The organism is Collinsella aerofaciens, assembly GCF_039752985.1.
Lineage (GTDB): Bacteria > Actinomycetota > Coriobacteriia > Coriobacteriales > Coriobacteriaceae > Collinsella > Collinsella aerofaciens_BT.
The window spans coordinates 1-47,169 of the sequence record NZ_JBDMHA010000002.1; the positions used below are offsets into that span (position 1 = coordinate 1).

General features: G+C 58.2%; 35 protein-coding genes and 1 tRNA gene. 10 read left to right on the forward strand and 26 right to left on the reverse strand.

Translation table 11 applies throughout. The features are described from left to right. The 20 genes from ABHR76_RS00340 to ABHR76_RS00435 all read right to left on the reverse strand — a co-directional run. Positions 1-729, reverse strand: a 729-nt coding sequence (locus ABHR76_RS00340; RefSeq protein ID WP_346976456.1) for a hypothetical protein, incomplete at its 3' end; no start/stop codon positions are given. Between the two features lie 476 nt (positions 730-1,205). Next, entirely contained in the window at positions 1,206-1,505 is a 300-nt protein-coding gene (locus ABHR76_RS00345) for a type II toxin-antitoxin system RelE/ParE family toxin (protein WP_117641041.1), read from the reverse strand. Then, on the reverse strand, positions 1,502-1,777 hold the full coding sequence (locus tag ABHR76_RS00350; protein ID WP_055310766.1) for a type II toxin-antitoxin system RelB/DinJ family antitoxin: 276 nt from the start codon (positions 1,775-1,777) through the stop codon (positions 1,502-1,504). The genes ABHR76_RS00345 and ABHR76_RS00350 overlap by 4 nt, the downstream gene beginning before the upstream one ends. A 189-nt stretch (positions 1,778-1,966) precedes the next feature. Next, positions 1,967-3,079, reverse strand: a complete 1,113-nt coding sequence (locus ABHR76_RS00355) for a hypothetical protein (RefSeq protein WP_346976457.1) — start codon at positions 3,077-3,079, stop codon at positions 1,967-1,969. Between the two features lie 304 nt (positions 3,080-3,383). Continuing rightward, positions 3,384-3,914: a hypothetical protein gene (locus ABHR76_RS00360; protein WP_346976458.1), complete on the reverse strand. Its 531-nt coding sequence runs from the start codon at positions 3,912-3,914 to the stop codon at positions 3,384-3,386. A 30-nt stretch (positions 3,915-3,944) separates the two neighbouring features. After that, positions 3,945-4,850, reverse strand: a complete 906-nt coding sequence (locus ABHR76_RS00365; RefSeq protein ID WP_346976459.1) for a hypothetical protein — start codon at positions 4,848-4,850, stop codon at positions 3,945-3,947. A gap of 816 nt (positions 4,851-5,666) precedes the next feature. Further along, positions 5,667-7,055, reverse strand: a complete 1,389-nt coding sequence (locus ABHR76_RS00370) for a Gfo/Idh/MocA family oxidoreductase (RefSeq protein WP_346976460.1) — start codon at positions 7,053-7,055, stop codon at positions 5,667-5,669. Positions 7,056-7,083: 28 nt separating this feature from the next. Continuing rightward, complete coding sequence (locus ABHR76_RS00375; RefSeq protein ID WP_117800192.1) at positions 7,084-7,875, reverse strand: hypothetical protein; 792 nt, start codon at positions 7,873-7,875, stop codon at positions 7,084-7,086. 11 nt (positions 7,876-7,886) lie between these two features. Beyond that, positions 7,887-8,732: a LicD family protein gene (locus tag ABHR76_RS00380; RefSeq protein WP_346976461.1), complete on the reverse strand. Its 846-nt coding sequence runs from the start codon at positions 8,730-8,732 to the stop codon at positions 7,887-7,889. A gap of 12 nt (positions 8,733-8,744) precedes the next feature. Beyond that, positions 8,745-9,815, reverse strand: coding sequence for a pyridoxal-phosphate-dependent aminotransferase family protein (locus ABHR76_RS00385; RefSeq protein WP_346976462.1), 1,071 nt, complete (start codon positions 9,813-9,815; stop codon positions 8,745-8,747). After that, positions 9,808-10,644: a LicD family protein gene (locus tag ABHR76_RS00390; RefSeq protein WP_225093567.1), complete on the reverse strand. Its 837-nt coding sequence runs from the start codon at positions 10,642-10,644 to the stop codon at positions 9,808-9,810. Before ABHR76_RS00390 ends, ABHR76_RS00385 begins: the two co-directional genes overlap by 8 nt. Continuing rightward, entirely contained in the window at positions 10,637-11,881 is a 1,245-nt protein-coding gene (locus tag ABHR76_RS00395; protein ID WP_346976463.1) for an oligosaccharide flippase family protein, read from the reverse strand. The genes ABHR76_RS00390 and ABHR76_RS00395 overlap by 8 nt, the downstream gene beginning before the upstream one ends. Positions 11,882-12,710: 829 nt before the next feature. Beyond that, complete coding sequence (locus ABHR76_RS00400) at positions 12,711-13,766, reverse strand: EpsG family protein (protein ID WP_346976464.1); 1,056 nt, start codon at positions 13,764-13,766, stop codon at positions 12,711-12,713. Further along, positions 13,763-14,857: a glycosyltransferase gene (locus tag ABHR76_RS00405; RefSeq protein WP_225093565.1), complete on the reverse strand. Its 1,095-nt coding sequence runs from the start codon at positions 14,855-14,857 to the stop codon at positions 13,763-13,765. The genes ABHR76_RS00400 and ABHR76_RS00405 overlap by 4 nt, the downstream gene beginning before the upstream one ends. 12 nt (positions 14,858-14,869) lie before the next feature. Next, complete coding sequence (locus tag ABHR76_RS00410) at positions 14,870-15,640, reverse strand: glycosyltransferase family 2 protein (protein ID WP_117629359.1); 771 nt, start codon at positions 15,638-15,640, stop codon at positions 14,870-14,872. Positions 15,641-15,643: 3 nt separating this feature from the next. Continuing rightward, positions 15,644-16,474: a sugar transferase gene (locus tag ABHR76_RS00415; protein ID WP_225093564.1), complete on the reverse strand. Its 831-nt coding sequence runs from the start codon at positions 16,472-16,474 to the stop codon at positions 15,644-15,646. A 54-nt stretch (positions 16,475-16,528) separates the two neighbouring features. Beyond that, positions 16,529-17,080 carry an antiterminator LoaP gene (gene loaP, locus ABHR76_RS00420; protein WP_346976465.1) on the reverse strand — a complete coding sequence of 184 codons (552 nt, stop codon included), beginning with the start codon at positions 17,078-17,080 and terminating at the stop codon, positions 16,529-16,531. A gap of 778 nt (positions 17,081-17,858) precedes the next feature. Next, positions 17,859-17,934 (reverse strand) — tRNA-Ala (locus ABHR76_RS00425). Positions 17,935-18,003: 69 nt separating this feature from the next. Beyond that, positions 18,004-18,645 (reverse strand): thiamine diphosphokinase, encoded by a 642-nt coding sequence (locus ABHR76_RS00430; protein WP_346976466.1) that lies wholly within the window; start codon positions 18,643-18,645, stop codon positions 18,004-18,006. 9 nt (positions 18,646-18,654) lie between these two features. Beyond that, positions 18,655-19,344: an HAD family hydrolase gene (locus tag ABHR76_RS00435; RefSeq protein ID WP_346976467.1), complete on the reverse strand. Its 690-nt coding sequence runs from the start codon at positions 19,342-19,344 to the stop codon at positions 18,655-18,657. A gap of 331 nt (positions 19,345-19,675) precedes the next feature. Here ABHR76_RS00435 and glgB point away from each other — a divergent pair, with 331 nt between their 5' ends. From glgB to ABHR76_RS00470, 7 genes are all read left to right on the forward strand, one after another. Then, positions 19,676-21,934: a 1,4-alpha-glucan branching protein GlgB gene (gene glgB, locus ABHR76_RS00440; RefSeq protein ID WP_346976468.1), complete on the forward strand. Its 2,259-nt coding sequence runs from the start codon at positions 19,676-19,678 to the stop codon at positions 21,932-21,934. 94 nt (positions 21,935-22,028) lie between these two features. After that, positions 22,029-24,455, forward strand: a complete 2,427-nt coding sequence (locus ABHR76_RS00445; protein WP_346976469.1) for a glycogen/starch/alpha-glucan phosphorylase — start codon at positions 22,029-22,031, stop codon at positions 24,453-24,455. 107 nt (positions 24,456-24,562) lie between these two features. Further along, positions 24,563-25,711 carry a glucose-1-phosphate adenylyltransferase gene (locus ABHR76_RS00450; RefSeq protein WP_006233920.1) on the forward strand — a complete coding sequence of 383 codons (1,149 nt, stop codon included), beginning with the start codon at positions 24,563-24,565 and terminating at the stop codon, positions 25,709-25,711. A gap of 4 nt (positions 25,712-25,715) precedes the next feature. Then, complete coding sequence (gene glgD / locus ABHR76_RS00455) at positions 25,716-26,843, forward strand: glucose-1-phosphate adenylyltransferase subunit GlgD (RefSeq protein WP_346976470.1); 1,128 nt, start codon at positions 25,716-25,718, stop codon at positions 26,841-26,843. 89 nt (positions 26,844-26,932) lie between these two features. Continuing rightward, complete coding sequence (gene glgA / locus ABHR76_RS00460) at positions 26,933-29,296, forward strand: glycogen synthase GlgA (protein ID WP_346976471.1); 2,364 nt, start codon at positions 26,933-26,935, stop codon at positions 29,294-29,296. A gap of 431 nt (positions 29,297-29,727) precedes the next feature. Further along, entirely contained in the window at positions 29,728-33,024 is a 3,297-nt protein-coding gene (locus ABHR76_RS00465; protein WP_346976472.1) for a 4-alpha-glucanotransferase, read from the forward strand. An 88-nt stretch (positions 33,025-33,112) separates the two neighbouring features. Then, positions 33,113-33,349: an FmdB family zinc ribbon protein gene (locus ABHR76_RS00470; protein WP_055287350.1), complete on the forward strand. Its 237-nt coding sequence runs from the start codon at positions 33,113-33,115 to the stop codon at positions 33,347-33,349. An 86-nt stretch (positions 33,350-33,435) separates the two neighbouring features. Here ABHR76_RS00470 and ABHR76_RS00475 read toward each other — a convergent pair whose 3' ends face one another. From ABHR76_RS00475 to gltX, 6 genes are all read right to left on the reverse strand, one after another. Continuing rightward, positions 33,436-34,371, reverse strand: a complete 936-nt coding sequence (locus ABHR76_RS00475; protein WP_346976473.1) for a hypothetical protein — start codon at positions 34,369-34,371, stop codon at positions 33,436-33,438. A 190-nt stretch (positions 34,372-34,561) separates the two neighbouring features. Next, positions 34,562-35,962 (reverse strand): RsmB/NOP family class I SAM-dependent RNA methyltransferase, encoded by a 1,401-nt coding sequence (locus tag ABHR76_RS00480; protein WP_346976474.1) that lies wholly within the window; start codon positions 35,960-35,962, stop codon positions 34,562-34,564. Beyond that, positions 35,959-36,879, reverse strand: a complete 921-nt coding sequence (gene fmt / locus ABHR76_RS00485) for a methionyl-tRNA formyltransferase (RefSeq protein ID WP_346976475.1) — start codon at positions 36,877-36,879, stop codon at positions 35,959-35,961. Before fmt ends, ABHR76_RS00480 begins: the two co-directional genes overlap by 4 nt. Before the next feature lie 360 nt (positions 36,880-37,239). Continuing rightward, on the reverse strand, positions 37,240-37,776 hold the full coding sequence (gene def / locus ABHR76_RS00490) for a peptide deformylase (protein WP_346976476.1): 537 nt from the start codon (positions 37,774-37,776) through the stop codon (positions 37,240-37,242). An 18-nt stretch (positions 37,777-37,794) separates the two neighbouring features. Further along, positions 37,795-40,248, reverse strand: a complete 2,454-nt coding sequence (priA, locus tag ABHR76_RS00495; protein ID WP_346976477.1) for a replication restart helicase PriA — start codon at positions 40,246-40,248, stop codon at positions 37,795-37,797. Positions 40,249-40,336: 88 nt separating this feature from the next. Next, entirely contained in the window at positions 40,337-41,812 is a 1,476-nt protein-coding gene (gene gltX, locus ABHR76_RS00500) for a glutamate--tRNA ligase (protein WP_346976478.1), read from the reverse strand. 282 nt (positions 41,813-42,094) lie between these two features. Here gltX and metK point away from each other — a divergent pair, with 282 nt between their 5' ends. The 3 genes from metK to ABHR76_RS00515 all read left to right on the forward strand — a co-directional run. Then, positions 42,095-43,375 carry a methionine adenosyltransferase gene (metK, locus tag ABHR76_RS00505; protein ID WP_346976479.1) on the forward strand — a complete coding sequence of 427 codons (1,281 nt, stop codon included), beginning with the start codon at positions 42,095-42,097 and terminating at the stop codon, positions 43,373-43,375. A gap of 316 nt (positions 43,376-43,691) precedes the next feature. After that, positions 43,692-45,299: an L-serine ammonia-lyase, iron-sulfur-dependent, subunit alpha gene (gene sdaAA, locus ABHR76_RS00510; RefSeq protein ID WP_346976480.1), complete on the forward strand. Its 1,608-nt coding sequence runs from the start codon at positions 43,692-43,694 to the stop codon at positions 45,297-45,299. A gap of 149 nt (positions 45,300-45,448) precedes the next feature. Then, the coding region (locus ABHR76_RS00515) for a L,D-transpeptidase (protein WP_346976481.1) at positions 45,449-47,169 on the forward strand (1,721 nt) is incomplete at its 3' end.

The following is a 47,169-nucleotide window of genomic DNA, read 5'->3' on the forward strand; positions in this document are numbered from 1 at the left end:
CTCAACCACCACATGCGGCACCAGCGCACCGCCGGCATCCACCACACCATCAGCACCAAAAGCCCCGCCGGCAGGCGTCACAAACCGCGCAGACACAAGCGACCCGCCCGTGCACGCAACGCCGCCATCGGCACCGGTCGCATCCAGCCACGAGGCGTCGACAGAAAGCCGACAGCCAGTCGCACCATCGCCAAGGCCCGCATCTTGCAGATACACGCCGCAGGCGTGCACGCCCGCTCCGGACCCGGTGCTCGCGGCAACGACGCGCCCGCTGCCGCGCACGGCCATGTCGCCTGCGATCGCGCCGGCGACCGCCTCGTCCGTAATATCGGCCCCGTCCGCCCGGGCATCGACGGTGCAGCCGTCCACCACGAGCGCCCGTGAGACGTGGATCCCGCACTGCGAGCCCGTCGCCGTCAGGGTCCCGGTGCCGCGAAGCGTCAGGTTGCCCCACGCCTCCATGCCGCACAGCGTGATGTCCGCATCGGGCGCATGCGACTCCGTCACGGAGTTCCGCCCGGCAAGCGTCAGCACCAGGTCGCCGTCGGCCCCGATGGCCTCGCCCGCGTAGCCGTTAAGCTCCAGGTGGTCGGCATCGGTCCACGCCCAGCCGGGGCCCGACACGCCCGGCTCGTAGTATGTCGCGTCCGCGATGATGAGGCTCTCCGCGCCCGCGGCATAAGAAGGCCCGCCCAGCAAAACGCACAGGCAGGCCATGGCGGTAAACATCTTGCAGTCCCTTTTAATGAGAAGGCAAATCGCTATAACCGAGTTTGTCCGAACATCGCGTAAGGCATGAGTCAGGTCGAAGGTGTTCATCGAAACGACAGGGACAGAGATGCCTTAATAGGTCGTCTCGATCTGGGCGAACCCCTCGTAGCTAGGATCGACGCACCTCGATAGAGAACGCGGGGGCGCAGTTTGCCGCATTCCGCTCATCGACAGTGTTGGGCCATCGCTTTAAGGAACCTGTCGATGAAAAGGGAGAGTCTGGTAGCGTATGGCCACACGCAGGATCTACCGGCGAGCACATTGCGCAACCTTTTGCAGAGCAAACCGCTGCCAGGGCCTGGTTTGGAGACGATATTCCAGCCTAGGATGGGAGGCAATCATCATTGCGCAGCTAAATCTCCAACAATGTTGAACAAATAGGATGTCATTTGCTTGAAATCCGGATAGCTTTGGTGGCGTCGATATTAAGGGAGCTATCGGAACAGCTCATCATGGCTGCCGGTGCGTTCAAAGAAAGCTACCTCTTCGTTTGATGACCATATGACAAGCCAGTCGCCAGAGTTTGCTACGTGACATTCGTTTCGCCCTGCCCAGTTGCCGCTTAGCCGGTGCATATTATGACGTCGTTTTAATATGTCCATTGACTCGGGTGTATTCTGTAGCACCAGGTCAATTAGCTTTTGAAGCTCGGATAGATCCCATTTACGGCGCTTTGCTTTTTTCTTTAAATCGCGGGAGAAGGCTGCAGAGAACTCTGCGGTTAACGTGCTCATTGTGCCATCGCCGCAGCGATAAGATCGGCGCCATTGTCAAAACGTCCTTTTTTGCCAGATGCAAGAAACGCGTCCCCCTCGCGAATGGCCTCAAGGCTTTCGGCATTGGGCTCCTCAGGGGCAAAAGTCAACGGGATGCGATGGGTGTTGACCATTTGCTTGAAGAATGCGCGCGTCACGGACGACAAATCAAGTCCATAGTAATCAGCCACTTCTGCTGCCTCGCGTTTGAGGTCATCGTCAACCCTAATGGTTAATGTTGAGCTTGCCATTTTTGGACCCTCCAATCGTGTGAGTGCAACCTTAGTATAACGCACATACACTAGTAGATTATGTAATTACAATCAATTAACTAAGCCTTTTAGTGGTACGGCACCTCATACATTGCATGCAGTAAAAAGGCAACGCTCCCTTTCGGAAAGCGTTGCCTTTAAAGCTTCTACAGGGCTCTTGTATTGCAGCTAGGCATGCCGCACGCCCCAACAGCGATATGCGGCACCTAGATGCCCCAGTCCCAACAGGAGTAGCGTAAAGGACGCGGCGATCCAATTGGTGTCGCCAGTCTTGGGGAGTGCCGCAGTTGTTGCGGTGGCAGCCTTGGGCTTGGAGACTTTGGCGACCGTGGTCTTGGTTACTGTCGTTGATGTCTTGGTTGTTGTGGCCGCGGGTTTCAGCGCCGGATTTGCCGTGGGCTCTGTGGTGGGCTCTCCGGCAGCGGGGTCGGCATCGGAGGAAGGCTCACCCGCCTCTCCGCCCGGCACGTCGCGCCCGCCAGTCTCCCCTGCCGGCGGCGTGGCGCCTTCGGGCTCAACCACCACATGCGGCACCAGCGCACCGCCGGCATCCACCACACCATCAGCACCAAAAGCCCCGCCGGCAGGCGCCACAAACCGCGCAGACACAAGCGACCCGCCCGTGCACGCAACGCCGCCATCGGCACCGGCCGCATCCAGCCACGAGGCGTCGACAGAAAGCCGACAGCCGGCCGCACCATCGCCAAGGCCCGCATCCTGCAGATACACGCCATAGGCGCGCACGCCCGCCACGGACCCTGTGCCCGCGGCAACGACGCGCCCGCCGCCGCGCACGGCCATGTCGCCTGCGATCACGCCGGCGACCGCCTCGTCCGTAATATCGGCCCCGTCCGCCCGGGCATCGACGGTGCAGCCGTCCACCACGAGCGCCCGTGAGACGTGGATCCCGCACTGCGAGCCCGTCGCCGTCAGGGTCCCGGTGCCGCGAAGCGTCAGGTTGCCCCACACCTCCATGCCGCACAGCGTGATGTCCGCATCGGGCGCATGCGACTCCGTCACGGAGTTCCGCCCGGCAAGCGTCAGCACCAGGTCGCCGTCGGCCCCGATGGCCTCGCCCGCGTAGCCGTTAAGCTCCAGGTGGTCGGCATCGGTCCACGCCCAGCCGGGGCCCGACACGCCCGGCTCGTAGTATGTCGCGTCCGCGATGATGAGGCTCTCCGCGCCCGCGGCATAAGAAGGCCCGCCCAGCAAAACGCATAGGCAGGCCATGGCAACAATCGCAATGTAATGACGGCTGGTGTAGGACTTGGCAGCAAACATACCCGCTCCGATCTTCGCAGGAGCCAATAGAATGTGCACCAGAAAATGCCCTGGTAGCAGCAGTTATTAGTTTAACGAGATCAAGCCGCAAACAAAGAAAATGCCCCTGAGCAGTGCCAATAATTAGGTGTAAATCGTTTTGCCAATCGGTGAATGGATCGGGTCACGTCAAACGATGCTCGTAAGTCATTGCGTATGCAACCGAGATTGTTGGCTTCGTCCGCAAAACTCTAATTTGATTTGGATTCTTCTACATATGTGAGGCTCCGTGAAACACTATCTTCAAAGGCTCATGGGCTTGGGGCTACATTTTCCAGCCGCGTGAAAACGTTGTGTATGCAGCGCTGATTCGTTTAAGAGTCATGAGTGTGACAATTAAAAAGTTAAGAAGAAAGAAGGCCGCGAGACAGAATAAGAATCTGGAAAATAGCTCATTGATGTTTTTGGTCAATGGGGCAATGCATAACAAGCCAACAACGAAGAGCCCGTCCAAAACAGTCCACATAGATATATGAAAAGATTCATCAACCATTGTAAGCTCGCGATCGAGTGGTTTTGGATCTTTTTGAGAGCTCATTTGTAAGCGCAATTGAAAGAGAAGTACCGCAACACCACACATAAGGCCAGAAATTATAGAAATGCAGCTAATTAGATTAGATATTAAATCTTCAAGGTTAATGCAGCTGTCAGGCCAATTAAAAAATAGAGCCACCGACAGCAAAGCGGGCGCAATTAGCTGAACAAATATATCGCCGTGCGATATTTTATTAGTTTGATAATTGCGGAGTGTAGCAATATATTTGATTAGAAGTTGCCAGAAGCTAATTTTGCCCATGCTACCGACCTTCCGGAGTAACCTAATAGACTATTTATCTCTATTGAAGACATCCTCTGCTCTGGCGAAACTATTAAGACAAACGGCGATAAACCGATCATCAGAAAGTGGCGGCTGTCCTGATTCATTTAATACTTCAGTTATGGGAACTGCGAATTCCTTATCAAGCATAAACGTCTTAGGTTTTCCGTCACGTTGCTTTAGCGTGGCAAAAACTTCTTCTCGACCAGAATAGTTGCTCGTAACGCCAAAATACTCCGCAACCGCTTTCTTGTCTTTAATCATATCAATTGTCGCTAGAGGGATGCGAAGACCTCTTTTATGTTTTGCAATGAATGATATAGTTCCCACGTTTGCCACGGTACCGTCTTCAATGTTTTTGGAGGGGCGATAACGGCGAAGTTCGAATTGCTCCACTCCCGTAAATGCGTCAAGTGCAGACCTTTCTTGTACGCGTTCTGATTTTAAGGTTATTCCCGTTGAATGACTGGCAATATAATTCTTTAGTGCTGTAACTGGCACTGAGGCGCCTCCGCCATTCGGAACTGATTCAATCCCAATCAACGCATAGCCTAATCCAGGAGTACATTTAATGAGTAGCCTAGAAGGGACCATGCCGGCCATTTCCTCTGTGTAGGAAATGCCACTATCGGTCATTGTTCTTGTGTCAACGACATCAACATGAAGTCCCGCGCGACCAGATTTTAGATTGACTAAAACACTGTCATTTATTTGCCTATAAGAATCGAACTGAATGAACCGTTCACCTTCATTTACTTGAAACGGTGCGTTATTGTCATTAACAAAGCTAAAAATGTAGTCTAGTAAAGGTTTGTTGCCGTAATTCGAGACATCGAGTCTTTCCTCCTTGTGTCTATAGGTATTTGCCCAAAGCCTATAGACAACAAGTGAGTGCATCGCGAACAATCCGGGCATTAGAGCATCTCCTAAAGCGATCAAATTAACGTTGATGCAATTTTATTCCTGCTGGTGGACAATTAAAAATACCGTGCTGCATGCAAAGTAAATATTTTTCAGCATTGGGAAATACCATTATAACCCCTCGGCTCTAGTTAAGATATTCTCCTAAACATAGGTTGCGGTTCAAGACGTAGCCTGGGCCAACACTACCGAAGTCAACATATGGGATCGTCCAATGGTTCTCCAGCAAGGAGTAATATACGGGTAATAGCAATTCAGTCATTGTTTCGAATATTAGATTGATAGTTTCTGCCCGGATGTATTTGATTTCCCATTTATGAAATCGACCCCCGAGGATCTCTTTCCATTCCTCAGGGGTCGATCTTAATTTATATAACAGTTTAGAAAACAGTTGATGATGCGGAGACCGGAAGGTCCCCGAAGATCGTGCCGAAAATTTAAGCCTGATTCTAAATCAAATTTTGTGGTGATGATGACCCTAGCAAAGGGTCCTTCATTTGTTTTGTTTAGCCAAGTACCAAATAGCGAAGACACATTCAAGTGCCTACGGAGGTTTACGTTGGTTCAAAAGTTGGCTTAGTCAATTTTTGAGCCAACGTAAGTCAAAACACATAGAAAGAGTTTATGTGAAAGTAGCTAAATTTCGACTTCCGTTATTCGCAAGCCGCTGCTTGCGTTGTTATTAAATCAATGAAAGATAAGCATGCAATCGAGATACAGACCGCTATCACCCAGAAGAATGATGGTCACCACTCCCCCATGCTTCAGATTACGGCATGAATAATGTGTCGAGTGTATATCTAAGCGCGGCTATCTCGCTACGCCCTCACCACAGGTGTCGCTCCCGAGCTTGATAGGCGACAGTTCGATGTGGTCTTTACTTGCGCCGAATTGACCCAGCAGGCCAGCTATGGCGGCGGATACACTATCATCGATGTAAAGACCGCATTTGCCTCCACGCTCAGCTGCTCGCGCGAACTCGACGAGCTCGTTGCGAATTCCCTCGCCGTCAAGCTGGAAGAAATACCGCTTGTTTTGAGAAGGATCCTCTTTGCGTACCTCGAAGTAGTCTGTTTTCCACCAGGGAGCGGGTACGTAAATGTAGCCATCCGTGCCGGAAACCACAAGCGACCCCTCAGATTTAGCCGCCTTGCCGAAAACCGCCTCGCCGTAGCCATCCTCGAATGCCAGTCGGATCTCACCAAACGCGTCAAAGCCAGCGTGACCTTCAAGGTCGGCCCTTACAAAATCGGCTGATTGATAATTAGTTCCGAGTAGCTGCAAGATGGGCAGCAACGCTGCTGGACCCCAGGCTTTGGAGCTCGACCACTTGCCCTCAACGCTCGAGATGTCCTCACTGCCAAGATCAACAAGGCTGGTGCATACAGCGCGCACCGAAAGAACTCGTCCAATGTGACCACTCTTGGCAAGCAGAAGCAGTCGATGGTAGGCCGTTGAATACGCCGTCTTGATCGCGTCGGCCAAAACGAGGCCCTTTGAGCGTGCGAGCGCCTGCAGTTCCTGGCACGCCTCACGCGTTGAGGCAATGGGGCTCTCACATAGAACATGTTTGCCTGCCTCAAGCGCTCGCTTAATCTGTCCATAGTGCTGATTGGGATGCGATGCAAGGTAGATTGCGTCGCATCGACCGACTATCTCATCGAAATCATTAACCTGTTCGACTAAGCCACAGCCTGCGAGGCTTCCATCACTGTCGATCATCGCGCAGGTGGGGTCAACGCCATTCACGAAGGCACTTTCACGCAGATACTTCTCCACTAGCACACGCTTGCCCACGTACCCCATTCGTAGATGTCCACTTTCGGCGCGAAGCTCGGTGCTCGAGACGCCTTGCGTACGATCAAGGTAGACTACCTCACAGTATTCCCTGAGATAGTCGAACTTACCAACCCAGTCAGAGCCTACGGTGAACACATCAATTCCCATACGTCTGATGTCGTCAATCTTCTGGCCCTCGTACTCTTCAACGATTACTTCGTCAGCAATCCCGAGCTCTTGGACAGAACGCATGCGCTCGTTGAGGGTTTGGGAAACGTTAATCTTCCCGCGCACCTTGTCGAAGCCATCGGCGGTTACGCCCACGACCAGGTAGTCGCCGAGCGCCTTGGCGCGTTCCAGCAGGCGCACATGGCCCCGGTGCAGAAGGTCGTACGTTCCATATGTGATCACTTTCCTCATGGGCCTCACCTTCCCTTTCGTGGCTTGTTTAGTAATTGCCGCAGTGCTCGAGCTTCGCGACGTGGAAGGCTTTCTCCCACCCATGGGCCTCGTACCAAGGCCACAGTGGCTCTATGTAGCAGTACAGCAAAGGTATGAGGCCGCGCGCGGCCACTTCGACGGCCAGCGATGAGAGCACCCGCGCCCCGACACCCTTCTCCGCACCAGGGCGTGCCTTGAGCCCGGCGCAGACGGCAACATCGTCGGACTCGGCATAGGTCGCCATATGCGCAGCAATTCCTTCGCTATCCCTAATGACTATGCTCCTGCAGCCCTGAAGCCGCTCTCTCTCGCACAACTGAGCCACGAGCGCGCTGACATCGTAGTGCTTGCCAATCTCCTCGTCGCCGCAGATGAGCCTGGCGATCTCAGGATAGTCGGCCTCGGTCGCCCTGACCGCCGCGGGGTCTGGTACCTGAGTTCCGTCAGCCCGCATAACCCACCCCTCAGACAAACTGTAGTCGGCGAGCACGGTGGCGAGCTCTGCCGCAGCACTGTAAGAGGTTTGGACCATGGAGGGGTCCATTTTCTCAACGAGGGTCGCGACGGCCCGGATTGCGCGGTGGCCTGCCTGCCCGCAGAAGACGACCTGGAGTCCGTCATAATATCGGTAAACGACCGCCTCGAGTCGGCTTTCGTCGAAGACCTCCCAGCACGCAACGTTGTCGCCCTCGAACCCGTAGGTCAGCGCATCGATAAGTGCGTAGGGGTTTTCAACGCGCTGACCTTCCAGAACACGCCGCAAGCCCTCGTCCCAGCAGGCCACTTTCTTCACATTCACGTTCGTTTTCCTTAAAACTCGTAGCTCGATACCGGCGAGTGCTGCCCTCGGCGGTCCTCGGGCGGCAACTGCATGTAGTCACCATAGATGTAAGTGAGGATCGCGTCGAAGTCACGTGTCCCCATCAAACGTTTCCCTTCGAACTCGTACTCCGACAGGTCCTTAAACCACTCCTTAGGCATCGCGTAACGCTCTTCGAGCGGATTTTCTCGATAGAGGGTACCGGTAGCTGGAAACAGCAGCGTCCTCACGCGGTTGGGGCTGTCGTCCGTGCTCTTGCGCTCCATTGGAGCGGCTAGAGCATAAACCGCCTTTGCGGGTATCTTGGACAATAGCGAGAACCAGGCCCTGAGCGGAGCCGACACGCGGGGGTCGAGTCTGCCGACCTCAGACCATAGGACCTTGCGCAGGCACATGCACCAGAAGTCCTGCAGAATTTGGCCGCCCACACCAAGAGGCGCGTCGTCCATGGGGAACACGTCGACAAAGACTCCTGTTTTGCACTTCAAGTGCTCCTGTCCGACCCTCACGTACTTCGTTCCGGTGCGCCTGAGCTTGCCGTACCCCCACCTGTATTCAGGATCGCTCAGATGGTCCTGGAAGAAACAGATGGACGGGTCCATCTCATGGGCGACAGAACGGAACCTCTCGTAGTCCTCACGAAGCATTGCAATATCAGCATCATCATCCCAGGGGATATAGCCCTTGTGGCGCACTGCGCCAAGGAGCGTCCCGCCGAAGATTGTGTACGCAATCCCGTGAGCGCGACACACGCGGTCGAACTCCACGAGCATGTCGAGCTCCAATAGCTGCATGCGCCGGAAGTCCTCTCCTTCTATGACCTTTACCTGTTTCATCTGCGCCCCCACCTAGAACAGACCCTCGGCCGATAGCGAGGTCAGGCAGTCGATAAGCCTGTCGTTGTCCTCCTCTGTGATGGCACCGATGTGCCCGATGCGGAACACCTCGTCGCACAGCGCGCCTCCGTTTGGGCACAGCCACATGCCGTACCCGGTTTTGGCGCGCTCGATGATTGCCTTCGCGTTGCTCGCGGGGCAACGGAGCGCCGTCACTGCATTGGAGGGGTTCTCGGGGACCATCTCGAGTGTGGTGCTCGTCAGGGCGTCGCGCACGGCCTTCGCGCGCGACGCGATCTCGGCGCGCTCCGCGTCGATCCCGCGCGCCTCGATCGACCTCAAACGCGCATTGATCTCAAGCAGCGTGTTGACAGCAGGCGTCCAGGGAGTCTGCCCACGCTCGCCGTTGCGCAGGGCTTCCTTTAGGCTCAAGTAGGAGCAAACCTCGGGATTCTCCGCTACCCTTTCCTGTCCGCGCGGCGAGAGAGCCATGAGGGAGATGCCCGGGTGGCAAGCTAGCGCCTTTTGCGAACCCGTCAGCACCACGTCGGCGCCGAGAGCCGCCATGTCAATCTCTTCGGCGATGAACGCGCTCACTGCGTCGACGATCAAGAGCATCTCGCGTTCGCGGCAAAACTCGGATAGGAGCCTCATGTCGTACAATAGTCCCGACGAGGTCTCATGCATGTTCACGAGCAACGCACCGCAGCCGGATTCCACCGCATCCTCGAGGTTTTTCCGCGTGACCTGACGCCCGAACTCAAGCTTAATCTCGTTGACGTTGTGCCCGTGAAGTTGGCATAAGTCGACGAACCTCTGCCCGAAACTGCCGCCATTGACCACTGCAACTCGCTCAGCGGGCGCTAAGACACTCATCACAGCAGCCTCCATAGCGCCTGTGCCAGAAGCCGTTAGAAACACGCAGCGTGAATCCTTGGGTGCGGACAACAAGTCCAACATAATGCGCTCGTTCTCTAGCATTACCTGAGAGAACTCTGGTGTGCGGAAATAGGGTGCGCTCTTGGCTGAAACTTCCAGCACCTCGCTGGGACTCATAACCGGACCAACGGTGAAGTTAAGCATCTGCATTCTCCTTAGTGTCTTCGTTCACGCACCATGCCTTCAGGCAGTGCGTCTGTCTTTTGTCCTCCGGCGGCAGCTGCATGTAATCCCCGTAGCACTTGGTCAGGTATTCGTCCCAGCAGCCCATGGCGGGGAACATGTGCTCCTCGAACTCAACCTCGACCATGTCCTCGTAGCCTTCCTTGGGAAGCGACCACCCGTGTTTGGCCAGTCCGAGTACGCTGCTGACGCGGCTTGCCGCGTCGTAACCAGGCTCGGTTGCAACGCGCTCAGCCATTGCCATCATCTTCGTCTTTGCGTGCTCCGGATTAAGAAGCGCTTTGGCTGCGTTCTTTATGAAGCGTTTTCCCATTGAGTCCGAATTATGATTGGCGCTCGACCAAACGCTTGCACGCGAGGCCTTGTTCATGCGGACTTGCATGCGCTCAATCTCGCTCTCGTCAGAAGAAACGCCATCCATAACGAAAACATCTATCCAGAGCATTTGATCCATGACCCCTTCATAGGTAGGCTCTTGAGCTCTAATACTTTCGGTGCAGAACTTGCGCCAGGGGTAAACAAACGGGCTGTTCTCGGGGCCAACGAGCCTGAGTCCAGCCGGCAACTCGCCAGCAAGCGTTGCAAGACGATCATAATCGGGGCGCGGCATACAGACGTCGATATCGTCATCCCAGGGGATGAATCCCTTGTGGCGAATAGCGCCAAGCAAAGTGCCGGCTGTAAGTGAGTATCGAAGGCCGTGTTCGGAGCAAAAGGCATCAAACGCTTCAAGAAGCTCCAGCTCCTTCTGGTGTAGCTCTTCGATAGAGAGCGGGGTGATGTTACTCATGCAACTTTCCCTTCCTTAAACATTCAATCAGCGCAAACCCCCTGGTTCCAAGTAGCGCGACCTCGGCTATGCAGCGGATTACGCAGATCGTGAGCAAAGATGACCGGCCGAGAAGCGCCATCGCGAGGAGCAGAGCAGCGTTAATAACACCTGAGGCAACAGTCGAGGCGGTAAGTTCGTTGACCTTACCCAAAGCGCCGAGTACCGGCCAGCCAATCAAGATCGAATAGAAAGAGAGCGGCAGGACAGGGCTGAGGGCAACCATGACCCAAGAACCCGCAACGTAGCCCTGTCCGCCAAGTAGAAAAAACACCTGCGGGGACAGCAGGCAATACGCAACGGTGCCGACCAATAGGGCGGGAGCTGCCATAATCGCCATCTTCCTAACAGCGCCCAGATCCCGATGCGCCACAACATGGGGATACAGACTGCTGGATATTGGAGAATAGAGCGCTTGAACCGCGCTCACGGTTGTGAGGGCGAGCGACCAGTACGCGATTTCCGTCGGGTCGGTGAGCACGATTCCCACGACGAAAGTGGTGAACCCCGAGACAAGGGTGGTGCCGATGTTCGACACGCAATACACGGCAGATCTCTTTAGCTCAGCCAAGGCGTTTCGGAAGCCACCGAAGGAAACCCGCACGCCGTAGCGGGTTCGAACGGTCATGAAGCTCCAGATAAGCGCTACCAAGCCGCCCAGGGCATCCGCAACTGCGACGAGCAGAAGATCCTGCGGTCCATGGACCACCAGAAGAGTCAGGCCGACCGTGATCACCTTTGCCGCGAAGAAACGCGTGGTGAGCGGCTCCATGTCCTCAAAACCTTGAAACATGAAATCCGGTAGCAAGGCCCTGAGCACGGTGGAAACATAGGCAATCAGTACATACCCCATATTGTCCCAGAGCAGTGGGATGAACTGGGCGACGACCACGACGACCGCGCACAGGCCGGCGGCGAGGAGAAGACGAGCGAGCTCTATGGAGCCGAGCAGGCGTGAAAGGACCTCGCAGTTGTCCCTCAGGTCGACGACTTGCTTTGTTCCGGAAAGCATGAAACCGAAGTCAGCGAGCGTCTGGACGATTCCCATGAACGACAACACGTAGGCATAGACGGCGTAGCCACCCGTGCCCAGCACGCGCGTGAGGTACGGCACGAGGATGAGGGGGAATACGTACTTAAGTACTTGTAATCCGTACTGCCAAATTATGTTTTTGGCGAGTGTGTTACTGCTTTTCAATATCTATATCAACCCAAACAAATTTCAGTTTTCGTTTCTATTCGAGCTAAAGCGCAAGGCAATAAAGAGCGGGTGCCTGAGCCCTTAAAGCGAAAGCGACGCCAGCCGCCAGAGGACGCTATCGACTTCCAAAAGAACATTCTCGGGATGGCCCATTCGCCTTCATCAACTCGGTAGCAAAAGCAAAAACGCAGCGAGATTCTTCGTCAACGAGCGCGACCGTGAGGTTTGCAAACAAGATACCGAGCTGATAGAGAGTCTGGTCATACATCCTCTGGTGAAAAGGAAAGGCCAATGTCCGGCGCAAAGCAAGCATGGCTTCGATCGTGAAGTACCTGTCTATAGACCTCTTGCTCGACAGGCTGTTCGAGGTTAACGAGTCAACTTGCTTTTGGTATGAGTAGTCCAATTCGTCGATGGTCGACCCCTGAACCTCAGCACGATCATTTATGTCCGCACAGTGTCCTCAAACCACCCATCTTTGAGAAGCTCTAGGCCTTGCCGCGTCTCGCGATCGAAGATCCTTCCCCACGCAACGCCGCTCGAGTGTTTCGTCCCCACAGAAATGACCCGCCCGAGCTCGCTGATATAGCGGGGAATAATCACGGTGATGTCGACCAAAAGTGTTGCAGGTCATAAGTCGTGGAGCTCGGGCGAGGAACGTTAAGTGGTGGCCGAAACCCGGGTAAGCGCTCCCTGGCCACGCAGATTCAGGAGGTCCATCCGAAGCCCCTCGCGTGTGGTACGCGAGGGGCTTCGGATGGACCGAATGCTTGGCGATCCTCCCGAGATTGTTCAACACTAGTCCCATTTAACAATCCTCATGAATCTAAACAAGCTGCCAGAAAAAGGAAAAAGGAACGACACCGTGCCATTGCGGCCGGTAGACCATAATTACTACAAAAAACACGGCCGTAACTGCGCATATGCCGTAAACGAGGAGGAACTTGAGCTTTGTATCGATCTTTCGGAATCGCAGCGCCACGTATAAGACAAGGAAAAACGAGGTAAACGTCGTCAGCCTCTGGAAGATGTTCACGAAGCAAGCGAGGAACTGGAAGACGACCTGGAGCATGGATCCATGAAAAAGAACCCTCTCCTCCCTGTCGTCATCCGAAGCCCCCACCCCAAACAAATGGGAAACGACAATCAGCAAAGCGTCCATGGCGGTCATGATCGGCGCCGCGAGCGCATTCCCCCCCGACCACGAGGACATGCTATACGTCGAGTACTTGTCAAAGTTCTTCTCAACGAAGCTCCACACGACATCAGGGGAAAGGGCCAAAGCCAACGCGACGACGCCATAACCCAGCATGACTTTCTTTGTCGGTGCGAGCGCCGAGAGCGGAATGAGCGCGAGCATGACGATGGCGGTCGAGTGAAACAGGGAGCCGAAAATGACCGCCGCAGCGAAACGGATCCTCTTCCCGGACTCCAGCCAAGGTATCGCCGCGATGATGATTGCGGCGGCGATACCTTGGCGCATGAGGTTCATAAAGGAGGCGTACGTCAGAAGTGTCACATAGAGGAAGAGTGCGAGCACGGGATTGCAGTCCGACTTATAGACCACATACCCGACGCAGGCGGTCATGACCGCACTGGTGAAGAGAAGAAGGAGCTGCGGATTGGGGCTGACCACGTTCAAAGCCCGGAGGAGGTACAGGAACCCGGTTTCATACCAGGAGTGTGCCATCCACGCCGTCAGGTAAGCGTTCCAGTACTGGAGCGTATCCACTCCGACCGCATAGCTTCTCAGGCCGGAGAACGCGAACAAGACCAGGCAGGCCAAGATGATAAAGCATCGTCTCTCAGCATCCCCGCGCGACACGCCCGTGATTACACCGAGAACGAGAATCACGACTATTTCCATCAGATAAATCGTCATGCGCGCCCAATCACCTTGAGATAATCGGTTCGAATCGACTTGGCGATCGAGGGCCACGAAAACAACTCCGCAACGCGACGTGAGGCCAGGGCCATCTCCGCATAGGCCTCAGCAGAGCTGGCGGCGGCGACGATGGCTTCCCGCACGGATTCGGGAGAAAGGTCGCAGACCCATCCGGCTCCCTCTGCGAGGATGACGTCAGACATGTTGGTACCCGGGGTTACCACGCATGGCAACCCGTAGGCGCACGCCTCGAGCAGACCCATCGGCATCCCCTCGTAGCGTGATGTGAGGAGAAAGATGTCCGCGGCGCGCAGAACCGCATCCTTCGCATCCCCGTATACAGGGCCGCGAACGGCAACAACGTCTGAAAGCCCCGCGGCCTGTAGCTTTTTCTCCATCTCATTTGAGAAGCCGTTGACGGAGTTGCCGTAAATCGAGAGATGGAAGCGCGGTGAATCCGCGCGAGCATTCAACGGAGTAAGTGCTTCGAGGAGGATGTCCAATCCCTTTTGATAGGGCTCCACTCTGCCAACGAACACAATTTCAGGCACGTCGCCATGCCACGACTCCCGATGAGGGCGCTCCTTGGGCACTTCTATGCCGTTCGGCTCGATGAAGCTGTTCCGGTTCCATTTCTCGCCGGACTCATCGCGTTCCTTCTCGGTAAGGTAGTGGATCGCAGCGGCGCCTTGAGCGAAACGGTTGTAGAAAACGGCGTTGCAGATTCGTTTCTTAAAGGTTTTCTTCCCCTGGTCTCCGCTCGTGAGGGCGCAGTGCGGCTCAATCACATATGGTATACCCGAAGACAGCACGCCCAAGAGGGTCGCGTTGGGATGAAACGCATAAAAACCCTCGAAAACGATTAGGTCAGGGCCCCAGATTCGACTGGTGAAATCTTCAATGTTGAAAGCAAAGTCGTTAGGGTTCCTGTAGAAAGGAAGACCCCTCCATTCTTCGCGCTCGACAGGTCTCATGTTATACCAGACAACCTCTTCGAGTTCGGATAAGGCCCCGATCAGTGCAGGCACACAGTACGTAGGGCCCGCGAAGCCCTCAAACTCAAGGTTCGAGAGAAATAGAATCCTCATTCAGCCTCAATCCTAAATCCTTTTAAGCACCGCGTGCGTCAGCTGCCAGAACAGACAATACGCGGAATAGACTGGGTTTATCTTCTCCACTTTTCGGTAGGCGTTCCACGTGCGGGAAACTGCACGGAATTTATTAGCGGAGCGGGAGCCGCCATGTTTCCTGTTCTTTGCAAGCACCTCGTCGAGGCCGCCGGCTGGAACGCCACTCTTGAGGACCTGGAGCCAGACGACCATGTCTTCAGGGAAATCGAACGAATCCCCGAAATCGGGACAAACGAGAAGACTCAGGGGTATTTTCGAGAGGTCGAACGCGATGGTATGGCTGCAGGTCACGGTGTTCTTGAGAAAACCGTCGTAGTCGATGCTCTTGGGTACGTGTACGTAATTCCTATGCTGTCCGTCAGACTCAATGGTCTCATACGAGGTGAAACACATCCCCAGACCACAATCCCGCATGTACGCAAGCTGGTGATCAAGTTTATCCGGAAGCCATGCGTCATCGGCGTCCATGAACGCGACGAAATCGCCGGAAACGTGTTCGATACCGGTATTGCGCGACTTAGCCGCACCAACGTTGTGCTCGTTGGGATGAACCGAGATACGACGATCCTTATTCTCGTATTCCTTCGCAAGTCGAAGAGATGCGTCCGAAGAGCAATCTTCGACCACGATGAGCTCCCAGTTCTTATAGGATTGAGAAAGAACGGAGTCGAAGGTCTCGACAAGATACGGCTCAGCATTGTAGAGGGGCATAATGATTGAAACCAGGGGAGAATCGGTCATACGTTACTTCCCCCTCCTCATCGCCTTGAACGTTTTTACGAACACGCGGGTATCCAACCCGAGCGACTGATGGCGCACATAAAAGAGCTCACGAGCTTGCCTCTGACCACTTCTCCACGTGGATTCATTGCGGTCAGTCGCAGCCCACCAACCGGTGATGCCAGGCTTACATGCGAGCACCTCATCGCGTGCATCGCCGTATTCATACGTTTCCTCAAGTGTTACGGGACGAGGGCCAATGACGGATAAATCACCCGAGAGAACGTTAATGAATTGAGGAAGTTCGTCCAACGAAGTGCGGCGAAGAAAGCGGCCTACACGCGTGATTCGGGGATCATCGTCAACCTTCTGTTCGCGCTGCCATTGCGCCAACTGCTCGGGAGTCATGTACTTCTCAGGATGCTCGTGAGCATCAGAGACCATGGTTCGGAGTTTGAAGATATAGATAGGCTTGCCGCCCTTACCGACTCGCTTTTGGCGAAAAAACGGCTTGCCGGGAGAGTCAATCTCTATGGCGATGCATGCAGCTACGACGGGGATAGCCAATACCACACAGACGCCAGCAGAGAACACGATGTCAAAGGCTCGCTTGAAGGCAAAGTAGCCTGGCCCACCTTTCTTGGGAGCAGCAGCATTGGGATCGGCAGCGGGTGCCTTATAGCTTCCTGTCGCTACGAAACCTTGCGCCGGAGCAGGGTTCTCGACGGGAGGCGGAAATTCCGTCGCCACAGGAGCATGAGAGCCATTCTGCCGATCAATGACTTGACCGATCATTGACGTACCACAAGGAACATCAGTTATATATTCAGTTTTATCCGACACGTTCTCTTCCAACACTTCGTCCCCGGGTCGGGGATCCTCCCTGTTCTGTGTAGCGACCGTCTGCAGCTAGGCGATCGCCTTTTTAAAGTTGCGCATGACGCGCTGCTCGTTTGAAAGAACGGCAAGGCCAACGCGGGTGGTTACGCGCCGGCCGCACAGGTCGAGCTCCAAATAAGCAGTGCACTTGCGTCTATTAATGGTTTTGATGAGGCCTTCGTGGCCCAGCAGTGGACCAGCCGTTACTACGACCTGGTCGCCGTTTTTTAGGGCCTCACTCATGGGCACTACGCGGTCTCCCCTATGCGTAAAGCTGCTTATGAGTTGGGCCTCTTCTTTTGCCAGCGGCACAAACTGACCGTCCTGGGCAAGCACCCGGGCAAAGTCGTCCATGCGCAGCAGATACTGTTGCACGGTGCGAGGGTCTGACGTATCGCAGATGAGATAACCGGGGAACAGAGGCTTGGTCGTGTTGACCCATTCGCCGTGTACCTTGATCTCGGTTTGATATTGGGGATAAAAGAGCTCTTGCATGGCACCAACCGGCACCATGCGCTCAATGCGCTCGCGCATTACGTCTTCGCGACCGTTAATGACTTGGATCACATACCACACGAGCACCACCCCCTTGCTGTCTTACGTGTGGCTCACGGGGTTTGGGTATGGCTTCGCCAGGGCGCTTGTGCGCAAAGGCGCTCCATATTCAAACCCTGAGCCCAGTCAGACAAGCACGTGGCTCTGCCCCACCGTGAACGGTATGTACAAATGCAGTTGCTAGAGGAGCGGACGCATATCGCAAAATGACCGCGCCCCAGTTGGCTGCGTGCGAGCCAGTCAAGCAGGTACGAAACTGGACCGCACGCAAACAGCTGTTGGACTGCTGTGGTTTGCCAAAGCAACTTATTGCAGTACCTAAAGCGAACTAATTAATTAGACGCAAAAGCAAGAATAAAACGTGCATGGCAATCAATATTGGAGCTCGTGGTTTTTCTAACACCGCCGTTACGGCCGGATGCTGATCGACCCTGCGCTTTGTGACTTGCTGGAGCCGTGAGCACAGTGAACTCATGTAACGTTATGTATAATAGCACAAGCTGTTAGTGAAACTGATTTGGGCAGTAATGGACAACATTTCGTTCATTTAGCGTGTTCAAGAGGGCTGTTTTGCGATGTTGTTCACATTGATGCAGGTTATTAAGGTACTGGCGGTGATTAGGGGCGTTCCTGAAGCTCAAATGAAGCAGCGAGCTGCGCCGATGATCGCGTTCGTCTAACAAACTATGTACAGACATGGGAAATAAATTGTGCAACTTTTTGTTGCCGAAGGAGGGGTTTGTGGCGCGAGGTATTTTGAAATGAAAAAAGGCCTCCGGGATTCCGAAGGCCTTTGCATTCACGATGGTGGAGACGAGGGGAATCGAACCCCTGACCTCTTGACTGCCAGTCAAGCGCTCTCCCAGCTGAGCTACGCCCCCGTGACGGGAAGATACTATAGGGGAAGTTGGCGCGACGTGCAAGGACTTTTTTGGTCAGACTCTAAATGCCTAATGATATAGGTAAGCGATGGCGGTGCCGGTGTGAACTTGGATCTTTGCTGTACCCCTGACGACGTTGCTAATGCCCATGTCGGCTAGCAGGCCCAGGGGGCTGTGGTCAAGCTCCCATTCTAGGCCGTGTTCGCTTACAACTGTCCCAGGGGCTATGGCGATGATGGAGAACGTCTTGCCTTCGGCGCCTTCGATGGTCCACGACTCACCTGCGCGAATGATGCGGGCGACTACCTTGTCCTCAGCAATCCAGACAGGGGCATCCTCGTAGCCCGCGAGCAGGCCCAGTACGGATAGCGCCATGTCCGGACGGCCGCCGGTGGCGCAGGTCGCAACCACTTCGGATCCCGACCAGCGACGGTGGACGGAATCGAGCGCCAGCGCCAGATCGGTGTAGTCCTTGTACGGGTCGTGGCGCTCAACTTCAAAGTCGGTGGCGGCATCGACTAATGCGCGGCCCGCATCACTCACCGTGTCGGCATCCCCCACATACACGTCACAGCACAGTCCCGCGCCCAGCAGCGCGTCGAGTCCGCGGTCCACGGCGACAACGTGATCGCACTTCCCAGCTAGCCTACGCAACAGATCCGCACTCGCCACCACGGGTGAGCCGCAGACCACTAATACCTTGCAAGCCACAGCCCTCGCCTATCCCTCAAACGAAAGCACGCGAGCCAGGTCAAGCTCTTCGTAGCTGTCGATAAAGATATCGCAGTTGGCGCGTACGTCGTCGCGCTTCATGCGGCCGTGCGGGTCATAAATACCCACACGCTTAAAGCCGGCTACCCCAGAGCTCTTAAGGCCAAAGACCGCGTCCTCAAACACCCATGCGCGCTCAAACTTGTGCCCATGGCGCTCCTCCAGGCGGCGCTGCGCCAGCTCGTACACATCGGGGAACTGTTTGGAGCGTCCAGCCTCGCCCGTCGTGGTAACAAACTCCATATAAGCGTCGAGCCCGGCGCCCGCAAGCGCAGACTTAACCAGCTCGGCCGGCGTGGACGTGGCAACGCACATGGCAATGCCCGCCGCCTGCGCCTGCTTCAAAAATGCCAGGAGCCCCTCGCGCGGCGGCACCTTGGAGTACCCATCAATCAGAATATTGCTCAGCTCGCGATACAGCTCCTCGCCATTCGCGCCAATGCCCCAGGTGTCGTGGTAGGCCTGGCACTCATCCTCCAGCGACAGGTGCTCAAATTGGGCAAAGTCATCCACGGTCACGTCAATCCCGTGACGATGCAATAACTCGGGCTGGGCATAGGCCCAAACGGGGGTGCTATTAACCAGTGTGCCGTCGCAATCGAAAATAAAAGCAACCTTGGGAGCGGCGGTATGGGACATAAACGAACCTTTCAATGTCAAATGGTAAACAACCTGCTAAAAACGTTTTACCAAACGTCAGGCTAACAATTTTGAAACCCTAATTGGTAAAACTGTCAAGAGTTTTACTACGGCAATTCTGCCAGTGGTATAAACATGTCGCTTACCGATTAAACGCCCCCGCAAATCCGCTTTCGTCCATAAAACTAACGCAAGGGTGTTATCGTAGTTTCTGCCGAAAGTTCCACCGAGCACGCGAGGTGGAACGAATCACAGAAACTTCGCCGTCCCTTCGATTCGTGCAGCCTTGGACCTTTCGCATCTAGTCACCAAGGCAACACGCTGCCGCGTCATGATGGGATCAAACGTGAGCGATACAAAGCTAAAGCCAACGGCTAAAAAGCCCGCAACCCGCAAACCGGCTCCGCACGCACCGGAGCTCACCAAGGACGATGTCTATTTGTTTGGCATCGGCACGTGGGAGCGCAGCTGGGAAAAGATGGGCGCGCATCCCGACACGCAGCAGCGCACGCGCGGCTGGCGCTTTTGCGTTTGGGCGCCCGACGTAAAGAGCGTCCATGTTATTGGCGAATTTAACGACTGGGATGAGGAAGCCAACCCGCTGGTGCCCGTGCATACGAGCGCTATTTGGGAAGGCTTTATTCCTGGCGCCGAGCAGGGCCAGCTCTATAAATACCTCATCGAGACCAACGAGGGCGAAAAGCTCTACAAGGCCGATCCGTATGCCTTTAAGTCCGAATGCCCTCCGGGTACCGCGAGCGTGCTGTGGACCCTCGATGGCTACAAGTGGAACGACGCCGCGTGGCTCAAGCGCCGCGCCGGCCACAACCACATGTCGCAGCCGCTTAACATCTACGAGGTGCATATTGGCTCGTGGAAGCGCCACGGCGACGCGCCGCAGGGCGATCCGGACGAGTACGGCAACTACCCTGGTCCCATGGATCCCTTCCCCGCCCAGCGCGGCGAGTTCTACACCTACGACGACCTGTCGGTGGAGCTCGTAGACTACGTGCGCGACATGGGCTACACGCATATCGAGGTCATGCCGCTTATGGAGCACCCCTTCGATGGCTCCTGGGGCTACCAGACGACCGGCTACTATGCCGCCACGTCGCGCTACGGCAACCCGCAGCAGCTCATGCACTTTATCGATGCGTGCCACGAGGCGGGCATCGGCGTGATTATGGACTGGGTGCCCGGCGGTTTTTGCGCCGACTCCCACGGCCTTGCCACCTTTAACGGCCACATGCTGTTTGAGCACGAGATTCACCCCAACTGGGGCACGCACAAGTTTGACTTTGCCCGCGGCGAGGTCCGCTCCTTCTTGGTCTCCAACGTGCTGTATTGGCTCGAGAACTTCCACGTGGACGGCATTCGCATGGACGGCGTGTCCAGTATGCTGTACCTCAACTTTGGCATCGACGATCCCGGCCAAAAGAAGTTCAACAAGTACGGTACCGAGGAGGACCTGGACGCCAGCGCGTTTATACGCCAGGTCAACTGCGCCGTGGAGGCCCACTTCCCCGACGTGATGATGATGGCCGAGGAGTCCACCGCGTGGCCGCTCGTGACCTATCCGCCGCAGGACGGCGGCCTGGGCTTCCACTACAAGTGGGACATGGGCTGGATGAACGACACCCTGCACTACATGCAGACCGATTTTCCGTGGCGCCCCGGCAACCACGGGCTGCTCACGTTCTCCATCATGTACGCCTTTACCGAGAACTTCATCTGCCCGCTGAGCCACGACGAGGTCGTGCACGGAAAGTGCTCGCTCATCGGCCGCATGCCGGGCGACTGGTGGCGCCAGTTTGCCGGCCTGCGCACGCTGGCCTTCTACCAGATGACGCACCCCGGTGCCAAGCTCAACTTTATGGGCAACGAGATCGGCCAGTTTATTGAGTGGCGCTATTACGAGTCCATTCAGTGGTTCCTGACCGAGGAATATGAGACCCACCGTCATCATCAGGCGTTTATCAAGGCGCTCAACCACCTGTACACCGCCGAGCCCGCCCTATATGAGCGCGGATACACCGACGACGGCTTTACCTGGATCGACGCGGACAACTCCAAGCAGTCTATCGTGAGCTTTGTGCGTCAGGGCGAGGACGTCGACGACGACCTGGTGATCCTGATCAACTTTGACCCGGCGAGCTATGAGAGCTTCCGCGTGGGCGTACCGCGCGAGGGTGACTGGGAGGTCATCTTCGATTCCGACCGTCCCGAGTTTGGCGGCAGCGGATACGCCGGTGAGGAGCCCTACACCTGCTCGAGTGAGCCCTATCCTTGGAACGGGCAGATGGACTCCATCGAGATCAAGGTGCCCGGCCTGGCGGGCGTGGTACTCAAGCGCCGCGGTCCCAGCAGCTATAAACCGCCCGTGGTCGAGGAGCCCAAGAAGGCGACGCGCAAGCGTGCGTCCTCGGTGAAACCCAAGACCGCGGCAGCCAAGAAGGCTCCGGCTAAGGCGAAGGCTACCAAGTCTGCCGCCAAGACCACGGCCAAGGCCGCAGCCAAGAAGGCAGCTACTAAAAAGGCTGCTCCCAAGGCTAAGGCAGGCGCCCGCAAAGCAACTAGCAAGGACGCGTAACAAAGCTCTTACCTCTGCAATTACCCGCCCCGCAGGGGCGTAGGATACAAGTCATAACCGTTCCGGGAGAAACATCCCCGGGGGAAAGGAACGTATGAATAAGATCTTCGATAACAAGCAGGAGTTTACCGAGCTCTATCGCGATGCCGTCATGAGCATCAGCGGCAAGAGCGTCGAGGCCGCCAGCGACCTCGACCGCTTTAACGCCCTGGCCAAGCTCGTGGCCGAGAAGGCCCGCACCGTTGCCACCAAGAGCGACGCCCGCGCCACCGCCGAGGACAAGAAGCGCGTGTACTACTTCTCGATTGAGTTTTTGATCGGCCGCCTGCTCGACAACTACCTGCTCAACTTTGGCGTGCGAGACATGGTCGCCGAGGCGCTCGACGACATGGGCTTTGACCTGTCCGTCATCGAGAACCAGGAGCCCGATCCGGCGCTGGGCAACGGTGGCCTGGGCCGTCTGGCCGCATGCTTCCTGGATTCCATGGCAGCCGAGGGCATTGCCGGCTACGGCAACGGCATGCGCTACCGCTACGGCCTGTTTAAGCAGGAGATCGTCAACGGCAGCCAGGTCGAGGCCACTGACGAGTGGCTCACCCACGGCTATCCCTGGGAGGTCCGTCGTCAGGACAAGGCCGTGACCATCAAGTTTGGTGGCCGTGTTGAGGGCTTTGAGGAGAACGGCCGCACGTTCTACCGCACGGTGGACACGCAGGATATCCTGGCTGTCCCCTACGACATCCCCGTGGTGGGCTATGCCGGCGAGACCGTCAACAAGCTGCGCGTCTGGGCTGCCGAGCCGGTCGAGGAGCACTTTGACCTTGAGGCCTTCAACCGCGGCGACTATGCCCAGGCCGATGCCGAGCGCGCCGAGGCCGAGGCCATCAGCGCCATCCTCTACCCCAACGACGCCGGCGAGCACGGCCGTCTGTTGCGCCTGAAGCAGGAGTACCTGTTTGTTTCGGCCGGCATCTACAGCCTGCTCGACACCTTTGAGAAGGAGCACGGCGAGAACTGGGAGCTGCTTCCGCAGTTTGTGGCAATCCATACTAACGACACGCACCCCGCCATGTGCGGCCCCGAGCTCATGCGTATCCTCATCGACGAGAAGAAGCTCGAGTGGGACGACGCCTGGAACATCGTGACGCAGGTTGTGAGCTACACCAACCACACCATCCTGCCCGAGGCTCTGGAGAAATGGCCCATCGGCACGTTCTCCAAGCTCCTCCCCCGCGTGTACCAGATCATCGACGAGATCAGCCGTCGTTGGCACGAGTCGTTCGACACCACTCAGGAGGGCTGGCAGGAGCGTCTGCGCCAGACCGCCATCCTGTGGGACGGCGAGATTCGCATGGCCAACCTGTCCGTGATCTGCAGCCACAGCGTCAACGGCGTGGCCAAGATCCACTCCGACATCATCAAGAACATCGTGCTCAAGGACTTCTATGCCCTGACGCCCGAGAAGTTCAACAACAAGACCAACGGCATCTCGCACCGTCGCTTCTTTGCCGAGGCCAACCCCACCTATGCCAAGCTCGTGACCGAGGCCATTGGCGATGGCTGGCTTAAGGACGCCTTTGAGCTGGAGAAGCTCAAGGAGTTTAAGGACGACACCGAGTTCCTGAAGGCCGTGGGTGCCTCCAAGCGCGCCAACAAGGAGCGCCTGGCCGCCTACGTCAAGGCCGAGACCGGTCTGGTTATCGACCCCAACACCGTCTTCGATGTCCAGGTAAAGCGCTTCCATGCCTACAAGCGCCAGCTCATGAACATCATGAAGGTGATGGACATCTACAACCGTCGCATCGCCGATCCCAACTTCCACGTGACGCCGACGACCTTCATCTTTAGCGGCAAGGCTGCCTCGAGCTACACCTTTGCCAAGGAGACCATCCGCCTCATTAACTCCGTGGCCGACGTCATCAACAACGACCCGCGCGTCAACGAGGTCATGAAGGTCTGCTTTATCCCCAACTTCCGCGTGAGTAACGCTCAGCTCATCTACCCTGCCGCCGAGATCTCGGAGCAGATCTCCACGGCCGGCAAGGAGGCCTCGGGCACGTCCAACATGAAGCTCATGATGAACGGCGCCATCACGCTGGGCACCCTCGACGGCGCCAACATCGAGATCGCCGACCTGGCTGGCCGCGAGAACGAGGCCATCTTTGGCCTGACCGCTCCCGAGGTCGAGCAGCTCTGGGCATCCAACAGCTACTTTGCGTGGGATACGCTCAACGGCGACCGCGAGCGCCTGGGCCGCGTAATGGACGAGCTCAAGGACAACACCTTTGCGGGCCTTTCGGGCAACTTCGAGAGCATCTACAACGAGCTCATGAACAACAACGACCCCGACCTGGTTATGGCCGATTTCCGCAGCTACGTGGATGCGTGGGAGAAGCTCACGAACAGCTACGGCGACCAGGAGACCTGGAACCGCAAGGCGCTGCTCAACACCGCCTCCTCTGGCTGGTTCTCGAGCGACCGCACCATTCGCGAGTATCGAGACGAGATCTGGCACGCGTAAAGGCCGCGAGCTCCCCTATGCCAGCACGGCATTACTCGACGGGCGCGGCACAACGTCACGCCCGTCGCTAATGGGTTTAAGAACATCGATGACAGAAGGAGAAATCGATGAGTAAGAAAGAATGCATCGCGATGCTCCTCGCAGGAGGACAGGGCAGCCGATTGGGGGCACTCACCCAAAAGATCGCTAAGCCGGCGGTTAGCTTTGGTGGCAAGTTCCGCATTATCGACTTCTCGCTCTCCAACTGCTCCAACTCGGGCATCGACACGGTGGGCGTTCTGACGCAGTATCGCCCCTACCTGCTGCATGCCTATGTGGGCTCCGGCGAGGCGTGGGATCTGGACAGCCGCGACGGCGGCGTGTCAATCCTGCCGCCGTACGAGACGCAGACCGGCGGCGCCTGGTATGCGGGCACGGCCGACGCCATTACGCAGAACCTGGACTACATCAAGGCCAACGACCCCAAGTACGTCCTGATTCTTTCGGGCGATCACCTGTATCGCATGGACTACCGCAAGATGCTCAAGACGCACATTGAGAACAACGCCGACCTCACGGTGAGCGTTATGCCCGTGCCGTGGGAGGAGGCCAGCCGCTTTGGCATCCTGACCACCGACCCCGAGGACGGCCGCATCACCAAGTTCACCGAGAAGCCCGATAAGCCCGATTCGAACCTCGCGTCCATGGGCATCTACATCTTCTCGGCCGACGTGCTGATCGAGGCGCTCGAGGAGGACGCTCTGGACCAGCGCTCGAGCCACGACTTTGGCAAGGACATCATCCCCAAGCTGCTCGGCGAGGGCAAGCGCCTGTACAGCTACGAGTTCCACGGCTTTTGGAAGGATGTCGGCACCATCGCCAGCTTCCACGAGACCTCGATGGACCTGCTGGGCAACAACCCCGAATTCGATCTGTTCGACAAGCACTTCCCCATCATGTCCAACATCACCACGCGTCCGCCGCACTACATCGGCCCGGATGGTCGCCTGGACGACTGCCTGGTCTCCAACGGCTGCAAGATCTACGGCACCGCTCGCCACTCGATCCTTTCGACCGATGTCATCATCGAGGAGCGCGCCGTGGTCGAGGACTCCGTGCTGCTGCCGGGTGCGCACGTTAAGAGCGGCGCGCACATCTGCCGCGCTATTTTGGGCGAGAACTCCACGGTCGAAGAGGGCGTGAAGCTCGGCTCTGTCGATACCACCAAGGATACGGCCGTCGTTGGAAATGACGTCGTTATCGGGAAGGGGGAATGATCCGATGATCAATCGCAAGGCCATCGGTTATATCACCGCTAACTACTCTTCGACCTACGGCAGTGTGCTGCTCAAGGACCGCCCCATCGCGTCCGTTCCGTTTTTGGGCCGCTACCGCCTGATCGACTTCCCGCTGTCCAACATGATGAATGCCGGCATTAAGACCGTCGGCGTCGTCATGCCGGGCAACTACCGCTCGCTGATCGACCACGTGGGCTCGGGCAAGGACTGGGGCCTGGACCGCAAGAAGGGCGGCCTGTTCATGGTGCCCGGCAACGCGTATGGCACCACCAAGGGCGGCATGCGCTTCCTGCTGCGCGACATCATTTCCAACAAGACGCTGTTCCAGCGCTCGGACAAGCCCTATGTTGTGATGATGGGCACCAACATCATCTTTAACATGGACCTCAACACCATCATCGAGGCGCACGAGAACTCCGGTGCCCAGATGACTGTGGTGTACTGCAAGGCCACGCGCAACGTCGATGACGAGACCAAGCTGCAGATCAACGAGAACGGCCGCCTGACGGGCGTGAGCGCCGGCGTCGTGTACGGCGACAACGCCTCTATGGACTGCTGCATCGTCAACCGCGAGACGCTGCTCGAGATCATCGACCACTACCAGGCCGCCGACTATCTGGACCTGCTCGAGGCGCTCCAGGGCGACTTTGGCAACATCGACGTGTGCAGCTACGAGTACAAGGGCGAGGTCGTGGGCGTGTTTAGCGAGAAGTCGCTGTATCGCCGCAGCATGGACCTGCTCGACCAGACCGTGGCCGACCATCTCTTTGACCCCGAGCGTCCGATCCTGACCAAGGCTCACGACGTGCCGCCTTCGCGCTATGCGACCGGCAGTCACGCATGCAACTCGATCATCTCGGCCGGCTGCATCATCAAGGGCACCGTGCGCAACTCGATCCTGTCTCGCGGCGTCGTGGTTGAGGAAGGCGCCTCGGTGACGAACTCGATCATCAACCAGAGCTGCGTCATCAAGAGCGGCGCCCGCGTTGAGAATGCCATCCTGGACAAGAACAACGTGGTTCCCACCAATACCGAGCTTCGCGGCACGCCCGAGAACATCCTGGTGCTGGGAAAGGCCCCGTTAACTTCTGATATCACCAACGCGAGCTAGCTTTGGCACCGCAACATCGCTCGTAACACGTAGAATAGCCGCCCGGTTTGCGCCAGGCGGCTATTCTCGAATTGCAACAGGGAGACAATATGGCTGATTCCAGCAAAAAGATGCAGATCGTGTTTGCCTCGGCCGAGTGCGCACCGTTTGTTAAGACCGGTGGCCTGGGTGACGTGGCGGGCTCGCTGCCTGCGGCGCTTGTACGCGCCGGCGCCGAAGTCATCGTGATGGTGCCCAAGTACGCCACCATCAAGGACGAGTACAAGGCGCAGATGGAGCACTTCTCCGACTTTTACGTGAGCCTGGGCTGGCGCAATGAGTACTGCGGACTCGAGAAGCTCGAGCACGACGGCGTCACCTATATGTTCATCGACAACGAGCGCTATTTTGCGCGCGACTATCCGTACGGCTTCTTTGACGACGGCGAGCGTTTTGCGTTCTTCTCTAAGGCCATCACCGAGAGCCTGCAGCACCTGCCGGCCGGCTTTGAGTGCGACATCCTGCACTGCAACGACTGGCAGACGGCGCTGGCGCCCGTGTTTTTGCGCGAGTTCTACCAGGGCCTGCCGCTGTACGACCGCGTCAAGACCGTGTTCTCGATCCACAACGTGGCATTCCAGGGCCAGTTTAGCGACACCGTGATGGAGGACATCCTGGGCGTGGCGCATATTCCGGCGGCCGCCTCGCAGCTGCGTTGCGACGCCTGCAGCATTAACTACATGCTGGGCGCGCTGCGCTATGCCGACGCCATCACTACGGTGAGCCCCACCTATGCCAACGAGATCCAGACGCCCGAATTTGGCGAGGGCCTGGACGGCGTGCTGCGCGAGCGTTCTTACGCGCTTCAGGGCATTTTGAATGGCATCGACGTCGCGGGCTTTGACCCGGCGACCGACAAGCGCATTGCCGCCAACTACACCGTGGAGGACCGCTCCGGCAAGGCCGTGTGCAAGGCCAAGCTGCAGGAAGAGCTGGGGCTCGAGGTTCGCGACGACCGTCCGCTTATGGTCATGGTCACGCGCCTGACGCGCCAGAAGGGCATGGACCTGGTGATGTACGCGCTCGACCGCATCCTGGCCGGCGGCGTGCAGGTGGCGGTGCTGGGCACCGGCGACCGCGACTACGAGGATGGCCTGCGCTACTTCCAGGGCAAGTACCCCGGCACCATGGCCGCACGCATTGAGTTTGACCCGGCGTTGTCGCAGCGCATGTATGCCGCCGCCGACATGTTCCTAATGCCTTCGAAGTTTGAGCCCTGCGGCCTGTCGCAGATCATCGCCATGCGCTACGGTACCCTGCCCATTGTGCGCGAGACCGGCGGCCTGAAGGACACCGTGCAGCCGTACAACGAGTTTACCGGCGAGGGCACGGGCTTCTCGTTTAGCAACTTTAACGGCGACGAGATGGGCGATGCGGTATTCCGCGCGGCGCGTCTGTTCTGGGATAACCGCGACGCCTGGAACCAGCTGGTCACGCAGGCCATGAGCCAGGACTTTAGCTGGACGCGCTCAGCCGATAAGTATCTGGATCTGTATTTCTTTATGCACCCGGAGATTGAAAGGCCGGCGGCTGTGGAGGCTGCGGCCGAGAAGGCTGAGGCCGAGCCCGAGGTTGTGGCTGAGGCCGAGCCGGTTGTTGAGGCACCCGCTGCTGCCGAGGAGCCCAAGACTGAGGAGAAGCCGGTTGAGGCTAAATCTGAGGTGAAGGTTGAGGCAGCTCCCGAGGCTGAGGCTAAGCCAGCTGCGAAGCCTACCGCCAAGAAGACCACGACGCGCAAGACGACGGCCAAGAAGGCTACGACAACCATGGCCGCTGCCACCAAGACCGACGCAGCAAAGACGACTACCGCCAAGGCAACGACCACGCGCAAGCGCACGACCGCCGCAGCCAAGAAAGCTGCCGAGGCCGAGATCGCTCCCGAGGTAAAGGCCGAGACCGCCACCGCCGAGGCTAAGCCTGTGGCAAAGGCTCCGGCCAAGTCTGCCGCCAAGAAGACGGCCGCGTCCAAGACCGCGACCACCAAGAAGGCCACGGCTACGAAGTCGACGACGACCAAGGCTGCTACGACGAAGGCCGCCGCGAAGACGACCGCGAAGGCCGCCGCAAAGTCCGTCGTCAAGGTCGAGGAGGCACCCTCCGAGCCCAAGGCCAAGGCAGCTGTCGAGGCAAAGCCGGCCGCCAAGACCACCACGCGCAAGCGCGCTACGACGACGGCCAAAAAGACCACGACCAAGGCTGCTGCTCCCAAGGCAGAGGCAAAGGACGAGGACAAGCCCGCAGTAAAGGCCGAGCCTGCTCCGAAGGCCGCAGAGGTCAAGACCGCTCCCAAGGCTAAGGCAAAGACCGAGCCCACCAAGGAGACCCCGGTCTCCCCCGCCGCTAAGACTGAGGAAAAGGCTCCGACCAAGAAGACCTCCGTCCGTAAGGCAACGGCCACCCGCAAGCGTCACTAGTCAGGACGATTAAAACTTAATCCTCAAAGCAAAAGAGGGCGCCCCAACTAGGCGCCCTCTTCTTGGTTGAACTTCTGTATTAAAAAGAGGGCCGGTTTACTACGACAAAATGGCTCCAGCCGACCACGGCGGGTAATCTACGAAATTGGCAACGCCTCTACCTGCGGTTTTAATATCACCAAAATGACTGTGGTTGAGATCATTCAATTCGTCGTAGTAAACCGGGTTACTTTTGTTTAGCTACAAATAGTATCGGTATAGGCACATTTGAATATCGCGATAATTTGAATGGTAAAACGATTTTCTAGGACAACCGTTCGCCGATGGTAAACGGATGTTGTTTATACAGCCTGTATACAAAAGATATACTTACATCCTGTGCGTAAAGCCCATGGCCCGCAGGCCGTGATTCTATTGAACTGGACCGTATTATGAGATTGATTCACAACAGCCGTCTGCCGCAGTTTCGTACTCCGTTTGGCGCTGTGACCACTGGAACTTCCGTTTCGCTATCGGTGATTTTGGAGGATGCCGACCCCAACCAGGCAACGCTCACCCTGCGCACCTGGGTCGATGAAATCGGTGAGTCTCTGTATCCCATGACGCACGAGGGCGACGGCATATTTACCGTAGAGCTTGAGTGCACTGAGCCCTGTCTTATCTGGTACAGCTTTATCTGCAACATCGAGGGCCAGCCCGAGGTACGCCTGGGTGCACCGCAGGGTCGCACAGGTGGCGAGGGTGTGACCTACAGCTACGCCGAAATTCCGTCCTTCCAGATTACCGTCTACAGGCACCGCGAGAACCGTCCCACTTGGTACGAGCGCGGTATGGTCTACCAGATCTTCCCCGACCGCTATGCACGCGACGAAAACTGGCGCGAACGCACGCTTGCCGAAGTTGAAAAACCGCGCAAAGGAATCCAGCGCCGCATGGTCGAGGACTGGAACGAACCGCCCGAGTACGAGCGTGCCGAAGACGGCTCCATCAAGACCTGGGATTTTTACGGCGGCTCGCTCAAGGGTATCCAAAATGACCTGCCCCGCATTGCCGAGCTAGGCTTTACGGCCATCTACCTCAACCCCATCTTTGAGGCCGCGAGCAACCACCGCTACGACACGGCCGACTACACCAAGATCGACCCGATCCTGGGCACCGAGCAGGACTTTACCGAGCTGTGCCAGGCAGCCGAGAAGCTGGGCATCTCCATCATCCTGGACGGCGTCTTCAACCACACGGGCGACGATTCAATCTATTTCAACCGCTACGGCAACTATCCCGGCGTGGGCGCCTGGCAGAGCGAGGATTCACCGTGGCGCGATGCGTTTTACTTCCATGAAGACGGTTCGTATGACTGCTGGTGGGGCGTGGGCAACATGCCCGCCATCAATGAGAGCTCCGAACTGGTGCGCGAGCGGCTCCTGGGCAAGGACGGCGTGATCCGCAAATGGCTGCGCGCCGGCGCCCATGGTTGGCGCCTGGACGTGGCCGACGAGCTTTCCGATGACTTCCTGGCCGAGATCAAAAAGGCCGTGCTCGCCGAGAAGCCCGACGCGCTACTGCTCGGCGAAGTCTGGGAGGACGCCTCCAACAAGATCAGCTATGGACATCTACGCCGCTACCTGCAGGGCTCCGAGCTCGACTCTGCCATGGACTACCCCTTCCGCGACATGGTCATCGGCTTTTTGATGGGCTACAAAAACGCCTACCAGGCTGCCGAGGATATCGAGACCCTGCGCGAGAACTACCCGCGCGAGGCACTGGCCTGCGCGCTCAATCTGCTTTCGAGCCACGACCGTCCGCGCATCATCTCGGTGCTCGGCGGCGGCCCCGACGAGTCGCAGCTGCCCGAGAGCGAGCGCAGCAAGTGGCGCCTGGACGAGAACTCCATGGGCCTGGCCAAGAGCCGCTTTTGGTTGGCGACGCTCATGCAGATGACCTTCCCAGGCGTGCCCTCGATCTATTATGGCGACGAGTACGGCTTGGAGGGCCTCACCGATCCGGGCAACCGCCGCACCCTGCCGACCAAGGACCAACTCCACGACTTCGATACGCTAGCCATCGTTAAGAACGCATCTGCCATTCGCCGCGCGTTACCGTTTATGGTCGATGGCGAGATCAAGGCCTTTGCGCTCAACGACGACGTCTTGGCCTACACCCGCACGGGCAAAGACGGCGAGGCCGCGACGGTTATCATCAACCGCAGCCTGCGCAATTCGCACTGCGTGACGATTCCGGCGCTCGGCGAATGCGCAAGCGACGTGATCAGCGGCCACGAGTGCGAAATCCACAACGGTACCGTCACGCTCGACCTGTACCCGCTGGGCTCTTCGATCATCTATCACCATGCCGAGAAGCGCCTGCAGGAGCCGCTCGACCACGGCGCGGGCGTCGTATGCCACATCACCTCGGTGCCGACCGATGACGGCAAGCCCGGCACAATCGGTGCGCCCACGCGTCGTTTTATCGACCACCTGGCCGCCATGGGCATGCGCTACTGGCAGGTCCTTCCCGTCAACCCGACGGACTTCTTCCGCTCCCCCTACGCCGGTCCTTCGGCCTTTGCAGGCAATATCGACCTGCTGCCCGAGAGCCACGAGGAGCTGGCCGCCGACTTCGTCACCTGGAAGACCCGCGGCGGCGAGGATGCCGACCCGCTGTACACGGCGTTTAAACATCGCAACGCCGACTGGCTCGAGAAGTACTGCGTCTACATGGCGGTAAAGAAGCACTTTGAGGGACTGTCGCGCCACGAATGGCCGGCGGATGTCGCGCGCTACAACGAGCACCTGATCGATGACAAGCGCTTCCACGACGAGGCCGAGCTGCAGGCGTACATGCAGTATCGCTTTGACCTTGCTTGGTGCGAGCTTATGAACTATGCACACAAGAAGGGCATCGAGGTCATCGGTGATATCCCGATGTATGTCTCGGACGATTCGGCCGATGCGTGGAGCGAGCCCGAAAACTTCTGGCTGTCCGACACCGGCAAGGCGATTGAGATTTCGGGGGCGCCGCCCGACAACTTTGCACCCGAGGGCCAGGTCTGGGGCAACCCCACCTTCCGCTGGGATCACATGAAGGAGAATGGCTATCGCTGGTGGCTCGACCGCCTGCGCCGTGCGTTCGCACTCTACGACCGCGTGCGCCTGGACCACTTCCTGGGTTTCCACAGCTACTTTAGCATCCCCGCCGGCAAGGCCTGTTCTGACGGTCGCTGGCTGGCTGGCCCGGGCAAGGACCTGTTCCAGACGGCCTACGACGAGCTGGGTCCGCTCAACTTTATTGCCGAGGACCTGGGCTATTTGACGCCTGGTGTTCGCGCGATGGCTTCGACTTGCGGCTTCCCCGGCATGGACGTACTGGAGTTTAGCGACTACGACGTTCGCTGCGGAATTCATCCCACGCCGGGCAAGATCCTGTACACCTCGACGCACGACACTTCGACGCTCGCCGGCTGGTGCACGCGCTCCTTTGCAGGTGGCGACGAGCCGAGCGGCATTGCATTGGCAAGCGAGCTCATGGGCGATGCCCTGGCAAGCGATGCTCCGCTCGTGATGATGCCGCTGCAGGACGTGCTGGGGCTGGGCGACGACGCGCGTATGAACGTACCGGGCGTGGCCACGGGCAACTGGACTTGGCAGGCTGACGAGGCCGACGTTGCGGCAGCCGAGGAGAAAACTGCGAAGCTCCTGCGCAGCACCCATAGATTCTGGGGCGAAGCGTGATAAAACCCTCGATATAGGGTACAGTTACAGCTGTTTGAATTTTTGCGGGCAGAGCGATCTGCCCGCTTTGTGCTGAAAAGGAAGTATTATGGCGCGCTACGATTACAAGTGCACGAGCTGCGGCAACGTGTTTGAGGTAGAACACCCCATGTCCGAGACGCCCGAGGTCGTATGCCCCAGCTGCGGTGCCCCGGCATCCAAGACGTTCTCGGCCAGCGGAATTAAGTTCGAAGGCAGCGGTTTCTACAACACCGACCAGCGAAGCGGCGGCTCCAGCACCAACGCCACCAGCGGCTGCTGCGCCAACTGCCCGCATAGCCACTAGTGACAAGCGGCCCCGCGATCAACTCCGATCGCGGGGCCGCTTCTTTGCGCTATGGGTCGATAATTATTTTTAAAAATTAGTATATTTTAAAATCCGCCCATACCGGCAGAATAGGGATCGTCACAGGTACCATCGCTATACCAATGAGTAGACCCCACATAATTGCCATTTTCGTCATAAACATCCAGAGTTTTAATGACTACTTTACCGCCGCCGTTAGAGGAGCCTCCCGAATAGCCGCTTCCACCAGAATAATTATTACCGCTATAAGAATTGTTGGAATAATTATTTTGCTGAGAAGCCTGCTGCTGAGTCTGCGCCACTTCCTCTTGAGTCTTCGCCTCAGCCTCTGCTTTTGCCTTATTTACATCATCAATACGAGTTTGATAACGACTAATCTGTTCATTGATTTGATCAATGAACAGATTAGAATCCTTTTTGGCATCTTCAAAAATAAGCTTCTGATTATCTTTATTAGAAATATCATTAAGAAGACCATTGAGGCTATTAATATGCTGTTGGAGAGAGTCAGTATCTTCAGTAGAATTTACATCAAAATTAACATGGTCAGTTACAGAAGTATTCCACTCATCATTTTGAGCATTACGACAGTCTTTAATAATGGAATCGTATTTATTGAGCAACTTTGTCCAATCAGGGGAAGTGCCATCCGCATACTTAAAACTGTCATTAGAGATTTCTTTATTCAAAATCTCTTTATTATTTTGAGCATTTTTAATGGTATCAAGACGTTGCTCAAAAGTTAGTAACCCAAGATCAGCCTTAAAGGCAGCAACACTATCGCTAGCCTTTGAATACAAAACTTCAACCTGCTGATTATGTTCACTACATGCTTGTTTGTAATTGTAACCAGCATAACCACCGACACAACCAGCAATGAGCAGAGCAACAATACGGGCACCAATAATTACCCGCTTTTTAATCGAAGAATTCTCAACCTTTTCATTTTCCTGAGTATTATCTTCAGGATTGTCAATCTTGTCACTATTAAGATCGATCATTTTAACCCCTCAATATTAAATCTGCGAGCGGTTCATGCATCCAGAAACTTACCAAACCCAACCGCTTACTTTCATATCCGATTTATTAATCCCAGTCCCAGAAAAATCTTCCTTATGAGTTGCGGTGAAATAAGGACTGTTTGGCGGGTAGAAGCCGCTATTCAATCCCTATTTCACCGCAACTTAGTAGTTACTTGTGGACCAGGCGGGCGCAGAAGTGGCCGTCGTAGGAATCGGCGTTTACCGGCACGCTCTGGAAGAGGCCTCGGTCGTTTTGGCGGACGGCAACCAGCTTCTTGGCCTGCGCAAAATCGGGAAGCTGCAGAATCTGGGCTTCGGTGAGCGGCGCCACGGTAAAGCCGGCACCCTCGGGAGAAGCCAGGAAGGCATCCACGACCTGTGTGTTCTCTTCGTCAAAGACCGAGCAGGTGGCATAGATGAGCTCACCGCCGGCAGCCACGCGCGCGGCGGCTTCCTTGAGCATCGTCAACTGCAACTTGGGCAGCTCAACCGTCACATCGTTTTCGGTCAGACGCCACGGAATCTCGGGATGACGGCGCATGGTCCCTGTACCCGAGCACGGGGCATCGATAAAAACTGTATCGAACAGGGCAGGTTTGCCAAGCATGGCATCAAAGGACGTGAGCACCTCATTGAGCTCGCAGGCATCGCCCGAGACCGTGCGAACACCCTGGATGCCTGCCTTGCGCAGACGCGCGAGATTCTGGTCGCACTTGCGCTCGTGCAAATCGAGCGCGGTATGCTGGCGCTCGTACCCAGCACGTTTGGCCTGGCACATCATCACATAGGTCTTGGTGCCGCGGCCGGCACCAATCTCCAGGCAGCGCCCGGGACGGGTCGCCGCGGTAGCGATGAGCTGGGCGTTAAGGTCCGAGGCAACCGCAGCAGCGCGCTCAAAAACGCCGGACGCAACCGTGACCTGCGCATCGACCGGTGCATGGCAGCCCGGGAACACGGGCGCAACAAGCTGCGAGATATACAGGTCGGGTTTGGTGGCAAAAGCGTTCTCGTGCAAAGCGAGCGGCGCGGGAGCCAGATTGCCGGCAAAGTTGAGCGCGCCCTCGGGCGTGTCGAACGATGCCACAATGCGAGCGCATAGCCAGCGCGGCAGGCCCATCAAGCGAGACAGACGCACCAGGCGGCGCTCGGAATCATCGGCATCCGCAGCGGCGGCAAAATCCTCGACGTTGTCCGCAACCTTATGCAGCACAGCATTGGCCAAACCGGCGGCAGACTTAGCGCCGCTACGCACAAGCTCAACGCCCTGACTCACCGCAACGTGACCCGGCGTATGCAGATAGAGCATCTCGAAGGCCGAGATACGAAGGGCCATGCGCACGCGCGGCGCGACCTTTTTGGGCTTATCGAGAAACTGGTCGAGCAGCTCGTCCAAAATGCCCTGGGTGGCTGCAACGCCAAGTGCCAAACGAGCGGCAAAAGCAGAATCGCGCTGGTCAATGGCCTTGGCCGAAGCACGGGACGAGAGCATGTCGCGCGCGTACATGCCGCGGCGATCGGCCTCCATCAAAACATCAAGCGCGAGCTTGCGCGCGGGAGACAACTTGCTCATGACAAAACACCCCACGAAAGATCCGCACCCTGCAGGCCGGCAGCCCAGGCAGAAGCAGCCATAGCACGCTTGCCATCGGGCTTAACCTCGAGTAGTTCGACCGCGCAATCGGAAAGGCCCAGGTAGAGGCGCTTGGCCTGAACGGCGACGAGTCCCTCGCCAAGCGACACATCTGCCGGTGCTGCATCGAGCACGCGAACGGTCTTGCCGGCAATCACGCAACGAGCGGGAGCGGTATCGGACGAGGCAAGCACATGACGCACGCAATCAAGCGCCGCCATCTGAGGATCCAGACGCATCTCCTGCTTAGAAATCTTGGCGGCGTGAGTGACGAGCGACTCATCCTGTTCAGTCCACACGGCGGTGCCATCGGCAAGCGAAGGAATCGTATCGGCAAGCAGCTTGCCGCCAAGCTCAGCAAGTTCCATGGTCAGTGCCTCGGCATGCTTACCGGCAACCGACGTGGAAGCCTGAGCACAATAAGCACCAGTATCCACGCCATGCCCGATGCGCATAATGGAAACGCCAGCAACCTCGTCACCAGCGAGAATCGCACGCTGAATAGGAGCAGCCCCACGCCAACGAGGCAGCAACGAAGCATGAACATTCACAATGCCGAGCGGTGCCATATGCAGCACCTCATCAGGCAAAATGCAGCCATAAGCAGCCACGCAGAAAATGTCAGCCTGGGTAGCCTGAAGTGCCTCAACAACCTCAGGCGTCATGCGATTAGTCTCAACAACAGGCAAACCCAGCTCGAGCGCCTTAGCCTTAACAGGAGAAGGCTCGAGCTTCTTACCACGCCCACGAACAGCATCGGGACGAGTAACAACAAGCGCAATCTCGTTGCCAGCCTCAACAAGCGAAGTCAGCGAAGGTACAGCAAAATCAGGCGTACCCATAAACACAATACGCATAAAGAACGTCTCCCCTCAACAAAAGCCGAGACGGCTACAAATAACAGCGGAAAGCCAAGTACCCAGCCCATCCGCAATAACAGTTCAACAAGAACAAATATACCCAAAGCCAAAGAAAGAGCCGCATAAAAGCAGCCCTCCCAACAAAGCACCTATCAGCGAAGACGCCCTTCCCTGGCCCGACGGCACCTGGGCGAAAAGGAGCATGAAAACGCAGTCCCCTTCCGCCGCAGGGCTTAGGTTATTGCTCCACGCGCAGTTCCGCACGAGCCGAAGAGCACTTAATGTGCTCTTCGTGCGAGCAGGACTGTTTGAGCATGGAGCAAAACCTAAGCCCTGCGGCGGAAGGGGACGGACGACTTACTCCGTCTCGCCCGGTCGAGCGCCGCGGGCCAGGGCGTCCTGGTACTCCTTGACGGCCTTGAGCCTCTGCATGGGCTTCAGTCGCTCGAACATGGTATTGCCGTGCAGGTGATCAATCTCGTGCTGCAGACACACGCAGAACAGGTCGCCAGTGGCCTCATAGCGAATCAGGTTGGCGTCCAGGTCGTACGCCTCGACGACGACATGATCGGGGCGCTCAATCTCGCAGCTAATGCCGGGGATGGAAAGGCAGCCCTCGCTAAATGGAACGAGATGGTCGCTCTGCTCAACAATAACAGGGTTGATGAGCACGTACGGGTCGTAGTCATTCTTGTCGCTGTAGTCGCAGTCGATGGTGACGAGCTGAATGAGCTCGCCAATCTGCGGGGCGGCCAGGCCGCAACCGCCGTTGTCGAACATCATCTTCATCATCTTCTCGGCAAGTGCCTCGATCGCCGGGGTAATCTCCTCGATGACGGCGCACTCCTGACGCAGACGAGGGTCGGGCGAAAGTACGATTCCGTTGGCTTCCATGGCCATCCTTTCGGGTTGTTACATCAAATCATAGGCGTCGACGTCAACGCTCACGCTCACGCCGCGCACGGAGCCCGCCTCTTTGAGGCAGGCATCGATATCATCAGAGACATGGTACCCCACGGGCGACTTCACAAGCAGGTGGAAGCGATAACGGTCCTTGGCTCTCTCGATTACACACGAAGCCGGGCCAAGCACCTGGGGCACGGCACTCCCCGCCCGCAAAAAGTCGGGAGCGGCGGCATGCCAACGGCGCTTGAGCAGCTTTGCGATGCGCCCGATATAGTCCTGAGCGTCATCCGCGTTCGCGGACCACACCAAAATGTTGACCAGGCGCACGAAGGGCGGATACAGCGCGTCGCGACGTTGGTCCAGGTCGTAGTCGGTAAAGATCGAACGGTCGTGCTCGGCGACGGCGCGAATGACCGGGTCCTCGGGCAGATAGGTCTGGATGACGACCTCGCCAGGGCGATCGCCGCGTCCGGCACGGCCCGCGACCTGCTCCAGCAAATCGTAGGCGCGCTCCCCCGCTCTAAAATCGGGCAGCTTTAACGCAAAGTCGGCATTGACCACACCCACAAGCGTGACCTCGGGAAAGTCGAGGCCCTTGGCGATCATCTGTGTGCCCAGCAGCACCGCGCAATCGGCGGCATCGAACTGCTCGAGCAACTTTTTGTGCGCGTCCTTGCCACGCGTGGAATCGGCATCCATGCGAATGATGGCGACATCCTCGGGCAGCATCTGGTGCAGCGCGTCCTCGATCTGCTGCGTGCCCAGGCCCATTTTTGCCAGATAACGACTGCCGCATTTGGGACAGCGGCTCGTGGGCGCCGGATAGGGCTGCACGTGCCAGGACGATCCGCAGGTGTGGCACTGCAGCGTATGCGTGCGCTCGTGGTACGTGAGCGCGGTGGAGCAGTGGTTGCAGGTGGGAACGCAACCGCACTCGCGGCACATCAAAAACGGCGCAAAACCGCGGCGGTTGTGCAGCAGAACGGCCTTCTCGCGGCGTTCGACCACGCGTTCCAAACCTTCCATCAGCGGTTTTGAAAACATGGAGCGGCTGCCGTGCGAGAACTCGCGGCGCAGGTCGGCAATGCGGACCGTGGGCAACACGGCGTGTCCCGGGCGCTCGGGCATCTCGACACGCGTCCAGGTGGCACCGTTGTACGTGCCGCGGCGGCAGCGGTCGAGGGCCTCGGCAGAAGGCGTGGCCGAGCCCAGCACGAGCGGGCAGCGATAGCGGCGCGCCATCTCGGCCGCCACCTCGCGCGCATGGTAGCGCGGACTGGAGCCCTGTTTGTAGCTGGTCTCGTGCTCCTCGTCGATGATGATGAGGCCCAGGTCGCTGAGCGGGCAAAAGAGTGCCGAACGCGCGCCGACGACAACACGGGCGGCGCCACTTGCGACCATATCCCACTGGTCCAGGCGCTCACCGGCCGAAAGACGGGAATGGAAGACCGCGACCGTCTCGCCAAAGCGCGAACGGAAGCGGCCGACGGTTTGAGCCGTCAGCGAGATCTCGGGCACAAGCACGCACGCTGAGCGCCCGGCCGCGAGCACGCGCTCGATAGCGGAGAGGTAGACCTCGGTTTTACCGGATCCGGTGACGCCGTCGACAAGGACCACATCGCCGTGTGCGTCCAGGCGAGCACGCTCAATCTGCGCGAGCGCCTGCTGCTGGCCGTTCGTGAGCGCGACCGGCGCCTTGCCGCTTGCCGAGGACAACGTGGTCTGCTCGCTGCAGCCACGCCAGGCGCGGCGCTCCTCCACCACCACGACGCCGCGTTTTTCGAGCGCCTTGATGGTCGCCGACATGTTGTTGTAGAGCAGGTTGAGATCGCGCGTCGTGACGGGGCCGCACTGAAGCGCCTCGATGAGCTGGCGTTGGCGAACGGCAGTCTTGGGCGGCGTATAGTCAAAGCCATCGGGCGTAAGCATCACCCAGCGGTTTTGGATAGGCTTGACGGCGGGGCGCTCAACGGTCCACACGCCGTCATCGCCCTTGACCACGCGCGGACTTCCACCCGGAGGCAAGAATAGGCGCAGGCACTCGGAAAGCGTCGCGACGTACTCGCGACTCATCCAGCGCGCAATGCGTGCAGCCTCAGCGGTAAAGAGCGGCTTGCTGAGGATAGCCTCGATAGGCTTGATGCGCGCGGGGTCGAGGGCGTCGTTACCTTGTAGGTTGGCAAGCTCGGGCGCGATGTCGACGATATAGCCCGCGGCCGCACGGTTGCCAAAATGGACTAGGACGGTGGAGCCGATCTGGGCATCGTTGGCGAGTGACTGCGGAATGCCGTAGGCAAACGGCTCGGACAGCGCACGGGTCGGGATGTCGAGAACCACGCTCGCGTAGGCGGCGACGGGCTCAGATGCGGGCTCGGGCTGCGCCGGGGCGGCAGCAGGGGCCGCGGACTTCGGAGCTTCCTTAGGTTCCGGCGAACCAAACAGCGAAAGTTGCTCAGCCATGGTCTCTGCACCTCCCATCCCATACGTCTTTAGAAACAAGAGCCCCGCTCGGGTGAGCGGGGCTCAGATACATGCGTTTACGCTACTGCTACAGCGCCATCGTGCGGGCGCGGTCGATGCGCGCCAGGCAGTCGTCGCGGCCGACGAGCGCCATGGTCTCGCCCAGCGGAGGGCTCACCATGTTGCCGCAAACGGCGACGCGCACGGCCTGGAACACCACGCGCTTCTTAAGGTCCATCTGCTCGGGCAGCGGCTCAAGCGCGGCGTCGATGTTGGCAGCCGTCCACTCGGTAACACCCTCGAGCGCGACCTTGGCGGCATCCAGGATGGCACTCATGCCTTCCTTGGCCAGCCCCTTGTTGACGGACTTCTCATCATACTCGAGCGTATCGGCCGTAGCGAAGATGGGAGCGGCGACGGTCACGGCGTCGGCCGGCATCTTGGTGCGCGGCTTGACGATGGCAGCGAGCGCGTCGATCCAGTCCTCGCCGTACTCGACGTTGCCCTCGATGAGGCCTGCTTCGTGCAGCTCGGGGACCATGATCTCGTCGGCAAACTGGGCATCGGTCATGCCGTTGATGTACTCAGCATTGACCCAGTCGAGCTTCTTGGGATCGAAGGTCGCCGGGTTCTTGGAGATGCGGTCGAGCGAGAACTTGCTGGCCAGGACATCACGCGGGATGATCGTGGTCTCGCCGTCGAGCGACCAGCCGAGCAGCGCCAGGTAGTTGACGAAGGCGTCGGGCAGGTAGCCGGCATCGCGGTACTCCTCCACCGAGGTGGCGCCATGGCGCTTGGAGAGCTTCTTGCCGTCGGCACCCAGGATCATGGAGATATGGGCAAACGTGGGCACGGGCGCACCGAGGGCCTCGTAGACCATGACCTGGCGCGGGGTGTTGGACAGGTGGTCGTCGCCACGAATGACATGGGTAATCTTCATCATGGCGTCATCGACGACGGTCGCGAAGTTGTACGTGGGCGTGCCGTCAGAGCGGAAGATGACAAAGTCGTCGAGCTCCTTGGCGTCGAAGGTCACCTCGCCGTGGACGGCGTCATGGATGACGACGTCGCCGCGGTCCTCGGGCACCTTGATGCGCAGGACGTAGGGCTCGCCGGCCTCGATGCGGCGGCGTGCCTCCTCGGGATCAAGATCGCGGCAGCGGCGCTGATAGCCCTGGAAGGGGTCTTTGCGCTCCTGAGCGGCCTTGCGATCGGCGTCGAGCTGCTCCTTGGTGCAGAAGCAGGGATAGGCCTTGCCCTCATCCCAGAGCTTCTGGGCGGCCTGCTTGTACAGGTCCAGGCGCTCGGTCTGGGCATAGGGACCAAAGTCGCCACCCACCTCGGGACCCTCGTCCCAGTCCAGGCCCAGCCAACGCATGGCGCGCAGGATGATCTGCGTGTTCTCGTCGGTGGAACGGGTGGGGTCGGTGTCGTCGATGCGCAGGATGAACGTGCCGCCGTTTGCGCGGGCAAAAGCCCAGTTATAGATAGCGGTGCGGGCGCCGCCGATGTGCAGCTTGCCCGTCGGTGAGGGTGCAAAGCGGACGCGAACGTCTGATGCCATGGAAATCTCCTCGATTGCAGGATGGATGTCTAACTGCACCAGTATAAAGCAACAATGCCCACCTCCGCACAAAGGGCATCGACCTACTCATTGGGGACAGGCTTAAATGACTACCCAATGAGCACCCGACTGGTCATTTAAGCCTGTCCCCAATGAGTGGGTGCGGAAAGGAGTGGGTGCGGAAAGGGTGTGAATGTTGGATTTACGCGCTATGATGTCCCCTTGCATACAGAGCCCGGCGGAATGGTAACGGTCGCCGGGACGCGTTTTGAAAGGACAATCATGTCAGAAGAACTTCGTTCCATCCCACCCCAACACGGGTCCTTTGTGTTTACGTCGGAGTCGGTGACCGAAGGTCATCCCGATAAGATCGCCGACCAAATCAGCGACGCCGTCCTCGACGCAATCCTCGCCAAAGAAATAGAGCTGCAGGAGCAGGGCTACATCGCCCCCAACGGCGTGCCTGCCAACGTGGAGAACGTCCGCTGCGCCTGCGAGACCCTCGTGACCACCGGCACCGTCATCGTCGCCGGCGAGATTCGCACCCAGGCCTACGTCGACGTACAGGAAATCGCCCGCGGCGTTATCCGCCGCATTGGCTACAACCGCGCCAAATTCGGTTTTGACTGCGACACCTGCGGCGTCATGAGCCTCATCCACGAGCAGTCGCCCGATATCGCCCAGGGCGTCGACGAGTCCTTCGAGACCCAGACCGGCGCTACCACCGACCCGATCGACCTGATCGGTGCCGGCGACCAGGGCATGATGTTCGGTTATGCCTCCAACGAGACCAAGACCCTCATGCCCATGCCGCACTACCTGGCAAGCCGCCTGGCCGAGCGCCTGGCCGCCGTGCGTCACGACGGTACCCTCGCCTATCTGCGTCCCGACGGCAAGACCCAGGTCACCGTGCGCTACGAAGATGGTAAGCCCGTCGAGGTCACGACCATCGTCATCTCCGCGCAGCACGCCGCCGAGATCGAGGACATGGGCAAGATCAAGGCCGACCTCATCGAGCACGTCATCACCCCGGTCATGGCCGCTGAGAACATGCCGTGGGACAACGCGGACATCTACGTGAACCCCACCGGTCGCTTTGTCGTGGGCGGCCCCATGGGCGACACGGGCCTCACCGGCCGCAAGATCATCGTCGATACCTACGGCGGCTACGGCCGTCACGGCGGCGGCGCCTTTAGCGGCAAGGACTGCACCAAGGTTGATCGCTCCGCCGCGTATGCCGCGCGTTGGGTCGCCAAGAACGTGGTCGCCGCCGGTCTGGCCGACCGCTGCGAAGTCGAGCTTGCCTACGCCATCGGCGTTTCCAAGCCCCTTTCAATCATGGTCGACACCTTCGGAACCGCCAAGGTTGCCGAGGACACGATCGTTGAGGCCGTAGAGAAGACCTTCGACCTGCGCCCGGGTGCAATCATCCGCGACCTAGACCTGCGTCGCCCCATCTACGAAAAGACAGCAGCCTACGGTCACTTCGGCCGCGAAGACCCCGACTTCACCTGGGAGAAAACCGACCGAGTCGAAGAACTCAAAGCAGCCTGCGGCCTGTAATTAAGAACCGCTAAGGTCACAACAACATATGCACTTTCAAAAGAAGTACCGGTTCCAACCGGTACTTCTTTTTTTATTTAACCGGTAGCGAAGATGAGCCGACCTGGAACATGGAATAGGTCACAGGCCGATAAATTTTGCAGTATAGCAACTCCAACCATGTATCCTTAGTCCCGAGGGGCGGGGCATAAGGTCGATCGCGAGTTCCGCACGAGCCGGAGAGCACTTAATGTGCTCTCCGTGCGAGCAGGACTGTCCGAGCAGGCGACCTTATGCCCCGCCCCTCGGGACGACGGGACAGATTAAAGGAGCACCCATGGCAGGCAAGCCGCAAACACTAGCTACGACCTCGGCATTCGAGATCTTGGGCCCCGTCATGGTCGGCCCCAGCTCATCGCACACCGCCGGCGCCCTGCGCTGCGCCCAAGTTGCCGCCAGCCTGTTAGAAGGCCGCATCGCCAAAGTCACCTTTGGCCTATGGAACTCCTTCGCCCACACCTACCGCGGCCACGGCACCGACCGTGCGCTCGTCGCGGGCATCCTGGGCCTCGACACCGATGACGAGAACATCAAGCAGGCCTTCGACCTCGCTCGCGAGCAGGGCCTCGAATATCACTTTGACATCAAGGGCGACGACGCCTCCATCCACCCCAACACCGTCGACATCGATATGGTCGACGACACGGGCGCCACGGCGCAGGTCCGCGGCGAGAGCCTGGGCGGCGGCAAGATGCGCATCAGCCGCATTAACGGCGTCGGCGTCGACATCTCGGGCATGTATTCCACGCTCTTCGTGGCGCACAAGGACGTTCCCGGCGTGCTCGCCGCGCTCACGAACCTGCTCGCCTACGCCCACGTGAACATCGCCTTCTGCCGCACCTACCGAACCGAAGTGGGCGGCCAGGCCTACTCCGTCTTTGAGACCGACGGTGCGCCCGACGACACCGTCGTCCCCATGTTACGCAAGCTCGACAATGTCGATTACGCGACCTTTATCGAGCTCCCCGGTTCTGCCTCGTCGCTCTCCCCCGGCGTCTCGGCCAAGGAGATCTTCGACGACGGCGAGCAGCTGCTCGATGCGTGCGAGGAACTGGGGCTCAGCATCGGCGCCGTCATGGCCGTGCGTGAGGCGCGCCTGACCGGCGAAGCCCACGCCGTCGACGCCATGCGTCGCGTGCTCGACGTCATGCGGGAGGAGACCACGGCCCCCATCGCCAATCCGCAGCGATCGCTCGGCGGGCTTATCGGCGGCGAGGCCAAACTCGTCGATGCCACCGGCCGCAACGATTTGAGCACGAGCCTGATGGGCACCGTCCAGACCGACGCCGTAGCCCGCGCCATGGCCGTGCTCGAGCGCTCGGCCACGATGGGCGTAATCGTCGCAGCTCCGACGGCAGGATCCGCGGGTGTTGTGCCCGGCTGCGTGCTGGCGCTCGCCGATCGCCTGCAGCTCGACGACGAGCAGGTCATGGACGCGCTCTACTGCGCAGCCGCCATCGGCCTCAACCTCACCACAAGCGCCTGCGTCGCCGGCGCTGAGGGCGGCTGTCAGGCCGAGGTGGGAAGCGCCGCCGCCATGGCGGCCGCCGCGCTGGTGCAGATGCTCGGCGGCACGCCCGAGCAGGCGCTCGACGCCAGTTCCATCGCGCTGAGTAACCTGCTGGGCCTCGTTTGTGACCCCGTCGGTGGCCTCGTGGAGGTGCCCTGCCAAAACCGCAACGCCATCGGCGTGGCAGCGGCCTTTAGCTCGGCACAACTCGCCCTCGCAGGCATTAAGAGCTTGGTGCCGTTTGACCAGATGGCACATGTCATGCTCTCGGTGGGCCACGCGTTGCCAGCCACGCTGCGCGAGACGGCAAAGGGCGGCATCGCGCAGGCTCCGGCCGCACTTTCGGCCTGTGCAAAATGCGGCGTGTGCGGATAGCGACAAAGAACGACTCAAAGGTGGGACAAATGTCCCACCTCTTTTGAATGCCACCGTTTCCGTACCACAAACAGCAGGGCAATCGCTATAATGCAAGCCCAGTAAAAACACGATGAACCGCAAGGCGAAAATCGAAGGATATGCATACGATGTCGCAAAACGATCGAACTCAACTGATTCCCGATCCGCAGCAGCCGAGCAGGCACGCCGGAGGCGTTCAGTCGCCGCGTCCTATCGCGCCGAGCCACGGTCAGCAGCGTGGTGCGGCAAACGCTTCTCAACGCCCGAACCAACAGCGACAGCAGCGTCAACAACGTCAGCAGCACCAGGCAAACGGCAATGCGCCCAAGCAGCCCCCCACGCACGCTCGAGGCGATCGCGGCCCCGCGCGCAAGTCCGCCGGCAACAATAAGTCGGGCAAAAAGACGACGCTCTTTGTCGTCCTGGGTCTAATCGTCATTGTCTATATCGTAGGCGTCGTAGCATTTTCGCAGGTAGCCTACCCCAACACCACCATCGCCGGCGTCGACGTCTCGTTCTCCAACGCTTCGTCTGCCGCCACCAAGGTCAACTCGGCATGGAAGCACTATAAGCTCACCGTGACAGGCGATGACTTTAACTGGACCTATCAGCCCGAGTCCGATGAGCCCATCGTCGACGGTGAAGCTGCCGCAAAAGAGATTATCAGCCACAACGAAGCCTTTGTATGGCCGGTCCGCCTTGTGGAATCCTTAAGCGGCAAGACCAAAACAACCGCTACCTCCAACGAAGTCGATCTTGATCAAGACGTCGACCTGTCCATGCTCTCCGACACCTTTGACCAAAAGAAGTTTGAGAAGGATCTGGGCGCCGCCATCGACGAGTTTAACGAGGGCCGTTCGGGCACGTTCGAGGCAAATAGCTCCTATGACGAGCAGGCCGGCAAGTTTACCGTCGAGAAGGCGCGCTCCAACGAAAAACTCAACCGCGAGCATGTCATTAAATATGCCGAGCTCGAGCTTGCCTCGCTGGCCGAGACCGTAGATCTTTCCAAGCTCGGCAACGATGCCTATGAGCCGCTCAATGGAACGCTGACCGATGATCAGATTCAGGCCGCATGCGATGCCGCCAACAACTTCCTGGGCGTCAACGTGACCCTCAAGCTCAACGGCGAGGATGCTGGCAAGGTTGATGGCAGCTCCGTATTGCAGTGGATCAGCTTTGCCGATCCGGCCAACCCAACGCTCGATACGACGCAGATCAGCAGCTGGGCAGCCGAGCTCGCTAACGGCTTTAATACCGTGGGCTCCACTCGCTGGTGGACGCGCGCCGATAGCAAGCAGTGCGCCGTCGAAGGCGGTGACTTTGGTTGGTCCATCGACAGCAGCTCGCTCGCCAAGCAGGTCGAGGACGCCATTAACAACCAGCAGACTGGCGAAATCGAGATCAAGTACTCCCAGAAGGCCGACACCTTTACCGCAAAGGGAGAGCCCGACTGGAAGGCGTATATCGACGTCGACTTGTCCGAACAGCACGCGCGCTACTATGACGAGAGCGGAAATATCGTTTGGGAGGCCAACTTTATCTCGGGCAAGCCGGGCGAGGACGCCACGCCCGAGGGCGTCTGGCAGATCAACAGCAACGACGGCGGCAGCACCCTGATCGGAGCCAAGGACCCCGAGACCGGCAAGCCCAAATACGAGAGTCCGGTGAGCTACTGGATGCCGTTTGAGGGCAACATGATCGGCTTCCATGATGCCACCTGGCAAAACGACAAGAGCTTCGATAACGCCGAGTCGTACAAATGGTGCGGCAGCCACGGCTGCATCAACCTGCGCCTGGCAGACGCCAAGGCACTTCACGACTGCATCAAAGTCGGCCTGTGTGTGGT

Coding starts and splice junctions, on each gene's coding strand:
- ABHR76_RS00345 (WP_117641041.1), bottom strand. CDS start 1,505: ATGAGCACGTTAACCGCAGAGTTCTCTGCAGCCTTCTCCCGCGATTTA.
- ABHR76_RS00350 (WP_055310766.1), bottom strand. CDS start 1,777: ATGGCAAGCTCAACATTAACCATTAGGGTTGACGATGACCTCAAACGC.
- ABHR76_RS00355 (WP_346976457.1), bottom strand. CDS start 3,079: ATGTTTGCTGCCAAGTCCTACACCAGCCGTCATTACATTGCGATTGTT.
- ABHR76_RS00360 (WP_346976458.1), bottom strand. CDS start 3,914: ATGGGCAAAATTAGCTTCTGGCAACTTCTAATCAAATATATTGCTACA.
- ABHR76_RS00365 (WP_346976459.1), bottom strand. CDS start 4,850: ATGCCCGGATTGTTCGCGATGCACTCACTTGTTGTCTATAGGCTTTGG.
- ABHR76_RS00370 (WP_346976460.1), bottom strand. CDS start 7,055: ATGAGGAAAGTGATCACATATGGAACGTACGACCTTCTGCACCGGGGC.
- ABHR76_RS00380 (WP_346976461.1), bottom strand. CDS start 8,732: ATGAAACAGGTAAAGGTCATAGAAGGAGAGGACTTCCGGCGCATGCAG.
- ABHR76_RS00385 (WP_346976462.1), bottom strand. CDS start 9,815: ATGCTTAACTTCACCGTTGGTCCGGTTATGAGTCCCAGCGAGGTGCTG.
- ABHR76_RS00390 (WP_225093567.1), bottom strand. CDS start 10,644: ATGAGTAACATCACCCCGCTCTCTATCGAAGAGCTACACCAGAAGGAG.
- ABHR76_RS00400 (WP_346976464.1), bottom strand. CDS start 13,766: ATGACGATTTATCTGATGGAAATAGTCGTGATTCTCGTTCTCGGTGTA.
- ABHR76_RS00405 (WP_225093565.1), bottom strand. CDS start 14,857: ATGAGGATTCTATTTCTCTCGAACCTTGAGTTTGAGGGCTTCGCGGGC.
- ABHR76_RS00410 (WP_117629359.1), bottom strand. CDS start 15,640: ATGACCGATTCTCCCCTGGTTTCAATCATTATGCCCCTCTACAATGCT.
- ABHR76_RS00435 (WP_346976467.1), bottom strand. CDS start 19,344: ATGTCCCATACCGCCGCTCCCAAGGTTGCTTTTATTTTCGATTGCGAC.
- glgB (WP_346976468.1), top strand. CDS start 19,676: ATGATGGGATCAAACGTGAGCGATACAAAGCTAAAGCCAACGGCTAAA.
- ABHR76_RS00445 (WP_346976469.1), top strand. CDS start 22,029: ATGAATAAGATCTTCGATAACAAGCAGGAGTTTACCGAGCTCTATCGC.
- ABHR76_RS00450 (WP_006233920.1), top strand. CDS start 24,563: ATGAGTAAGAAAGAATGCATCGCGATGCTCCTCGCAGGAGGACAGGGC.
- glgD (WP_346976470.1), top strand. CDS start 25,716: ATGATCAATCGCAAGGCCATCGGTTATATCACCGCTAACTACTCTTCG.
- glgA (WP_346976471.1), top strand. CDS start 26,933: ATGGCTGATTCCAGCAAAAAGATGCAGATCGTGTTTGCCTCGGCCGAG.
- ABHR76_RS00465 (WP_346976472.1), top strand. CDS start 29,728: ATGAGATTGATTCACAACAGCCGTCTGCCGCAGTTTCGTACTCCGTTT.
- ABHR76_RS00470 (WP_055287350.1), top strand. CDS start 33,113: ATGGCGCGCTACGATTACAAGTGCACGAGCTGCGGCAACGTGTTTGAG.
- ABHR76_RS00475 (WP_346976473.1), bottom strand. CDS start 34,371: ATGATCGATCTTAATAGTGACAAGATTGACAATCCTGAAGATAATACT.
- ABHR76_RS00480 (WP_346976474.1), bottom strand. CDS start 35,962: ATGAGCAAGTTGTCTCCCGCGCGCAAGCTCGCGCTTGATGTTTTGATG.
- fmt (WP_346976475.1), bottom strand. CDS start 36,879: ATGCGTATTGTGTTTATGGGTACGCCTGATTTTGCTGTACCTTCGCTG.
- def (WP_346976476.1), bottom strand. CDS start 37,776: ATGGAAGCCAACGGAATCGTACTTTCGCCCGACCCTCGTCTGCGTCAG.
- priA (WP_346976477.1), bottom strand. CDS start 40,248: ATGGCTGAGCAACTTTCGCTGTTTGGTTCGCCGGAACCTAAGGAAGCT.
- gltX (WP_346976478.1), bottom strand. CDS start 41,812: ATGGCATCAGACGTTCGCGTCCGCTTTGCACCCTCACCGACGGGCAAG.
- metK (WP_346976479.1), top strand. CDS start 42,095: ATGTCAGAAGAACTTCGTTCCATCCCACCCCAACACGGGTCCTTTGTG.
- sdaAA (WP_346976480.1), top strand. CDS start 43,692: ATGGCAGGCAAGCCGCAAACACTAGCTACGACCTCGGCATTCGAGATC.